The sequence below is a fragment of the Pseudomonas sp. MF06569 genome (assembly GCF_059862735.1).
On the sequence record NZ_JCBCUZ010000003.1, the window covers coordinates 56297 to 113785 of the forward strand.

Sequence of the window (57489 nt, forward strand, 5' to 3'; positions counted from 1 at the left end):
ACTGACAACCCACAGCCAACGGCCACCTCTGACGGCCATTGCTTGCTGCGTGATTATTTCCTTTTGGAGCCCTTCATGATCGATCTTTATTACTGGACCACGCCCAACGGCCACAAAGTCTCGTTGTTTCTTGAAGAAGCTGGCCTGCCCTACAAGGTTCACCCGATCAACATCGGTAAAAATGAACAGTTCGCTCCGGACTTCCTGAAGATCGCCCCAAACAATCGCATCCCTGCCATTGTCGACCAGGCTCCGGCCGACGGCGGCGAACCGCTGTCGCTATTCGAGTCCGGCGCTATCTTGTTGTACCTCGCGGAAAAAACCGGTCAATTTTTGCCCAAGGATCTGCGCGGTCGGCAGATGGCCCTGCAATGGCTTTTCTGGCAAATGGGCGGCCTGGGCCCCATGGCCGGGCAAAATCATCACTTCAATCGTTTCGCACCGGAAAAAATCCCGTACGCGATGAAGCGCTACACCGATGAAACGGCCCGCCTGTACGGTGTCTTGAATAAACAGCTGGAGGGTCGGGACTTTGTGGCCGGGGCCGAGTACAGCATTGCCGACATGGCGATTTACCCGTGGATCGTGCCCCATGAGTGGCAAGGCCAGAACCTGGACGATTTCCCGGCCCTGAAGGTGTGGTTCCAGCGCATCAAGGCACGCCCGGCCACTGAACGGGCCTACGCGCTGGTAGATAAAATCAACCCGCCCAAGTAACCCGATCAGGCTTTGTATAGCCGCTGGCGCAGGCTGCAATGGACCGCGCAGCGGCTCTATGAATTTGAAGGTCCTGCGGGCCTTATCGCCGCCTGCGCCAGCGGCTACAGATAGCGCTTGCACGGTGTCATCGGCCTCACTAACGTAGCGGCTTTCGATGACACATACCCCCCGCAGGAGCTTTGCCATGGCCTCGCCAGCCCTTACTCATTTTCTACCCCGGTTCGGCGTTGCCGCGGCAGTGGTCAGCCTGCTGGGCTTGACCGGTTGCCAGATTAACAATCAGACCACTCAAAGCCTGGTGCCTACCTCTGGCATGCAGCCGCTCAAAGGGCTGGCGCAGAATGTGTCGGTTCGTCGCAACAGCCAGGGCATGCCGCTGATCGAAAGCAGCAGCTTTCATGACGCCCTGTTCACCCTGGGTTATGTGCACGCCGGTGACCGTATCAGCCAAATGGTGCGCCTGCGCTTGCTGGCACAGGGTCGACTGGCTGAGCTGAACGGTGCCGACGCCCTGGAAACCGACCGGCTGATGCGCACCATCAATCTTAAAAAGAACGCTGACGAACTCTATAAGAGTGCATCCCCGCGCCTTAAGCAGTTTTTCGAGGTGTATGCCCGCGGGGTCAACGCCTATCTGTTCCGCTATCGCGACAAGCTCCCGGCCGATCTGGCGCACGCCAGCTACAAAGTCGAGTACTGGAAACCTGAAGACTCGGCGCTGATTTTCAGCCTGCTGAACTTCGGGATGTCGACCAATCTGCAAGAAGAACTCAACTCCCTGGCGCTGGCACAAAAAGTCGGCACGGACAAACTCCCGTGGCTGATGCCGACCTACCCCAACGAAGCCCTGCCCACCAGCGAAGCAGACAAGCTCAAAGGCCTTGCCCTGGGTAGCCAATTGCAAGGTTTGAGCCCCTTGACCCAGGCTCTGGAGCAGATCACCCAGCTGAGCCTGCCCGGCGTCACGGCGTCGAGTGGCTGGGCGATTGGCCCGCAACGCAGCCGCAGCGGCAAAAGCCTGCTGGCCAACGATATTCACCAGCCCATCGGCGTCCCTTCGGCGTGGAGCTACGTACAGATTCGCGCCCCCAAATATCAGGCTGCGGGCGCAACCATCGCGGGTTTGCCGACGTTGTTTGCCGGTTTCAATGGCAAAGTGGCATGGGGCATGAGCATGGCGATGGGCGATAACCAGGACGTGTTCCTGGAGAAGCTCAAGCGCCAAGGCAGCAGCCTGTACTACCTTGCTGACGGCAAATGGCTGCCGGCGACGGTGCGCAACGAAACGTTTTTCGTCAAAGGTCAGCGCCCGGTACGCGAGGTCATTTACGAAACCCGCCACGGGCCACTGCTCAACAGCGCGGTAGGCACACCCAATGCGCTGAACAGCAGCCTTGGCCTTGCCCTGCAAACTCCGGACTTGAAGGGTGACAAAACTCTGGATGCGTTCTTTGACCTGTCCCGCGCCCAGAACAGCGAAAAAGCCTCGGATGCCAGCCGCGAAATACGCGCTGTAGCCCTGAATTTGTTGTATGCCGACGCCAGTCACATTGGCTGGCAGGTGACCGGTCTCTATCCGAACCGACGCGAGGGTCTTGGCCTGTTCCCGTCACCGGGCTGGGACAGCCGCTACGACTGGGAGGGTTACGCCGACCCGATGCTGCACCCCTACGACCAGGACCCAGCCCAGGGCTGGCTGGGTACGGCCAACCAGCGAACTGCCGCCTATGGCTACGGCATGCAACTGTCCAACTCGTGGCTGTCACCTGAACGCAGTGAGCGCCTTGCGCAACTGGCAGGCAGCGGCAAACAGGACGCTCGCAGCATGATCGCGATGCAATACGACCAAACCACGCTGTTCGCGGCCAAGCTGAAGACCATGCTGACCGCCCCCGGGATGGCGCTGCCACTCAAGCAGGCGATCGCAGGGTTGCCCGCGACCGATCAGGCAAAGGCCCGCGAAGCCCTCGGCCGATTGATGGCCTTTGACGGCAAACTCAGCCCGACCTCGGCCGACGCGGCGCTGTATGAACTGTTTTTGCAGGAAAGTACCCGCCAGCTCTTCCTTGATGAATTGGGGCCAGAGAGCAGCGCCAGCTGGAAGGCATTCATTGCCAACAGCAACCTGTCCTACTCGGCGGTGGCAGACCACTTGCTGGGCCGCGAAGACAGCCCCTTCTGGGACGATATTCGGACCCCGCAAAAAGAAGACAAGCCGGCCATTCTGGCCCGCACCCTGGTGGGCGCCATTAACGCCGGTGACAGCCTGATGAGCAGCGACCGCAGGGCATGGCAGTGGGGCAAGCTGCATCAATATCAGTGGCGCAATGCCAATGGCCAGACGGTTCGCGGGCCGGTCATGGCAGGGGGCGATCACACTACGCTCAACACCGCGGCTTACAGCGTCGCCGGATCAAATTTCGACGTTACGCTGATCCCTGCCATGCGCATGATCGTCGACTTCGGGCAAATCGAACCGATGATGGGGCAAAACAGTACGGGCCAATCCAGTAACCCGGCCAGTGCGCACTACACGGATGGCATAGACCCGTGGCTAAAGGGCCAGTACCTGGGCTTCCCCATGCAACCGCAGAACTTCGACAAAACCTACGGTAAAACCCGCCTTACCCTGGTCCCGGGCAAGTAATTGCTGCGAAGCGGCCCTCTCCTGCACACCACTGGAGAGGGCTTATGCTTGATGGCACAGGCGCAAAAATAATCTGTAGGCCAGCGGGAATGTGCTTGGATTGAACTGACGGGGCACAACGCTACTGCCTGGCCTTCTCACCCGGTCTACAAGGACGTCACCATGCAGCGACATCAAATTCACCCATTGCTGGCACCTGTTCCGGGCACTGAACGGCATATCCACAGTTTTCATTACGGCCCCGCCCACCCTCGGGGCAAGATCTATATCCAGGCCTCGCTGCATGCTGATGAACTGCCCGGCATGCTGGTTGCCTGGCACCTCAAGCAGCGCCTGGCGGAACTGGAAGCAGCAGGACGATTGCGCAGTGAAATCGTGCTGGTACCGATGGCCAATCCGGCCGGTCTGGACCAAGTGCTGATGGATATCCCGCTGGGCCGTTACGAGCTGCAAAGCGGGCAGAACTTCAACCGCAACTTCCTCGATCTCAGTGAGCAAATCGGTGACGAGCTTGAAGGTCAGTTAACCAATGACCCTGCACATAACCTGCAGTTGATTCGTTGTCACTTGCGCACGTCGCTGGCGGCCCAGGTCCCAACAACGCAGTTGCACTCGCAACGCCTGATTCTGCAGACCCTGGCCTGCGATGCCGATGTGGTGCTGGATCTGCACTGCGACTATGAGGCGGTGCCGCACCTTTACACCACGCCAGAGGCCTGGTTGCAGTTCGAACCGCTGGCCCGTTATCTCGGCGCTCAAGCCAGCTTGCTGGCGACAGACTCCGGCGGACTCTCGTTCGACGAGTGCTTCACCCTGCTGTGGTGGCAGCTACAGAAGCGCTTCGAGCACTGCTTCGCGATTCCGCAGGGCAGCATCTCCGTGACCCTGGAGTTGCGCGGCCTGGGTGACGTCAGCCACGCGCATGCAGAGCACGACTGTCAGGCACTGATTGACTACATGATCGATTTTGGCGCGATTGACGGCGAACCCGGGCCTTTGCCGCCCCTGCTCTACCCCGCAACCCCCTTGGGCGGTGTGGAGCCCGTGGCGACACCTGTGGGCGGCTTGCTGGTGTTCAGTGCCAAGCCAGGCGACTACTTGAGCGCTGGACAGTTGATTGCCGAAATCATTGACCCGATCAGCGACCGGCTCACACCGGTCTACTGCACCCACCCGGGGTTGCTCTACGCCCGTTCACTTCGGCGAATGGCCACTGCAGGTATGGTGATAGCCCACGTGGCGGGCCGCGACACTTACCGCAGCGGCTATCTGCTTTCGCCTTGAGCCGACCGGTTCAGGGCAAGTCAATATTCACGCAATCGGGGCAGGCGGTGGCTCGTCAGGCAGCGTTGGCACGCCCGGTTCGGGTTCGATCGGCTGCGGGGAATCGGGATCAGGCTGGCCGGGGATGCCACCTGCATGCAACTGGGGGAAGGCAAGCAGAGACCACGCCAGCACCCCTACCTGATTAGGCTCAAGGTTTGCCAATTGGGCGCGGATACTCGGATCAATCTTCATGAGGCACTCCTGAGCGATGATCCGGCTCGCTGGATGCGTAACCGGAAATACACTCAATAGAGTGCTTTATCGCTCAAGAATTCCCTCTGTTCGTCAGGTGCGTGGCAAGGTCACGCCGCGCTGGCCCTGATATTTGCCGCCACGGTCCTTGTACGACACTTCGCACTCTTCATCGGACTCGAAGAACAGCATTTGTGCCACGCCTTCGTTGGCGTAGATCTTGGCAGGCAATGTCGTGGTGTTCGAAAACTCCAGCGTTACGTGGCCTTCCCACTCAGGCTCAAGCGGCGTCACGTTAACGATGATGCCGCAACGAGCGTAGGTGCTTTTACCCAGGCAGATGGTCAGCACGTTGCGCGGGATACGGAAGTATTCAACCGTGCGTGCAAGAGCGAAGGAGTTGGGCGGAATGATGCAGACGTCGCTGGTGACATCAACAAAGCTGCCCGCGTCGAAGTTCTTCGGATCAACGGTCGCCGAGTTGATATTGGTGAACACTTTGAATTCGTTTGCACAACGAACGTCGTAGCCGTAGCTCGATACGCCGTAGGAAATCAGACGGTTCTCGCCTTCTTCACGCACCTGACGCTCGACGAAAGGTTCGATCATGCCGTGCTCTTGCGCCATGCGGCGAATCCACTTGTCTGGTTTGATGCTCATGGCGGGTGTCCTGAATAGCGAGGTAGAAAATTCTGTCGGGCATCTTACCGCCCCCTAGGGCCCGGTTCAAAAGTCTGGGGCAAAAATATCGAAAATAGCTGTAGATGCCGTGAATACAGGCTGTGAGGGCAACCGTCAGTCACGTTTTTAGAGAAACCTTCGCAAAGACCCTTTGCACGTTCGGAAAAAAGCGTTAAGGTGGCGCCACTGTGCTGCTTGTGTCACTGAGAATCTCTACACGATATGTTGAATTTCGATCCAACCATCTCCAAGAATTTTTCCTGCTCTTTGCACTCAGTCTCGGCCAGGGCTTTTCCTGCGTCGCAGTTATCTTTGTTCAAGGAGTTACACCATGTCTAATCGCCAAACTGGTACCGTTAAGTGGTTCAACGATGAAAAAGGCTTCGGCTTCATCACTCCACAATCCGGTGACGACCTGTTTGTTCACTTCAAAGCAATCCAATCCGACGGCTTCAAAAGCCTGAAAGAAGGCCAACAGGTTTCTTTCATCGCTACCCGCGGTCAGAAAGGCATGCAAGCTGAGGAAGTTCAAGTTATCTAACTTGTACTGATCCAGTAAAAAACCCCGCCCTTAAAAGCGGGGTTTTTTTATGCCTGCAATAAACCCGGGCACGATTTTGTAGTCGCTGACGAGGCACGAGGCACGAGGCACGAGGCGGCGATGAGCTGCGTAGCGGCCCCCATTTTTGAAGGCCCTGCGGGCTTTATCGCAGCCTCGTACCTCGTCAGCGACTACAGGTATTACGTCGCAATTCAATCGTCAGTGGTAGTAATGGTCGGCATGGCTTGCGAAGCCGCTTCATGCAGAACAATCCGCGCCCCTACCTGGCGAGCCAATTCCTGATAGATCAACGCAATCGGGCTATTGGGCTCTGCAACCGCTGTTGGCTTGCCGTTATCGGCCTGCTCGCGAATTTCCATCGCCAGCGGCAACGAGGCCAATACCTCAACGCCGTATTGCGTCGCCAGCTTCTCGCCACCACCCTCGCCAAACAGATGCTCTGCATGACCACAGTTCGAGCAAATGTGGACCGCCATGTTCTCCACCACGCCCAGCACCGGAATGTTCACCTTGCGGAACATCTCGACACCCTTGCGTGCATCCAGCAAAGCCAGGTCCTGCGGGGTAGTCACGATCACCGAACCGGTCACAGGGACTTTTTGCGCCAGCGTCAGCTGGATATCGCCGGTACCCGGCGGCATATCAATGACCAGGTAATCGAGGTCATTCCAGGCCGTTTGCGTCACGAGCTGCAACAGCGCACCCGACACCATCGGGCCGCGCCAGACCATCGGCGTGTTGTCGTCAGTCAAAAAGGCCATCGACATCACTTCAACACCGTGAGCCTCAATGGGCACAAACCACTTCTGATCACGGATCTTTGGCCGAGTACCTTCGGCAATGCCGAACATGACCCCCTGGCTCGGACCATAGATATCCGCATCCAGAATCCCAACCCGCGCACCTTCTCGCGCAAACGCCAGAGCCAGATTGGCAGCGGTCGTGGATTTGCCCACACCGCCTTTACCGGAAGCCACGGCCACAATGTTCTTCACATTGGCCAGACCCGGGATTTGCGCCTGCGCCTTGTGCGCCGAAATCACACAGTTGATCTCGACCTTGGCCGAGGTAACGCCATCCATATTCTCGATAGCCGTTTGCAACACTTGCGCCCAACCGCTCTTGAACAGGCCAGCGGCATAGCCCAGCTCAAGCTGAACACTGACGCGCTCGCCCTGAATCTCGATGGTACGAATGCATCCGGCACTGACCGGGTCCTGATTCAAATAAGGGTCGGTGTATTGGCGAAGGACGGCCTCCACCGCTGCGCGATTGACTGCGCTCATGGGCAACTCCCGTAAAGACTGAGTAAAACAGGTCGCTATCGTACCTGTAATAGACCAACGGAAGCAGGCTTTCGAAACAGTCAAAATCAGCGTAAACGATCAGATACACCGCCACGGGGTGAAATATATCGCTCGGCGCTTTATAGTGGCCGACCACCGTCTCATCAAGTAGCCGAGCCCCATGTCCGAGCCACGCAAGATCCTCGTCACCAGCGCCCTGCCCTATGCCAATGGTTCAATTCACCTTGGCCATATGCTTGAGTACATCCAGACCGATATGTGGGTGCGCTTCCAGAAACTTCGCGGCAATCAATGCACTTATGTCTGCGCAGACGACGCCCACGGCTCGGCCATCATGTTGCGCGCCGAGAAAGAAGGCATCACCCCCGAGCAACTGATCGCCAACGTCCAGGCTGAACACAGCGCCGACTTTGCCGAATTCCTCGTCGACTTCGATAATTTCCATTCGACCCACGCCGAAGAAAACCGTGAGCTGTCGAGTGCGATCTACATCAAGCTGCGCGAAGCCGGGCATATCGCTACCCGTTCGATCACCCAGTACTTCGACCCGGAAAAGAAAATGTTCCTGGCCGATCGCTTCATCAAGGGCACATGCCCTAAATGCGGCACGGATGATCAGTACGGCGACAACTGCGAAAAGTGCGGCGCAACCTATGCACCCACCGATCTGAAAAACCCGAAATCGGCAATCTCTGGCGCCACTCCGGTACTCAAGGACTCCGAACACTTTTTCTTCAAGCTGCCCGACTTCGATGCCATGCTCAAAAGCTGGACCCGTAGCGGCGCCCTGCAAGATGCAGTAGCCAACAAGATCGCCGAATGGCTGGATGCCGGCCTGCAACAGTGGGATATCTCCCGCGATGCGCCGTACTTCGGTTTCGAGATTCCGGACGCCCCAGGCAAATACTTCTACGTATGGCTGGATGCGCCAATCGGCTACATGGCCAGCTTCAAGAACCTCTGCGCACGCCGTCCTGAACTGGATTTCGATGCGTACTGGGCCAAGGATTCCAACGCCGAGCTGTACCACTTCATCGGCAAGGACATCGTCAATTTCCACGCCCTGTTCTGGCCGGCAATGCTCGAAGGCGCAGGCTATCGCAAGCCAACCGCCATCAACGTTCACGGTTACCTGACCGTCAACGGCCAGAAAATGTCCAAATCCCGCGGCACCTTTATCAAGGCCCGCACCTATCTGGACCACCTGGCACCGGAATACCTGCGTTACTACTACGCCTCCAAACTGGGCCGCGGCGTCGATGACCTGGACCTGAACCTGGAAGACTTCGTTCAGAAGGTCAACTCCGACCTGGTCGGCAAAGTGGTCAACATTGCTAGCCGTTGCGCAGGCTTCATTCACAAGGGCAACGCCGGGGTAATGGTCGAGGGCAATGCTGCCCCCGAACTGACCGAAGCGTTCCTGGCCGCCGCACCCAGCATTGCCGAAGCGTATGAAGCCCGCGACTTTGCGCGCGCCATGCGTGAAATCATGGCGCTGGCTGACCGCGCCAACGCCTGGATTGCCGACAAGGCACCGTGGGCAATGGCCAAGGTCGAAGGCAAGCAAGATGAAGTTCAGGCTGTGTGTGCCCTGGGCATCAACCTGTTCCGCCAACTGATCATCTTCCTCAAGCCGGTATTGCCCGTGCTCGCAGCCGATGCCGAGGCGTTCCTGAACGTTGAGCCTTTGATCTGGAACGATCACAACGTGTTGCTGGCCAATCATCAGCTTAACGCCTTCAAGCCGCTGATGACCCGCATCGATCCGGTCAAGGTTCAAGCCATGACAGATGCCTCGAAAGAAGATTTGATTGCAAGCCAGACCGACACCGGCAGCGCTGCCCCGCAGGGCAACGGCGAACTGGTCAAGGAACCGCTGGCCGCAGAGATCGAGTTTGATACCTTCGCCGCAGTGGACTTGCGCGTGGCGCTGATCCTCAAGGCTGAAGCCGTTGAAGGCGCCGACAAACTGCTGCGCCTGACGCTGGATATTGGTGACGAGCAACGCAACGTGTTCTCGGGGATCAAAAGTGCGTACCCGAATCCGGCCGAGCTCGAAGGTCGTCTGACCATGATGATTGCCAACCTCAAGCCACGCAAAATGCGCTTCGGCATGTCCGAAGGCATGGTGATGGCTGCCGGCCCTGGCGGGGAAGAAATTTACCTGCTGAGCCCGGATAGCGGCGCAAAACCAGGTCAACGCATCAAGTAACACCGCCCCCCCTCGCAGCGTCTGGTGGCCAGCAGGCCACCAGACGCTGATCATCAGTAGCCGCCCTCCCCGTCATGTCGGATAATCAGCCGCATTCGCTTGAGCCGACCGACCTTGACCGCACGCCCTTATTTTTTCTGCGCATGTTGAGTGTCGCCCAGATGCGACCCGCTGTAGCTGGACTGATCACACCATGAGCCTGATTCAACGTATTGATGCTTTATTACCGCAAACTCAATGCGGCAAGTGCGGCCATCCCGGCTGCAAACCTTATGCGCAAGGCATTGCCCAAGGCGAGGCAATCAACAAGTGCCCCCCTGGTGGAACCGAAACCATTGCCGCACTGGCCCACTTGCTCAGCATTCCTGTGCTGCAACTGGATACCGATCGCGGTGAGGCCCCACCGCAAGTGGCCTACATTCGCGAAGCAGAATGTATCGGTTGCACCAAGTGCATTCAGGCCTGCCCGATTGACGCCATACTGGGCGCGGCCAAACTCATGCACACCGTCATTGTCGACGAATGCACCGGCTGTGACCTCTGTGTAGCCCCTTGCCCGGTAGACTGCATAGAAATGCGCCCCCTGCCTGCAAATGTAATCCCGATTGTCGGCGGCCTCGCTCACGACTCAGTGCAACTCAACGCCCGCAACCAAAAGCGTGACCATGCCCGCGGACGCTATGAAGTGCGTGACGAGCGTCTGCGCCGCGAAGAGCAACACAGACAGGCTGAACGCCTCGCGCGGGCCCAGCGCCCACCGGCAGTAACTGCCAGTGGCACACGCCCGGATAGCCCGGGGGCAGAACTGGCCAGCCTCAGTGACGCAGCGCTTAAAAAAGCCAAGGTCACACTCGCCATGGCACGCGCCCAACTGAACAAGTCGCTCAAGGCGTTCGGGCACCCTCCAACCGCACAACAGCAATCCCAGCTTGTCACCCTGCAGCAACAGTTTGAATCTGCCGAACACGCACTGGCACAACTGGAGCCTGCTGCCGAGGTGTCAGTGACTGCGCCCGCTGCAAATACCGCAGAACTCAAACGTGCAAAAATCCAGCTGGCCATGCGCCGCGCCGAACTTAAAAAGGCCATAACCCAAGAGCAATCCACCGCGCAGTTGAACCTTTTATCCGAGGCTGTCACTCAGGCAGAGTTAACACTCAATGCGCTGGAGCCGGCCAAGGCCTGATAGATTTTCCCACCACAAGCAAGCGCCTCTTCGTTTAACGGACAGCTATCCAGGAAGTGTTTTACCCATGAACGCCGCAAAGCGCCTTGAAATATTCCGCCGATTTCACGAAGACAATCCTGAGCCAAAAACCGAGCTGGCCTATTCATCTCCTTTCGAACTCCTGATTGCGGTGATTCTGTCCGCCCAGGCCACTGATGTGAGCGTGAACAAGGCGATGGCCAAACTGTTTCCAGTCGCCAACACACCAGAAGCCATCTACGCTCTCGGAGTAGAAGGACTGTCGCAGTACATAAAGACCATTGGCCTGTATAACAGCAAGGCCAAAAACGTGATTGAGACCTGCCGTTTATTGATTGAACGCCATGGCAGCCAGGTTCCGCAGACGCGAGAAGAGCTTGAAGCGCTTCCTGGGGTGGGTAGAAAAACGGCAAATGTAGTGCTCAACACCGCCTTCAGGCAGCTGACCATGGCCGTAGACACCCATATTTTCAGGGTCAGCAACAGAACCGGGATTGCGCCGGGTAAAAACGTGGTCGAGGTCGAAAAGAACTTGATGAAGCACGTGCCCAAACCGTATTTGCTGGACGCCCACCACTGGCTCATCTTGCATGGGCGCTATGTGTGTCAGGCACGCAAGCCCCGGTGTGGAAGCTGCCGCATAGAGGATCTGTGCGAATTCAAGCAAAAAACCTCTGATGATTGAGTAATAGATATTTTATGGGCTGATCGATTGAGAAAATCTTTTTTACCCGAGCGGCGATTATCGCTATAAGGGGCGCCATTGACTGTCTTGGCCTGGAGTGAACTGAATGAGCACTGGCAAAGAAGAACTGGAAGTAGAAGAAGATTTTGCAGTCGTCGATCCAGACGATGCAGTGGAGCCTGTCGTCGAGGTGGCAAAAACCAATTTGGCCAAACGCCGTACCATTGACGCGCTTCTGGAAGAAAAACGGCTCAGAAAAGAGCTCGAAGATTATGGATACGATCTTTAATTTCCATCACGCAATATCAAAAGCCTCCTTAGCGGAGGCTTTTCTTGGGAGGGCTTTGGGTGTCACGTCCCTATTCCCTCCCCCTCACACCAAGCCATTGCGCTGGGCCAGTTCGATCAAATCTACCAGCGAGCGGGCATTAAGCTTCAAGAGAAGTCGGGTTTTGTAGGTACTCACCGTTTTGTTGCTAAGGAACATGCCATCGGCTATTTCCTTGTTGCTTTTCCCCCGTGCCAGCTGCTGCAGCACCATCATCTCCCGACCCGAAAGGCGATTGACCATATCAGCCTCACTCGCATTGCCCAGGCTTGAACGCACTGAGTGCAGCGCCTGATTAGGGAAATAGCTATAACCCGACAGCACAGCCTTGATTGCACTCAACAGCTCGGTCAAGTCCTGTTGCTTGCAAACATAACCCGCTGCACCTGCCTGCATGCAGCGCATGGAAAAATGACCGGGAGCTTGCGAGGTCAGTACCAGCACCTTGATAAGCACTGCTGGTGTGGACAGCCGCGCAATAACTTCAAGCCCGTCAAGTTTAGGTATTCCTATATCCAGAATCACAATGTCTGGCGCGTGTTCACGCGCAAGTTGCAAAGCATCCACACCATTGTCCGTCTCTGCGATGACTTCATAGCCATGTCGTTCCATGAGCATACGCACAGCAAGACGAATTACAGGATGATCATCCACGATCAGCACTTTATTCATGGGCAATTCCAATTTATCGCTGTTCGAATTTTTAGAACCAGCACCATAGCCTAGTCATAACAAACTGGGCATAGCGCCCCCTCACGCATCCGCATCCAAAGACATTTCCTACAATTATTGAAGATTTAACCTACAGAAATAGCCTTCAAACTTGAAACATTCACTCAATACAATCCAAGCAAACGCAGATGCACACACACCACCAGTAACACCCACTGACTCATTAAAGGCACATACACATTTAATATTAGCAGCACCTTTGCACAGCCAACATTCTTCAGTTAAATCTAAAATTTAAACTCAGCATTGGTAAAGCCCGGCCCACACTCAACCATCATCCAAACCAATCACAACAACACATCCTCCTTCACGCAAAAAACCATAAAACACAATAATCCAACCCACTAAACACTCACCCGATGGAATCTACTATTGTTTTCAGGAGAAAATATCAGAAATCTGTACTTACAGAATAGGACTACAGATCATTCAGAAACCACCCAAATATGAATCCATATCAAAAGAATACTAAACCCTGCTTGCCCTCCAAAAAGACACACAACAAAAAAACTGCTTGAAAAAAGGCCAACAAAAATCATTTGGCGCTATATCTTACAAATTATTCAAACCCAAGATAAAAAACTTACATGCAATTACGCCAGATAAATAATAACACCTATGGAATTCACCGTAGATAACGGCAGCATTCCTACAAACAATTGAAGCAAACTAAAAAACCGAAAGATCCACCTTATAGACGTCACACTCAAAACCCGGACTGGGTTTGCAGCTTCAATATCCAGTGTCTAAATTTATAGAAGCAGGCCCTTAAAGCAAAACATCAGTTCCCTCCGTTACAGGAGCACCCGTAGCGCTGTGCGCCAGCGCCTTACTTCAACTACCCTCCAGAAAGGTTATCCCATGATAAAGAACACTTTAAAAATCAATAACCCTCTGACCATAATTGCTGTTTTTTCGATGCTGACCGAAGCATCGGCAGCGGTATCATTGCCGTATATCGATAGTGCACATCAGAAAGAGTATGTTTGGTTTTTAATTATCTTCCCCGTACTGCTGATTACGTTATTTTTTCTGACCCTGAACTTCAACAACAAAACACTCTACACCCCGGCTGATTTATCCAAGGCAGCGTTGCCTTTAACTATGACTTCCTATTCGCCTCGCACCTACCCTCATAACCGCACAGGCACATCACTTGCCACGACCCCATACCAACCCGGTATAACATTCAGTTCGTTCCCTCCTCAAAACTTCACATTCCTGCCTCAAGGCCACCGAATTTATGACTCTGACACGAAAGAACCGCCTGAACTGAACAACCCGCCAAACCCACTCTTATACAAAAGCGCTGCGCACGAAATACTGCATAGCCACTCGACGTCCGTGCGAAAGTTCAAGATTAACAACCGCACGAGCGACGTGCTTTTGTTGCTGATAAGTACTCCACCAGATATCACGCCAGAGACGTCAAAACAGGATATCGACTGTCATAAAAATACGTCTCCCTACGGCTCTAAAATACTTATCACTTACCACCCCGGCACTGGCAGCACTGGAACTATTCAACTGACTTTTAGAGCGCTGTAATACATTGAATACAAGACATAAAAAAGCCCCGACCACATGGCCGGGGCTTTTTTATGCGGCACGCATCAGAACAACTTTCGGCCTTTGTTTGCGGCAATCCGCATACGCAATGCATTCAACTTGATGAAGCCGGCAGCATCGGCCTGGTTATAAGCACCGCCATCTTCTTCAAACGTTGCAATATTGGCATCAAACAACGACTCGTCTGACTTGCGACCCGTAACGATCACATTGCCTTTGTACAATTTGAGACGAACAACACCGTTAACGTGAGCCTGCGAAGCATCGATCATCTGCTGCAGCATGATGCGCTCTGGGCTCCACCAGTAGCCGGTGTAGATCAGGCTCGCGTACTTGGGCATCAACTCGTCTTTGAGGTGAGCAACTTCACGGTCCAGAGTGATCGACTCAATGGCACGGTGAGCACGCAACATGATGGTGCCGCCCGGAGTCTCGTAGCAACCACGGGACTTCATTCCGACATAACGGTTTTCAACGATATCGAGACGACCGATACCGTTCTCGCCGCCAATACGGTTGAGTGTTGCCAGCACAGTGGCCGGGGTCATTTCGACGCCGTCCAGAGCGACGATATCGCCGTTGCGGTAAGTCAATTCCAGATAAGTCGGCGTGTTCGGCGCGTCTTCTGGAGACTTGGTCCAACGCCACATGTCTTCTTCGTGCTCAGTCCACGTGTCTTCCAGCACACCGCCCTCGTAAGAGATGTGCAGCAAGTTGGCATCCATCGAGTACGGAGACTTCTTCTTGCCGTGACGCTCGATCGGGATATTGTGCTTTTCAGCGTAATCCATCAGCTTTTCACGGGAGAGCAAGTCCCACTCACGCCAAGGAGCAATCACTTTCACCCCTGGCTTCAAGGCATAGGCACCCAGTTCGAAACGAACCTGATCATTACCTTTACCCGTTGCGCCGTGGGAAATGGCGTCTGCGCCTGTTTCGTTGGCGATTTCAATCAGGCGTTTGGCGATCAGCGGACGAGCAATGGAAGTACCCAGCAGGTACTCGCCTTCGTAAACGGTGTTGGCACGGAACATCGGGAAAACGAAGTCTCGAACAAACTCTTCGCGCAGGTCATCAATGTAGATTTCCTTGACGCCCATGGCTTGCGCCTTGGCACGTGCAGGTTCGACCTCTTCGCCCTGACCCAGGTCAGCGGTAAAGGTTACGACTTCACAGTTATAAGTATCCTGCAGCCACTTCAGGATCACCGAAGTGTCCAGGCCGCCCGAATAAGCCAGAACGACCTTGTTTACGTCCGCCATGCCATCACTCCACGGGTTGTTCGAAAAGCCGAACAGTCTACCGCCCATATCCATGAATTTACAGAGGCGCGACAGCTTAAGACGACAAAGCGACAGATAATGTCAAAGGAGCGACCAGACGGTCACTTCAGGAAATCGCCGCAGAATTGCTGACACCTACAGAAGGCACAGATTTTTCTGGCTCAGGAACACGCTCCAAGCGCACGCTGACCCGTCGATTTTTCTCACGATTTGCTCGGGTCGTGTTGGGTGCCAAGGGGTATTGTTCGCCATGAAAACGGACTGTGATCTGAGACTCCTGGAGCCCCTTCTCCTTGAAGAAGTCCATCACCGCCAATGCCCGTCGCCGTGACAGTTCGCGGTTGGTCAAGCGATTGCCTTGATTGTCGGAATAACCGTCCAGGATGACGCGGTTGACCGTAGGATCTGCCTTCAAGTACTCCACCATGACTTGCAAGTTGATCCGAGCCTTCGCATCCAGCTCGGTACCCCCGCCAGGAAAGCCGACCTGGCTTTGCCTGACCTGCTCAAAGTTCTTCGCCAACAACTTGGTGGTACACGCCTCGTAATCCCCGTAGGCCTGGCGAAATCTGGCCGGCAACAGGCGAACTTCCGAAACATTGCCATCGCGCGAGTAGTGCCTGACCAACGGGCTACGCCCTTCAATCAGCCCACGAAACAAGCTGGCGGCCTGGGCCTGGGAACTGTTGAACAATACCTGCCCACGGCCGATTCGCACCGAGCCCAGGTCAATGTCGCCGCGGCCCGGCTGCCAGGGTGCGGCGGCGGCCAATAGCTTCGCAGACCCCTCCCCCAGCATCGAGTTGTAGGCATTGAGGCGAAAAACGGCCTGCTCCCCGGCTCGACGCACAAAGGCCCCGGAGCCGAAATCAGTAATGGGCTGGATCAGCCGACACTCGAATTTGTCGCCTTCCACTTTCCACTCGATATTCTCCAGCCGAGTCTGAAAGGTCAGAGCCATGGCAGGCAGGCTGGCAAACATACTGAGCAGGATGAAATAATGCTGGCGCACGGGAGGCTCCACAGGCTTGCACTGCAAAAAAACAGTCCACAGATTGATGAGATATCGGTCAGCAATCACAAAACTTGATAGCGAGTGCCTGATAGAGTCTTTTCCGGTAGCATTCACATCAGTTTGACCCGCCTGGAATTCCCAATGTCTGACCGCCTGACCCTGCTGCGTCCCGACGACTGGCATATACATCTTCGCGATGGTGCTGTGTTGCCTCACACGGTTGCGGATGTAGCGCGCACTTTTGGCCGCGCCATCATCATGCCCAACCTGGTACCTCCGGTGCGTAATGCTGCCGAAGCCGATGCCTATCGCCAGCGCATTCTGGCTGCTCGCCCGGCCGGTAGCCGTTTCGAGCCGCTGATGGTGCTTTACCTCACTGATCGAACACAGCCAGAAGACATTCGTACGGCCAAGGCCAGCGGATTCGTCCATGCAGCCAAGCTGTATCCGGCTGGGGCAACGACCAACTCCGACTCAGGTGTTACCAGCATCGACGCGATCTTCCCGGTCCTCGAGGTCATGGCTGAAGTTGGCATGCCCTTGCTGATCCACGGTGAAGTCACCCGCGCCGGTGTGGACGTCTTTGATCGCGAAAAAATCTTCATCGACGAGCATATGCGCCGCGTTGTAGATCGCTTCCCGACACTCAAAGTCGTGTTTGAGCACATCACCACCGCTGACGCGGTGCAGTTCGTCAACGAGGCCTCGGCCAACGTCGGCGCAACCATTACGGCTCATCACCTGCTGTACAACCGCAATCACATGCTGGTTGGCGGAATCCGCCCGCACTTCTATTGCCTGCCGATTCTCAAGCGCAACACCCATCAGGAAGCCCTGCTGGATGCGGCCACCAGTGGCAGCGAGAAATTCTTCCTGGGTACAGACTCTGCACCCCACGCCCAGCACGCCAAAGAAGCGGCGTGCGGTTGTGCCGGTTGCTACACCGCTTATGCGGCCATCGAGATGTACGCCGAAGCTTTCGAGCAGCGCAATGCCCTGGACAAGCTGGAAGCCTTTGCCAGCCTGAACGGCCCGCGCTTCTACGGATTGCCCGCCAGCACCGAACACATCACCCTGGTTCGCCAGGAGTGGACCGCCCCAAACAGCCTGCCTTTCGGCGAGTTGACCGTAATTCCGCTGCGCGCCGGTGAAACACTGCGCTGGCGCCTGCTGGAGGAACAGCTGTGAGTGACGACCATTATGATGACGAACACGAAGGCGGCCATGGCGGCGGATCACGCCACCCGATGGCCGAGCGTTTTCGCGGCTATCTACCGGTCGTAATCGATGTTGAAACCGGTGGCTTTAATAGCGCTACTGATGCCTTGCTGGAAATCGCAGCCGTCACGATCGGCATGGACGAAAGAGGCTTTGTGTTCCCGGAGCACACCTACTTCCACCGTGTTGAGCCGTTTGAAGGCGCCAACATCGAAGCTGCAGCGCTGGAATTCACAGGCATCAAGCTCGACCATCCACTGCGCATGGCTGTCAGCGAAGAGACGGCCCTGACCGACATCTTCCGTGGCGTACGCAAGGCCTTGAAAGCCAACGGTTGCAAGCGTGCCATCCTGGTGGGCCATAACAGCAGCTTTGACCTGGGTTTCCTCAACGCCGCTGTCGCTCGCCTGGACATGAAACGCAACCCGTTTCACCCGTTCTCAAGCTTTGATACCGCTACCCTCGCAGGCCTGGCGTATGGTCAGACAGTATTGGCCAAAGCCTGCCAGACAGCTGATATCGATTTTGATGGGCGTGAAGCGCACTCGGCTCGTTATGACACCGAGAAAACCGCTGAGCTGTTCTGTGGCATCGTTAACCGCTGGAAGCAAATGGGCGGCTGGAAAGACTTCAACGACTGATCCTGTCGTTCAGGCTTTCATCGCACCCTAAAAAAAACCGGACACTGGGTCCGGTTTTTTTATGCCTGAAACTGACGCTTACAGCTGGTCAGCATTCTCGGTCAGGTACGCTGCAACACCTGCGGTCGAAGCGGTCATGCCTTTGTCGCCTTTTTTCCAGTTGGCAGGGCAAACTTCGCCGTGCTCTTCGTGGAATTGCAGAGCGTCAACCAGACGCAGCAGTTCGTCCATGTTACGGCCCAGTGGCAGGTCGTTGACGATCTGGGAGCGTACAACACCCTTGTCGTCGATCAGGAACGCGCCGCGCAGTGCCACGCCGCCTTCGTTTTCAACGTCATAGGCCTTGCAGATTGCGTGATTGATGTCGGCAGCCATGGTGTATTTCACCTGGCCGATGCCGCCATTGTTCACTGGAGTGTTGCGCCATGCGTTGTGGGTGAAATGGGAGTCGATCGACACGGCAACCACTTCAACGTTACGCGCCTGGAACTCAGGGATGCGGTGGTCCAGAGCGATCAGCTCGGACGGGCAAACGAAAGTGAAGTCCAGCGGGTAGAAGAACACCAGGCCATATTTACCTTTGATGGCGGTGGACAGTGTGAAGCTGTCAACGATTTCGCCATTGCCAAGTACGGCTGCGACGGTGAAGTCAGGGGCTTGTTTGCCTACGAGTACGCTCATTGGATATCTCCTGGTGTGCTGCGTGAAAAACAGGATCCGGTCGGTGCCACCATCGGTTAATGGTACTCAGCCGACCCGCTCCTGCGTGAAAATGACCGGTCATCATACACCGCCCGTCTGGACGGGCCTTAACCCTTTTTCAGGCCCTGAAAGCAGAATCGTCGAGACCGTTCGTCAGCACAGCGCCCACAAGGCTCAATTGAGACTCAAGGTGCTTTGACAATCATTCTCGTTAACATTAAAATCCTTGAATTGAATCCCAACCAGCGATGGTTCTTATTTATGTACGTTTGCCTTTGCACTGGCGTCACCGATGGAAAAATTCGCGACGCAATCTACGAGGGTTGCTGCAGCTACCGCGAAGTGCGCGAAGCAACAGGTGTCGCTAGCCAATGCGGTAAATGTGCATGCCTGGCCAAGCAAGTGGTTCGCGAAACCCTGGCTTCGCTGCAAACCAGTCAGGCCGCAATGAGTTTCCCGGTTGAATTTTCAGCTGCGTAATGTACAGTTTTCAAAGAACCGGACTTAGTGTCCGGTTTTTTTATGCCTAGAATTCAAGTGGTTAGCCCCGAGACGCGGAACACAAACATTCTTATTCCGATTAATTTTCATATATTATTCAAATACTTAGGTTTGACAGTCTGCAACGTGCGGATCAAACTCTGCCGTATATACAGTTAATTAAGGCAGGCCCCAGCCATGAAAGGCGACATTTCAGTTATCCAGCATCTCAACAAAATTCTCGGCAACGAACTGGTCGCTATCAACCAATACTTCCTGCATGCACGTATGTATCAGGATTGGGGCCTGGAAAAGTTGGGTGCTCACGAGTACCACGAGTCCATCGACGAGATGAAGCACGCGGACAAGCTGATCAAGCGCATCCTGTTCCTGGAAGGCCTGCCGAACGTACAAGATCTGGGCAAGCTGCACATCGGCGAACACACCAAGGAAATGCTCGAGTGCGACCTGCGTATTGAGAAGACCGGCCACGCCGACCTCAAAGCTGCTATCGCCCACTGTGAAGTTGTCGGTGACTTTGGCAGCCGCGAAATGCTGGAAGATATCCTGGAATCCGAAGAAGAACATATCGACTGGTTGGAAACTCAACTGGGCCTGATCGATAAAGTAGGGATTGAGAATTACCTGCAATCTCAAATGGGTGAGTAACTAACAGCCATTAAAAAGCCCCGCCCTGTTTATCACGGGGCGGGGCTTTTTTATGCGTGTTACATAACAACTGTAACTACGCGACTGACATCAGGCTTCAGTCTTGTTTGCAGCAGCTTTCTCGACAGCTTCTTTGATCAAAGCCTGCAAAGAACCATCGGCGGCCATTTCAGCCATGATGTCGCTACCGCCCACCAACTCACCACCGACCCACAGTTGCGGGAAAGTTGGCCAGTTAGCGTACTTCGGCAGATTGGCGCGGATTTCCGGGTTCTGAAGGATGTCCACGTAAGCGAACTTCTCGCCACAACCCATGACTGCCTGGGCAGCCTTGGCCGAAAAGCCGCACTGCGGGGCATTCGGGGAGCCTTTCATGTAGAGCAGAATGGTGTTGTTCGCAATCTGGTCTTTAATAGTTTCGATGATATCCATGGAGCACCTCGGCTGAACTTTCCGACTCAGATGTCGGCACGGTGGCGCATTGTAACGGAAAGCCGAGCGTGACGCTCGGTCTCCCCGACAGACAATAGTAGGCCCCTCACGCCTCTCCAAATGCCCCGCGCAATTGCCAAGCAACGCCACGGCAGTGTACAAATGGACAGCTGAGGTGAGGCATACCACCTGAGTGGCTCGTGCAGCGCAAGACTCGCTCAAACCTCTATACACGTGACCCTTATTGGCAAGACGCGACATTTCCTTATAAGATCGCGCCTTCCCCTATTTCGTCGCCCCGTGCGGCTTTCGCCGCAGGTCTCGCCCGTTTTTCCGAAAACCCCGGCTTTGAGCATCTGCGGTCGTTGCAAAAAAGGTAGTTAATGATGAGCGCAAGGCACTTTCTCTCCCTGATGGATTGCACGCCCGAAGAGCTAGTCAGCGTGATTCGTCGCGGTATCGAGCTGAAGGACCTGCGTCAACGCGGCGTTCTCTTCGAACCTCTGAAAGGTCGCGTGCTGGGCATGATTTTCGAGAAATCATCGACCCGTACCCGTCTGTCATTTGAAGCAGGCATGATCCAGCTGGGTGGCCAGGCCATTTTTCTGTCCCCTCGCGACACCCAGCTGGGCCGTGGCGAGCCAATTGGTGACTGCGCCATCGTGATGTCACGCATGCTTGACGCCGTCATGATCCGCACCTTCGCACACAGCACCCTGACCGAGTTTTCGGCCAACTCCCGCGTACCTGTTATCAATGGTCTGTCAGACGATCTGCACCCTTGCCAGTTGCTGGCCGACATGCAAACGTTTCAGGAACATCGCGGATCGATCAAAGGCAAAACCGTGGCCTGGATCGGTGATGGCAACAACATGTGCAACAGCTATATAGAAGCGGCCATCCAGTTTGACTTCAAGCTGCGTGTTGCCTGCCCTGAAGGCTATGAGCCCAACCCGCAGTTCGTGGCTCAAGCCGGTGATCGCGTGACTATCGTTCGCGATCCTCGTGATGCCGTGATTGGCGCCCATCTGGTCAGCACTGACGTGTGGACCTCAATGGGCCAGGAAGAAGAAACCGCCAAGCGCCTGCAGCTGTTTGCTCCGTACCAGGTCAACCGGGCCCTGCTCGACCTGGCTGCCGACGACGTGCTGTTCATGCACTGCCTTCCCGCTCACCGTGGCGAAGAGATCAGCCTCGATTTGCTGGATGACCCTCGCTCCGTGGCATGGGATCAAGCTGAAAACCGCCTGCATGCGCAAAAAGCGCTGCTCGAATTCCTTGTCCAACCGGCGTACCAACCCGCATGAGCCAGCCGTTATTGCTCAACCTTAGCGATCTGGCCTGTGGGTATCAGGGCCAGAGCGTCGTACAAAACCTCAACCTGCACCTCAATGCTGGCGATATTGGCTGCTTGCTGGGCTCATCGGGCTGTGGCAAAACCACCACACTGCGCGCTATTGCCGGTTTTGAGCCGGTGCATCAGGGTGAGATCAGACTGGCTGGGGAGGTCATTTCAAGTGCTGGCTTTACCTTGGCCCCTGAGAAACGTCGTATTGGCATGGTGTTTCAGGACTACGCCCTGTTTCCGCACCTGAGCGTGGCCGACAACATTGCGTTCGGGATTCGCAAACATCCGAACAAGGAGCGCGTGACCGAAGAGCTGCTTGAACTGGTCAATCTCAAGCAGCTCGGCAAACGCTTCCCCCACGAGCTTTCCGGCGGCCAGCAGCAACGTGTCGCCCTTGCACGTGCATTGGCACCCGAACCTCAATTACTCCTGCTGGATGAGCCGTTTTCCAACCTCGATGGCGAGTTGCGACGCAAACTCAGCCATGAAGTGCGAGATATCCTGAAAGCACGGGGCACCAGTGCGATTTTGGTGACACATGACCAGGAAGAAGCCTTCGCTGTCAGCGACCATGTCGGCGTATTCAAGGAAGGCCGTCTTGAACAGTGGGATACGCCCTACAACCTGTACCACGAACCTCAGACACCTTTTGTGGCAAGTTTTATCGGTCAGGGCTACTTCATTCGAGGCCAGTTACTAAGCCCTGAGTCGGTGCAAACCGAGCTGGGAGTTTTACGCGGCAACCGCGCATACACCTGGCCGACTGGCGGTGCAGTCGATGTGTTGCTGCGTCCGGACGATATCGTCTACGCGCCGGACAGCGATTTGAAAGCCCGGATTATTGGCAAGACATTCCTCGGTGCCTCCACCCTGTACCGCCTGCAACTGCCTACAGGGAGCCAGCTGGAATCGATTTTCCCGAGCCACGCCGATCACTTGCCTGGGGCGCAAGTGGGCATTCGCGTAGCAGCCGAGCATCTGGTGATGTTTCAAACCAGCGGCAGCGTTGCTGCGCAAATCCCGCACTCCGAATCAGGTGTAAGGCGTTTCAGCACCGCTCAGTAATCCCTTACCACAACAATTCGCGCTTACACCCGACCGACCTCTGCAAACTGCGCCTGCGTATGCTCTGCCAGCACCCCAGGCGCCAGTTCCACTTCCAGCCCGCGTCGTCCGGCGCTGACAAAAATAGTCGCAAAACCTTCAGCACTTTTATCGATAAAGGTGCGCAGTCGCTTCTTCTGCCCCAGCGGACTGATGCCTCCCAACAAATACCCTGTTGAACGTTGAGCTGCCGCCGGGTCCGCCATTTCGACTTTTTTGACTCCGGCAGCGTGTGCGAGGGCTTTTAAATCGAGGCTTCCGACGACCGGTACCACAGCGACCAATAACTCCCCCTTCTCACTGCTGGCCAACAACGTCTTGAACACCTGAGCAGGTTCGAGGCCAAGCTTTTCTGCGGCCTCCAACCCGTAGGATGCCGCTTTGGGATCATGTTCATAGCTATGCACACGATGTTCGGCGCGAACTTTTTTCAGCAGGTCCAGTGCAGGCGTCATGACAGCTCCAGTCTTGAATGAGGAAAAGAAAACTGATGGCCGATTTTAGGCTATTGGCCCGTATAAAACGCGCTGGCACGGGGCTTTGCGCCATGCATTTTGCTGAAACGTTACACGCCAACCTACCAATTCGTAGTGTTTTCTTACAGAAAAACCAGTACCACCACCCCGCTCTAAAGTCAGAATGTGAATACCCGTTCACTTTCGACCTTTGACAGCAGCGTTTCTTGTCTATATTTTTTCGAATCTGAATATTAGCATTCAACTTTTGTACGACTTTACCTACATGCTGAAATCAATGGTACGCAATTACCCGATCAGACCAAGGCGCGCCGCCACCCTGATTGATAACGTCTAAAAACAACAATAACGAGGCTTCAGATGACGACTGCATCGCAACACCCCACACTTTCAGGCCAGTGCCTGGCCGAGTTTCTCGGTACCGCACTGTTGATATTTTTCGGTACCGGTTGCGTTGCGGCTCTCAAAGTCGCGGGTGCCAGTTTTGGCTTATGGGAAATCAGCATCATCTGGGGCATTGGCGTCAGCATGGCGATTTACCTGACAGCAGGCGTTTCAGGCGCACACCTGAACCCGGCAGTCAGCATCGCGCTGTGCCTGTTCACCGATTTCGAAAAACGTAAGCTGCCCTTTTACATCCTTGCCCAAGTAGCAGGCGCCTTCTGCGCTGCAGCGTTGGTTTACACGCTCTACAGCAATCTCTTCTTCGATTACGAACAAGCACATCAAATGGTTCGAGGCAGCCAGGCCAGCCTGGAGTTGGCATCTGTCTTCTCGACCTACCCGCACCCCTCGCTTACAACGCTGCAAGCCTTCCTCGTCGAAGTGGTGATTACCGCTATCCTGATGGGCGTGATCATGGCGCTTACCGACGACAAGAACGGTCTGCCACGTGGCGCACTGGCCCCCCTGCTGATCGGCTTGCTGATTGCTGTCATCGGCAGCTCGATGGGGCCGCTAACCGGCTTTGCGATGAACCCCGCGCGTGATTTCGGACCTAAACTGATGACATTCTTGGCGGGCTGGGGTGAAATTTCGTTCACTGGTGGACGCGACATCCCCTACTTCCTGATTCCAGTATTTGCACCGATCGTGGGCGCTTGCCTGGGCGCAGCCATTTATCGCGGCCTGATTGCCCGCCATCTGCCTGACGCTGCCCCTGTAGCCGCCGACACCCAGGCTGCAGCGCAAGTGAAAACCCAAGCTTCCTGATATCGACTTATGAAACGGGGCGCACGAGACCTACTGCCCGTTACCTTTCTCGCGCCCCCAACCTCCCTCATTCTGCAAGGCACTTTCAAATGACCGACATTCAGAATAAGAACTACATCATTGCGCTGGACCAAGGCACAACCAGTTCGCGAGCGATCATCTTCGATCGTGACGCCAACGTGGTATGCACGGCGCAACGTGAGTTTCAACAGCACTACCCGCAACCGGGCTGGGTTGAACACGACCCGATGGAAATTTTCGCTACCCAAAGCGCCGTGATGGTCGAGGCCCTTGCACAAGCCGGCCTGCATCACGATCAGGTGGCCGCCATCGGCATCACCAACCAGCGTGAAACCACCGTTGTGTGGGACAAGGTCAGCGGTCGTCCGATCTACAATGCCATCGTCTGGCAGTGCCGCCGCAGCACCGAAATCTGCGAGCAGCTCAAGCGCGATGGCCACGAGCAATACATCAGCGACACCACTGGCCTGGTGACCGACCCGTACTTCTCGGGTACCAAACTGAAGTGGATCCTCGATAACGTCGAAGGCAGTCGTGAGCGCGCACGCAATGGCGAACTGTTGTTCGGCACCGTCGACAGCTGGCTGATCTGGAAATTTACCGGCGGCAAAACCCACGTCACCGACTACACCAATGCCTCTCGCACCATGCTCTTCAACATCCACACTCTGGAGTGGGATGCCAAGATGCTGGAGGTACTGGATATCCCGCGCGAAATGCTGCCAGAAGTTAAGTCATCTTCAGAAATCTACGGCCGCACCAAAAGCGGTATCGCCATTGGCGGCATTGCAGGCGACCAACAGGCCGCACTGTTTGGCCAGATGTGTGTCGAGCCAGGGCAGGCCAAGAATACTTACGGCACCGGCTGCTTCCTGCTGATGAACACCGGCGCAAACGCCGTCAAATCGACCCACGGCATGCTGACTACCATCGCCTGCGGCCCACGTGGCGAAGTTGCCTACGCATTGGAAGGCGCCGTCTTCAATGGTGGTTCCACCGTTCAATGGCTGCGTGACGAACTGAAGATCATCAACGACGCACACGACACCGAATACTTCGCCAACAAGGTCAAGGACAGTAATGGCGTCTACCTGGTGCCTGCCTTCACTGGCCTGGGCGCCCCTTACTGGGACCCGTACGCCCGTGGCGCATTGTTCGGCCTGACTCGCGGCGTACGCGTTGATCACATTATTCGTGCAGCACTTGAGTCGATCGCCTACCAGACACGCGACGTACTGGATGCCATGCAGCAGGACTCTGGCGAACGCCTCAAAGCCCTGCGTGTGGACGGTGGCGCCGTAGCCAACAATTTCCTGATGCAATTCCAGGCCGACATTCTCGGCACCCAGGTTGAACGCCCGCAAATGCGCGAAACCACTGCATTGGGCGCGGCCTACCTGGCGGGCCTGGCCTGCGGTTTCTGGGGCAGCCTGGATGAATTGCGCGGCAAGGCCGTGATCGAGCGCGAATTCGAACCTGCGCTGGACGAAGCCAGCAAAGAGAAGCTCTATGCCGGCTGGAAAAAAGCCGTCAGCCGCACTCGCGACTGGGAACCCCACGAAGAAAGCAACTAAGCCTACTGGGCAATAACTGCTGCGGGCGCCATTGGCGCCCGCAGTCGCTTCAATATTTGATGGCACCTGCGAGTAGCAGGCGGCGCTTTCCTGCGGCATCATGGGCGAATTTGCTTCGCCGCCCAAAGGAAAATCAATGAATCTGCCTCCACGCCAGCAGCAGATCCTCGAACTCGTACGCGAGCGCGGTTATGTCAGCATCGAGGAAATGGCTCAGCTGTTCATCGTCACACCGCAGACCATTCGCCGCGACATCAATCAACTGGCAGAAGCCGATCTGCTACGCCGTTACCACGGTGGAGCCGCCTATGACTCCAGCGTTGAAAACACTGCCTACGCCATGCGCGCAGACCAGATGCGCGACGAAAAGCGCCGCATTGGCGAAGCCATTGCCGCCCAGATCCCTGATCACGCCTCGATTTTCATCAATATCGGCACCACTACCGAGTCGATTGCACGGGCGCTGCTCAATCACAACCACCTGAAGATCATCACCAACAACCTACACGTGGCTTCAATCCTGAGTGCCAAGGATGACTTTGAAGTCCTGATCGCAGGCGGCAATGTACGCCGCGATGGCGGTATCGTTGGCCAGGCCAGTGTCGATTTCATCAACCAGTTCAAGTTCGACTTTGCACTGGTCGGTATCAGCGGCATCGACTCCGACGGTAGCCTGCTGGACTTCGATTATCAGGAAGTTCGCGTCTCTCAGGCGATTATCGCCAACGCCAGACAAACCATCCTGGCAGCCGACTCCAGCAAGTTCGGCCGCAATGCGATGGTACGACTGGGCCCGATCACCCTGATTGATTGCCTGGTCACCGACCAGCCGCCCGTGCCCGAACTCGCGCAACTCCTGGCTCAAAACAAGATCCGCCTCGAAGTGGTGTAACCGGCCCGCAGGTTCATCTTCCCATCCAAAATGTTCGATATTCTTCTTTTAACCCCCCTTCGATGAGTTTTTTCAATCGAAGGGTGCTGGCTACGCTCGCCTTTATCCGCTAATATTTTCGAAAATGAACATTAGTGTTCACATTCAAATATGCGTAAAGAACGCGAGGCCCATTTATGTCCCTGACCACCTTGCCTGCCACCCCTCTCGCTGAGGTTTACGACGTTGCTGTGATTGGCGGCGGGATCAATGGCGTCGGGATTGCGGCAGACGCAGCCGGTCGCGGCTTGTCTGTGTTCCTTTGCGAAAAAGACGATCTGGCCAGCCACACTTCATCCGCCAGCAGCAAGCTGATCCACGGCGGCTTGCGCTACCTCGAACATTACGAGTTCCGCCTGGTACGAGAAGCACTGGCTGAACGTGAAGTGCTGCTGTCCAAAGCGCCGCATATCGTCAAACCCATGCGTTTTGTCTTGCCCCATCGCCCGCACCTGCGCCCGGCGTGGATGATCCGTGCCGGGCTGTTCCTGTATGACCATCTGGGCAAGCGCGAAAAACTCGCAGGCTCCACCAGCCTCAAGTTTGGTGCAGACAGCCCGCTGAAAGCAGAAATCACTAAAGGCTTCGAGTACTCCGACTGCTGGGTCGATGACGCTCGCCTGGTAGTACTTAACGCCATGGCCGCGCGGGAAAAAGGCGCACATGTCCATACCCAGACTCGCTGCGTGGGCGCGCGCCGTAACAAAGGGCTGTGGGAATTGAACCTGGAACGTGCTGACGGCAGCCTGTTTTCGATTCGCAGCAAAGCCTTGGTCAATGCCGCTGGCCCTTGGGTAGCCAAATTCATCAAAGACGACTTGAAGCTGGATTCGCCTTACGGCATCCGCCTGATCCAGGGCAGCCACCTCATCGTTCCCAAGCTGTATGACGCGCCCAATGCGTTCATTCTGCAAAACGAAGATCAGCGGATTGTGTTCACCATTCCCTACATGGATCAGTTCACTATCATCGGCACCACCGACCGTGAATACACAGGCGATCCGGCCAAAGTAAGCATCACGGAAGAAGAAACCGACTACCTGCTGAATGTAGTCAATGCCCACTTCAAGCAACAAGTAACCCGCAGCGACATCCTGCGCACTTACTCCGGCGTGCGCCCGCTGTGTAACGACGAGTCCGACAACCCTTCAGCAGTGACACGGGATTACACCCTGGCATTGTCCGGCGCACCGGGCGAAGCCCCGCTGCTGTCAGTGTTCGGCGGCAAACTGACCACTTACCGCAAGCTGGCCGAGTCGGCCATGGCCCAATTGACGCCCTACTTCACCCAGATCAAGCCGAGCTGGACCGCCACCGCGACATTGCCGGGCGGCGAAGACATGACCACGCCAAAAGCCCTGAGCGCCGCTCTGATCAGCAAACACAGCTGGCTGGATGCTGCGATTGCCAAGCGCTGGGCAATCACCTATGGCAACCGCTCGTGGCGCTTGCTGGACGGCGTACAAGGCCTGAGCGACATGGGCGAGCATATCGGCAGTGGCCTCTACAGCCGTGAAGTCGATTACCTGTGCAGCCAGGAATGGGCACTGGATGCACAGGACATTCTGTGGCGCCGGACCAAGCTGGGCCTGTTTACCACCGCTGAGGAGCAGGCGCATCTGTCCCAGTACATGGCCACCCTCAATCTGAAAAACCGCAAGGTAGAAGCGGCTTAAACCTGCTCCCCCGCCCCACAGGTCTCAATTGCTTGTGGGGTGAGGGCGTGACGATCCAGCTTGCTCGCGATGAAATCGGAACGGCTTGCCAGAAAACCCTGACTACCTGAATCGCGAACTGCCTGCGCCATCTTTCATTCGGTTTTCCGAACACGCACTCCTGCATCATTCGGCTTTCCGGGCGCGACCGCTTTTAAAGCCAGCCATAAATCAACATAAAACCCTTATAAATCAAAGCATTAGACATAAATTCAATGTCTGGCACGACTCATGCTCTACACTCTGGACCGAATGCTTTAACAGAGCGTTTAGTCTGTTGAGACATTCGAAGTACAAAAGGGCCCACAAACGGGCTCAATAAAAAAAACAATGTCGAGGAAACACCGATGCGCATCGTTCCGCAACTTTTGGGCGCAGCAATTGCTGCAGCTCTGATTAGCACTCCAGTTTTTGCAGCCGAATTGACCGGCACACTGAAGAAAATCAAAGAATCCGGCACCATCACCCTTGGGCATCGTGACTCCTCCATTCCGTTCTCCTACATCGCGGACGCTTCCGGCAAACCGGTTGGTTACTCCCACGATGTACAGCTGGCAATCGTTGAAGGGCTGAAAAAACAGCTCGACATGCCGGACCTCAAGATCAAATACAACCTGGTTACTTCCCAGACCCGTATCCCGCTGGTGCAGAACGGCACCGTTGACGTTGAGTGCGGCTCCACCACCAACAACGTGGAACGCCAGCAACAAGTCGACTTCTCGGTCGGCATCTTCGAAATCGGTACCCGCCTGCTGTCCAAAAAGGACTCGCCTTACAAGGACTTCGCTGACCTGAAAGGCAAGAACGTCGTAACCACGGCTGGCACCACCTCCGAGCGCATCCTCAAGGCGATGAACGCTGACAAGCAGATGGGCATGAACGTGATCTCGGCAAAAGACCACGGCGAAGCTTTCAACATGCTTGAGTCGGGCCGTGCTGTTGCTTTCATGATGGACGACGCCCTGCTGGCCGGCGAAATGGCTAAAGCCAAGAAGCCAACTGACTGGGCTGTTACCGGTACTCCACAGTCGTACGAAATTTACGGCTGCATGGTTCGTAAAGGCGACCCTGAGTTCAAAAAAGCAGTGGATGACGCCATCGTTGCCTACTACAAGTCGGGCAAAATCAACGACACCTACAACACCTGGTTCCAATCGCCTATTCCACCAAAAGGCCTGAACCTGATGTTCCCGATGAGCGATGAGCTCAAGGCACTGATCGCCAACCCGACCGACAAAGCAGCAGACGACAAGCCAGCAGAAGAAAAGAAATCCTGATTTCTGACCTTTGATACTCCCGAGCGTGGGTCACCACGCTCGAGGAGTTGTCGAGCACCTTTGTACTAAGCTTCTTATTGCATTAGAGAACACTCGAACCGCTGGTTATCGAGCGGGTTTTGTGTGCCCGACGACCCTGTCGGGTGAGAACGGATTCCCTGAAGCAAGTGCTTGTTTATAGACCCATCTGAGGGGAGACCCTGCATGAATTACAACTGGGACTGGAGCGTGTTCTTCAAGTCCACCGGCGTAGGCAGCGAGACGTATCTCGACTGGTTTATTTCCGGATTGGGCTGGACCATCGCTATCGCTGTTGTCGCCTGGATTGTCGCCTTGATCCTGGGTTCGCTGCTGGGTGTCATGCGCACACTGCCGAACCGTTTCATCGCGGGCATCGCCACGGTTTACGTTGAAATCTTCCGTAACGTGCCGCTGCTGGTGCAGCTGTTTATCTGGTACTTCCTGGTACCCGACCTGCTGCCGCCTGATTTGCAGGAGTGGTACAAGCAAGACCTCAATCCGACGACCTCGGCTTACCTGAGCGTTGTCGTGTGCCTGGGCCTGTTTACCGCTGCACGGGTTTGCGAACAGGTTCGTACCGGTATCGAGGCACTGCCACGAGGCCAGGAAGCTGCTGCCCGCGCCATGGGCTTCAGCATGTCGCAGATCTACTGGAACGTGCTGCTGCCGCAAGCCTACCGGATCATCATTCCACCGCTCACCTCCGAGTTCCTGAACGTGTTCAAGAACTCCTCCGTGGCCTCGTTGATCGGCTTGATGGAACTGCTGGCACAAACCAAACAGACCGCCGAATTTTCCGCCAACCTGTTTGAAGCCTTCACCCTGGCCACCCTGATCTACTTCACCTTGAACATGAGCCTGATGTTGCTGATGCGCCTGATCGAGAAAAAAGTAGCGGTGCCCGGCCTGATGTCTCTGGGGGGTAAATAATGGACTTCTTCGATTTCAGCGGCATCGTCCCTGCCCTGCCAGGCCTGTGGAACGGCATGGTCATGACCTTGAAACTCATGGTCATGGGCGTCGTGGGTGGCGTAGCCCTGGGCACAGTGCTGGCATTGATGCGTTTGTCGTCAAGCAAGTGGATGGCCAATCTGGCCGGCGCTTACGTGAACTACTTCCGCTCGATCCCGCTCCTGCTGGTCATTACCTGGTTCTATCTGGCCGTACCTTTCGTGCTGCGCTGGATCACCGGCAAAGACACCCCGATCGGCGCTTTCGAGTCGTGCCTGGTGGCCTTCGTTATGTTTGAAGCCGCCTACTTCTGCGAAATCGTGCGAGCTGGCGTGCAGGCCATTCCCAAAGGCCAGATGGGTGCAGCCAAAGCACTGGGCATGAGTTACGGCCAGGCCATGCGCCTGATCATCCTGCCCCAGGCCTTTCGCAAAATGACCCCCTTGCTGCTGCAACAGAGCATTATCCTGTTCCAGGACACGTCGCTGGTTTACACCGTAGGCCTGGTTGACTTCCTCAATGCCTCGCGCTCCAGTGGCGACATCATCGGCCGCTCCAATGAGTTCCTGATCTTCGCCGGTCTGGTGTATTTCATCATCAGCTTTTCCGCCTCGCTGCTGGTCAAGCGTCTGCAAAAAAGGTTTGCCGTATGATCTCGATCAAGAACATCAACAAGTGGTACGGGGACTTCCAGGTACTGACCGATTGCAGTACTGAAGTCAAAAAGGGCGAAGTGGTCGTAGTATGCGGCCCGTCCGGCTCGGGCAAGTCGACCCTGATCAAGTGCGTCAACGCCCTTGAACCGTTCCAGAAAGGTGACATTACGGTTGACGGCACTTCCATTGCCGACCCGAAGACCAACCTGCCAAAACTGCGTTCGCGGGTTGGCATGGTGTTCCAGCATTTCGAACTGTTCCCGCACATGACCATCACCGAAAACCTGACGATTGCGCAGGTCAAGGTATTGGGTCGCAGCAAGGCCGAAGCCACTAAAAAAGGCCTTGAACTGCTGGAGCGCGTCGGTCTGTCGGCCCATGCCCACAAGCACCCTGGCCAGTTGTCCGGTGGTCAGCAACAGCGTGTGGCGATTGCCCGCGCCCTGGCCATGGACCCGATCGTCATGCTGTTTGACGAACCGACCTCGGCGCTCGACCCGGAAATGGTTAACGAAGTACTCGACGTGATGGTGCAACTGGCCAACGAGGGCATGACCATGATGTGCGTAACCCACGAAATGGGTTTTGCACGCAAGGTGGCCGACCGTGTGATCTTTATGGACCAGGGCAAAATCGTCGAAGACTGCGAGAAAGAAGAGTTCTTCGGTGACGTATCAGCCCGCTCCGAGCGTGCGCAGCACTTCCTCGCCAAGATCCTGCAGCACTAAAAATCCGCACCGCCCGCAGGGAGAGGCGACTCCCTGTGGGAGCGGGCTTGCTCGCGATGCAAACGGCGCGGTTTATCTGAACGATGAGGGTGATGCCATCGCGAGCAAGCCCGCTCCCACTCCAGACCTGCGCTCATCCCGGTTTGTGTGGTTGACCCAAGGCATCTGTGATGAAATGCGACCCCACTCTCTATCGCGGTGCTCCGCCCTCACTTGCCGTGAAACCTCGTCTACTGCGCCACTTCCTGCTACCGCTGCTGATCATCCTGTTGACGATCGGCCTCGGCTACGCGGGCTATCGCATCAGTGAACACTTCGGTATTCGCACCCTGAGCGAAACCGGCGAGCGCCAGCTCGAACTCCACGCCCGTACCGTCGAAAGCGAACTGGGCAAATACACTTACCTGCCCAGCCTGCTGGAACTGGAGTCCAGTGTTTCCAGGTTGCTGGCCGACCCAAGCGTGCAGAACCGGGTCACCGTCAACCAGTACCTGGAAGGCCTTAACCGTCGCAGCCGCAGCCGGGCCATTTATGTGCTCGACACCACTGGCCGCGTGATGGCCACCAGTAACTGGCGGGATACCGACAGCTATCTGGGTGAGGACCTGTCATTTCGCGCCTACTTCCAGGACGCCGTGCGCGGTCAACCGGGGCGCTTCTACGGGATCGGCAGCACGTCGGGTGAACCCGGCTATTACCTGGCTCACGGCCTCGAAGAACAAGGCAAGATCATTGGCGTAGCGGTGATCAAGGTCCGGCTCGAAGCCCTTGAAGAACGCTGGCAGCGCGCTCGCCTCGAAGCCTATGTGAGCGACGAGAACGGCATCATCATCCTGTCCAGCGATCCCACCAGACGCCTCAAGTCGATCCGCCCGCTCAGCGCCGAAACCAAAGAGCGGCTGGCACGCAGCCTTCAATACTACTGGTGGCCGCTTAATGAACTCGTACCGCTGGAACGGGAAAACCTGGCCGACGGCGTAGAAAAAGTCACCTTTGCCAATAACAACCAGATCGTTACCGACCAGCAGGAAGTCAGCTATCTGGCGCAAACCCGCAAGCTCAATGACACACCCTGGGACATTACCCTCCTCACGCCACTGCAGGACCTGCGCCGTGAAGCGGCGAATCAGGGGACGCTGGTCGCCGTTGCATTTGCCTTGCTGGCCTTTCTGCTGATTGCCTGGAATGAACGGCGCAAAGTGATCGCCACCCGGCTGGCGGCACGCGAAGCCCTGCAAGAAGCCAACAATCAGCTGGAGCGCAAGATCACCGAGCGCACTACTCACTTGCGGGCCAGTAACGAACGACTCAAAGGCCAGATCCGTGAACGACGCCAGGCTGAAGACACCTTGCGCCGTGCCCAGGATGAACTGGTACAGGCGGGCAAACTGGCCGCCATCGGGCAGATGTCCACCAGCATTGCCCATGAACTGAATCAACCCTTGGCCGCATTGCGCACCCTGTCGGGCAATACCGTGCGTTTTCTTGAGCGCGGAGACCTCAAGGTCGCCGCCGACAATCTCAGTACCATCAACAACCTGGTCGACCGCATGGGCCGCATCACCGCCAACCTGCGCTCGTTTGCCCGCCGTGGAGATGATCAGGGCCAGGCCAGCCTGGGCAAAGCCGTCGATGCGGCCCTGCAATTGCTCGCCAGCCGCATGGAGGAGTCCGGGGTGCAACTTCATCGAGCACTCGGCGATGTGGCGCTCAAGATTGATCAGACCCGACTGGAACAAATCCTGGTCAACCTGATCGGCAACGCGCTGGACGCCATGCAGGGCCAGTCAACACCGCCACAGCTTTGGCTGGAGGGCGAGGTCAGCGAAAGCAAATACCGCCTGCTGGTGCGCGACAACGGCCCCGGCATCGACCCCGAAGCCCGCAAGCATCTCTTCGAACCGTTCTTCACCACCAAACCCGGCGAACAGGGCCTGGGCCTGGGCTTGACCCTGTCAGCCAGCCTGGCAGCCGCCGCTGGCGGAAGCCTCAGCGCCGAATTCCCGGCCAGTGGTGGTGTCGCATTTGTCCTTCTTTTACCGCTGGTGCAACCCGCCAAGACCGAGCCCCTATGAATAACGACCTGACCGTCCTGATTGTTGAAGACGACCCCCATGTCCTGCTCGGATGCCAGCAGGCGCTGGCACTTGAAGACATTCGCAGCGAAGGCGTAAGCAGTGCCGAACAGGCACTGGCGTTGGTGGGCGACAATTTCCCGGGCATCGTCATCAGTGACATTCGCCTGCCCGGAATCGATGGCCTGGAGTTGCTCAAGCGCCTCAAGGCCCGCGACCGCAGCCTGCCGGTGGTGCTGATCACCGGGCATGGCGATATTTCCATGGCGGTGGGGGCCATGCGTGACGGCGCCTATGACTTTATGGAAAAACCCTTTTCCCCGGAGCGCCTGGTGGATGTGGCCCGCCGTGCGCTGGAACAACGCAGCCTGGCCCGAGAAGTCTGGTCGCTGCGTCGCCAGTTGGCAGAACGCGACTCGCTCGAAGGACGAATCATCGGGCGTTCCCCGGCCATGCAGCACTTGCGAGAATTGATCGCCAACGTCGCCGATACCTCTGCGAACGTGTTGATTGAAGGCGAGACAGGCACAGGCAAAGAGCTGGTCGCCCGATGCCTGCACGACTTCAGCCGGCGCCATCCCCAGCAGTTTGTAGCCCTCAACTGCGGTGGCCTGCCGGAAAATCTGTTTGAAAGCGAGATTTTCGGCCACGAAGCCAACGCCTTCACCGGTGCAGGCAAACGCCGCATCGGTAAAATCGAACACGCCCATGGCGGCACGTTGTTTCTGGACGAAGTCGAGAGCATGCCGATCAACCTGCAAATAAAACTGCTGCGGGTATTACAGGAGCGCACCCTGGAGCGCCTGGGTTCCAACCAGAGCATCGACGTTGATTGCCGGGTCATCGCGGCCACCAAGTCCGACCTTGATCAACTGAGCAAGGCCAGCCAGTTTCGCAGCGACCTGTACTACCGCCTGAACGTGGTGACACTCGAACTGCCGCCCTTGCGCGAACGCCGCGAAGACATCCTGCAGTTGTTCGAATACTTCCTGCAGCAATCCTCCCTGCGTTTCGATCGTGCCGCCCCTGAACTGGACAACCAGACCGTGTCCAGCCTCATGAGCCATGACTGGCCGGGCAACGTGCGTGAACTGCGCAACGTGGCCGAGCGTTTCGCCCTGGGTCTGCCTGCCTTCAAAAAATCCGGGAGCAACGCGGCGCAGGGGCTGGGCTTTTCCGAGGCGGTCGAGGCGTTCGAGCGCAACCTGCTCAGTGACGCCTTGCAACGCAGCGGCGGCAACCTGACCCAGGCCAGCCAGGAACTGGGCATGGCCAAGACCACCCTCTTCGACAAAGTCAAAAAATACGGGCTCGCGCACTGATGGATCTGATACTCAAAGCGGCTCTGGGTGCCGCAGTGGTCATCATTCTGGCAATGCTGGCCAAGACCAAAAACTACTACATCGCGGGCCTGGTCCCGTTGTTCCCGACCTTTGCTCTGATTGCGCATTACATCGTCGGCAAAGGACGCTCGGTGGACGACCTGAAAACCACCATTGTGTTTGGCATGTGGTCGATCATTCCCTACTTCGTCTACCTCGCAACGCTGTACATACTGGTCGACCGCATGCGTCTTGAAGCGTCACTGGCGCTGGCCGCCGTGGCCTGGCTGATGGCTGCCACCGTACTGGTCAGCGTGTGGGTGCGCCTGCACTGAGCCCGCTCCCACCTCAAGATCATCAGCGCGCCCCTGGCCCGTCCCTTGCATTTACCCCCTGAAGCCCGCCCTGCCTGGATCGGCGGCGATTGAATGGGGTAAATGACACGTTGAATATTCTCGATCTTGATCACAGCCTGACCTCACAAACACCGATCATGCAGCGTCTGACCGATGGTCGCGCTACACGCCTGGACCTGCTCGAACTGGGCCCGCAATTGCGCCTGTGGTCCACCGAACGCAATTACCGGCGTTTCGCCCAGCGCCTGCAGCAAAGGCCGAGACGCCAGGCCCTGAGGCCTGAAATCTTCTTCATCGGCTCCGGCGACTATCATCACCTGACCCCGGCCCTGCTCGCCGACTTGCCCGAACCTGTCACCCTGATCCACTTCGACAACCACCCTGACTGGGTACGCTTTGCCCCCCGTCGCCATTGCGGTTCGTGGGTGAATCGCGCCCTGAAACTGCCGAATATCAAACGCATCGTCACCCTCGGCCCGTGCAGCGACGACCTGCAAACCCCGCAATTCAAGGGCGGCAACCTCGGGGCCCTGCGCCGTGGTGATTTGCAACTATTCCCCTGGCAGCATCCCCCCACCAAAGTCTGGGGCCGAATCGGCGACGGCGCGGGGCACGAGCAGCACGAGAACCTGTTGCACTGGCGCAATCTTGCCGATCAGGACTGGCCAATCTTTCTCGCCGAGCTGATCTGCAGCCTGCCCACGGAAGCGATCTGGATCACCCTGGACAAGGACGTTCTCGCCAGCGAAGACGCCGCCACCAACTGGGATCAGGGCGGCATGCGCCTGACCCACCTGCTCCAGGCCATCCGGGCCCTGGCCGCCAGCAAGCGGGTGCTGGGCATCGACGTGTGCGGCGAATTCGCCAGGGCACCGCACCGCAACCTGCTCAAGCGCTGGGAGGCCAGGTCCGACCAGCCAGCCCCTGAACGCTGGAGCGAGAGCGACTTGCTGCGCAACTCAACCACCAATGAGGCGCTGATCGCTCTGTTTGAGGAACTGTTCCCGTGACCTTGACCGTGATTGCCCTGGTGGCGTTTTCCATCGTGCTCGATGTCATGGGCCAACTGTGTTTCAAGATCGGCCTGGACCGCCTGCCGGAACTGGAAGGCGGTTTTCGCCTCAACGCATTCTGGGGCCAGGTGTTCAATGCCCCCATGCTGTGGGCCGGGATCGGCGCTTACGTCATCGAGTTTTTCGTCTGGCTGGAGGCCCTGTCACGGGCGCCCCTGAGTGTGCTGTTCCCGGCTGCCGCACTGGCGTACTGCGGCGCGGTGTTCGCCGGCAAGGTGTTCCTGGGCGAACACGTGAGCCGCCGGCGCTGGCTGGGCACCCTGGTGATTACCCTTGGCGTGATGCTGGTCTGCATCGCCGGGGCTTGAGGAGAAGAACAATGGACAACACTGAAACCCTGAAAATCGCAGACAACGGCTGGCTGCATGGACGTCTGGGAACTGTGGTGCTGTGGGCGCTGTTAATTGCCCTCGAAAGCAGCGGGCAGATTGCGACCAAGGTCGGCGGCGATCAACTGGGGCAGATGGATTTCAGCCTGCAATGGCTGCAAGCAGTGATGCTAAACCCCGGCGTGTGGGTGGCTATTGCCTGTTACATCGGGGCGTTTTTCGTGTGGATGCTGATACTGCGCCGCAGCAGCCTGTCGCTGGCGTTTCCGCTCAGCTCGCTGGTATTTGTGGGGGTTCTGCTGGGGTCGTGGCTGGGGTTGGGCGAACATATCAGCGCCCTGCACTGGCTCGGCGTTGCCGTGATCATTGGCGGGATTGCGCTGCTGGCGGAGGGTGAGCCATAGCCCACCTCTGTGGGAGCGGGCTTGCCCGCGATACAGGGGATGGGGTCTAGAACTTGTAACTCACCGCGACCTGCACCGAGCCCTGATTCACATCTCCCTGCTCGCGCACGATACTGCTGTCCGCCGCCGAGCCCAGCAGATGAACCCAACTGGCGCTGGTCACCAGTGACCAGTGTTGTGCCAGGGGAAACTCGAAGTTCTGGGTCAGGGTGACATTCTGCAACCCGCCACTGGCCTTGTATGCGGAAATCCCCGACGCCTGGGCTTCACTGTCGCTGACACCAAAGAACGTCGACATCTGTCGGCCATCCGCAAAATGTACCGCCAACTGGCTGCTGCCGATAACCCCCAGCCCCAGCGGATAACCCAGCTCGCCCCCGACCTGACCCAGCACCCCGCCCTGACCGCCCGCGCCGCCCACCGCCTGCCCGAGTTGTGCATACACGCGCCAGAAATCGGCCGGGCTGTACTGCACAAAGCCGCCCAGCAGGGCCATGTCCGGCACATCGCGAAGGCCCCGCAACGAACCATTGGCATTGCGCCCCGACACGTAGTTGAGCAAGGGGCCCGCGCTCCAGCCGTCGGCCTTGAAGGCACTCCAGGTCAGACCGTCATCGGTATTGAGACTGACATCGCCCCAGTCCACATCGAAATACGGCAACGGCACCACCTGATAGCGGCTGGCGCTTGGATCGTAGGGCTGATAGCCAATCCCCACGCCCACTTCCCCACTCGGGCCGTCTGCCCCATGGGCACCCACGCCGACACCCAACAATGTGAGCAGCAATAAAGCACGGACCGGGGCTTTCATGTCGAAGGTTCCATAGAGGTTCATGGGCGCATCAATCCCTTTTTCGCTCGCCCTGTGCAAGCACTCATGTTGTTTGTAGCAAGCTACAAAAATTGTAGCTTCAAACTCGAAAGCCACCCTCCAATCGGCGCAAAGCCCCAGCCCACGGGGCTTTTAATAATTGGCACAGTCAATGCTATGTCCTCTGGCAAGCGCAAAAAGCGCGTCTTTTCGACAGGACAATGCAGATGATGCAATGGCATATCGTGTGTGATTTCGACGGGACCATTACCCGCACCGACGTCATCGACAACATTCTTCAACGCTTCGCCGACCCCAGCTGGGAAGCGATCGAAGATCAATGGGTGCAGGGTGAAATCGGTTCGCGTGAATGCCTGAGCCGCCAGCTGTCGCTGGTCAAGGCCACGCCAGCCGAACTGCTGGCCTTTTTCGACAGCGTTGAGATTGACCCTCACTTTCCCGACTTCGTTGACCACGTCATCGGCCTGGGCGCCTCCATCGAGGTAGTCAGTGACGGTATCGAACAAGGCATTGCCCGCATCCTGGCCCGCCACTACGTGAGCCTGTTGCCGATCCTTGCCAACCGCCTGCGTCAGGTCGACCAGAACCGCTGGCGCATCGACTTCCCGTACTCCAGCGACACCTGCCGGGCCGCCTCGGGCAACTGCAAATGCAAATCCACCCCCGGCGGCAAACGCGTGCTGGTGATTGGCGATGGCCGCTCCGACATGTGCGTGGCCTCCAGCGCCGACTTCGTCTTCGCCAAGGACAGCCTGGCCGAACACTGCGAACGCAACGGTATCCCCTACGCACGCTTTGACTCTTTCGCCGAACTGCCGGCCTTGCTCGCCAAATTGCCGAACCCGGCCGCCAACGCTCCCCACTATTCTCGTGAACAGCAGGAACTCTTCAATCATGTCTGATATCCGAATCGCTACCCCTGAAGACCAGATCCTTCTGGAAAAAGAAGCCAAGTACTGCTCCTACGGCGACACCGTTCACTACATCGAACCACCGCGCATTTTCAGCCGCTGCGAAGGTTCCTACGTCTGGGACACCGAAGACCAGGCCTACCTCGACCTGCAAATGTGGTACTCGGCGGTCAACTTCGGTTACTCCAACCCGCGCCTGAACAACGCCCTGAAACAACAGATCGACACCTTGCCGCAAATCGCCAGCCAGTACCTGCACAAGGGCAAGATCGAGTTGTCGGAACGCATCGCGGTCGACGCCAAAAACAAGTTCGGCCTCGACGGTCGCGTGCACTTCAACGTCGGCGGGTCGCAGTCCATCGAGGACTCGCTGAAGGTGGTGCGTAACGCCAGCAACGGCAAAAGCCTGATGTTCGCCTTCGAAGGCGGCTACCACGGCCGCACCCTCGGCGCCTCGTCGATCACCTCCAGCTACCGCTACCGTCGCCGCTACGGCCACTTTGGCGAGCGCGCCAACTTTATCCCGTTCCCGTACCACTTCCGTGGGCCAAAAGGCATGACCAAGGAAGAATACGGCAGCCACTGCGTGCAGCAATTCGCCCGTCTGTTCGAGACCGAATACAACGGCGTGTGGGACCCCAAAGTCGGCCAGAGCGAATACGCCGCCTTTTACGTCGAACCGATCCAGGGCACCGGCGGCTATGTCATCCCGCCGATGAACTTCTACAGCGAACTCAAGCACGTGCTGGATCAGCACGGCATCCTGATGGTGGTCGACGAAATCCAGATGGGTTTCTGGCGCACCGGCAAGCTGTGGTCCATCGAGCACTTCGACGTCAAACCTGACGTGATCGTCTTCGGCAAGGCACTGACCAACGGCCTCAATCCGCTGGGCGGCATCTGGGCCCGTGAAGAGCTGATCAACCCGAAAATCTTCCCGCCGGGCTCCACCCACTCCACCTTCGCCTCCAACCCGCTGGGCACCGCCGTGGGCCTGGAAATGTTCAAGATGACCAGCGAAGTCGACTACGGCGCGATGGTCATGGCCAAGGGCAAGTACTTCCTGGACGGTCTGCAAGACCTGCAAAAACGCTACCCGATCATCGGCGACGTCGACGGTCTGGGCCTGGCGCTGCGCTGCGAAATCTGCGGCCCGGACGGTTTCACCCCGGACAAGGCCACCCTCGACTTCATGGTTGAAGAAGGCATGAAGGGCGACATTGAAATCGACGGCAAGCGTCTGGGTCTGATTCTGGACGTGGGCGGCTACTACAAGAACGTGATCACCCTGGCGCCGTCCCTGGAAATCAGCTACGCCGAAATCGACCTGGGCATCGCCCTGCTCGACCGCCTGCTGGCTCGGGCCATGAAACGGTGAACGGGCCAGAGATCGATCTGGGCGAAGGCGACGCCGGTTTCGTTCTCGGCACGGGTGAGGTCGGGGTCTTGTTGATCCACGGCCTCACCGGCACTCCGACGGAACTGCGTCGGGTGGCCCAGGGCCTGGCGAAGGACGGGACGTGCACGGTGTACGTCCCCACCCTGGCCGGGCACTGCGGTGACAACGACGACCTGCAAGCCACCGGCTGGCTGGACTGGTACGAAGGCGTGCGTAAAACCTTCGCCGGGATCCGCCAGCGTCACTCGCAGGTTTTTGTCGGGGGTCTGTCGATGGGTGCGGTCATGTCGATGTACGTGGCCTCCGAACACCCGGGCCAGGTCGCCGGGCTGTTGATGTACTCCACCACCTTGCGTTACGACGGCTGGAGCATCAACAAACTGGCTTTTTTGACCCCGTTGCTGATGGCGATCCCCTTTGGCGTACACCTGTGCAATTTTGAAGAAAAACCCCCTTACGGCATCAAGAACGAACGTTTGCGCGCCATTGTCGAGCGCCAGATGCACGCTGGAGAAAGCGCGAATGCCGGGCTGTTGACGATGCATGGGATCACCGTGCGCGAATTGCACCGGATGAATGCCGTGGTGAAAAAGCGCATGCCGTCGATCACCACCAAAGCCCTGGTTTTGCACTCCATCGAGGACGACATCACCAGCCGCTGGAACGCCGATTACGTGGAGCGTCATCTGGGCGGGCCTGTGACCAAAGTGCTGCTCGACAACTGCTACCACATGATCACCGTCGACCTGCAGTACCGCCGCGTGATCGAACTCAGTGACGCCTTTATCAAGAAAAACAGCCGCGCGGCACCGGTTCCTGTCGACTATCGACAGCAGGCCTGAGCCAAAGGACGCCCATGATTACCGCCCACACCTTTTCATCCATCCAGGCTATCGACCGCGAAGCCTGGAATGACTGTTTTCCAGATGCTCTGGAGGATTGGGACTACATCGTGGCCGTCGAAAAAGCCGGGATTGAAGGCTTTGAATGGCGTTATCTGACGCTGTTCGAAGGCCCCACCCTGCTGGCCGTGGCAACCGCATTTACCACCTGCTATCGCCTCGACACCACCGTTCAAGGGCTCGCCAAGCACTTTACCGAACGGCTCAACCGCGTGTTGCCGGGGCTGGTGCAGCTGCAGCTGTACGCCATCGGCTCGCCGCTGACCGAACAATGCAGTGCAGGGACGGCCAGCGTTATCCCGGCAGCGCAACGCCCTGCCCTGCTCGCCCGGCTGCTGACCCTGGCCCAGGCTGACGCCGCCCGCCTTGGCATCGGCCTGATCGCGGTCAAGGACGTGCCCAGCGACGACCATGAGTGGGCCACCCTCTGCAAGACGGCAGGCTTTCAGTCGATGCCGGGGCTGCCCAGCGCAACCCTGGCGGTGCCCTTCGGCTCGGTGGACGGCTACCTTGGCTCACTGGGCAAGTCCACCCGCAAAGACATGCGCCGCAAACTGCGCAACCCCGGCCCGCGGGTGGAGTGGCGCAGCACCATCGACGACGTTTTGCCTGACGTCATGCGCCTGTACGCGGCCAGCCTGGCACGCAGCGACCTGCAATTGGAGCGCTTACCCGCGACTTATTTCACGGGTATCCTCCAACAACTGGGCGACCGGGCAGTGTGCGTGCTGTACTGGCTCGACGAGCAACTGGTGGCGTTCAATCTGGTGCTGATCGATGAACACCGCCTGATCGACAAGTTTTTTGGCCACGACCTTGAGCTGACCCGCGACTACAATCTGTATTTCAGGAGCTGGCTGGTCAATGTCGATTACTGCATCAGCCACAACATTGCCCTGTACGAATGCGGCCAGGCCGGTTACGCCAGCAAGATCCGCCTGGGCTGTACCTTTCAGGGCAACACACTGTATTTCCGGCATCGCAACTGGCTGATAAACAACCTGCTCAAGCTGGTCAAACTGTTCATCCGCCCTGACCGCCACGACCCTGCCCTGGCGGCTGCGATAAGCGAGTATTAATGCCCACCACGCCTGACTCACCGCGCCAGCCCCAACCCTTCAAAGTGTCGCGCTGGACCGTGCAGCGCAAACTGGTGCTGGCGTTCTGGCTGGTCAGCGTCATCCCGACCATGATCGCCGCCGAACTGGCCGCCACCACCCTGTCGCAGATTTTCGATAGCAACGTGCGGGTCTGGTTGCAGGAGTCGACCAAAATCGTCAAGGACGAGATCAGCGAAATCCTCGCGGACAACGCCCGGGCCGCCAAGCTGTTCCTGCAATACACCCACCCGCCGTCTTCCAGCAAGGCCATCCGCCATGACCGGCTGACTGCTGACATCGCCGACGCGATGGGCATCGACGTGGTCGCCCTGATCCGCGACAGCGACCACAAAGTGGTGTTCAGCACCGCCAGTGACACCATCGTCGACCAGATCAGCCTGGCGCCCAATGCGGTGTTGCAAACCATCGACGTCGGAGGCGTACCCACCGGCACCGTGGTCTCGACCTTTGCCACCAGCCAGGACGGGGCGGATTACCAACTGCTGGTAGCCACCTACATGGACAGCAGCTTTCTGACCAGCGTGGCCAATGTTCACTCCCTGGACCTGCGCCTGTACCTGTCAAATTCCGCAGGGTTTGCCGAGATCTTCTCCAGCCAGCGTTTCGAAGACCGCCAGCCGATGGTGCCCCCGGCTATCGAGCAAATATTGCGCGAAACCCGCTTGCCCACCGAGCAGTTCACCAGCCGCTACAGCGGTTTGTACTGGCCCATTCTCAACGACAACGGCGAGCTGCAAGGCGTGATCTACAGCGGTCTGCTACGCCATGCCAGCCTGGTGGGTCTGGTCAACCAGAGCAACCTGTTCGCCCTGATCTTCCTGCTCGGTTCAGTGCTGTCACTGACCGTTGGCTGGCTGGTCTCCGAGCGCCTGACCCGACCGCTACGAGACTTGTCAGAAGGCGTGCGCGCCGTGACTGCCGGGGACTACAACCAGCGCGTTGGCGTATCAGGCAACGACGAACTGGCCGAGCTGAGCAGCACCTTCAACCACATGACGGCACGGCTGGACCAGTTGCATCATCTCGAAGCACAACTGCGCCGCCGCGACCGCTTGCATGCCCTGGGGGAAGTAGCGATGGGCCTGGCCCACGAAATCCGCAACCCGCTGGGCATTATCAAAACTGCGACCCAACTGCTGCACCGCCGCGCCGACCTGGGCGAGACCGACAAGCGCCACCTGGAATACGTGGTCAGCGAAGTCTCGCGGATCAACGACCTGATCACCGAGTTCCTCGACTTCGCCAAGCCCAGCGCTCCCGTCCGCGCGCAACAGGCTGCGCGACCTCTGGTTGAAGACATTCTGGGCTTCTGCAAACCGGAACTGGAAAGTCATAACATCGATGCCCGCATCGACGATCAAGCACCCGGGGCCACCCTGTATGCCGATGCCGGGCAGCTGAAACAGGCGTGCCTGAACCTGATCATCAACGCCATCGACGCCATGCCAGAAGGCGGCTGCCTGACAGTGCACATTTCCCGCGAAAACGATTACACCGTGATAGGCATTGCCGACACAGGAGAAGGGATCGCACCGGACATGCTCGAACGTATTTTCACGCCCTTCGTGACCACCAAAGCCTCAGGTACAGGGTTGGGCCTGGCCAAGGTGTTCTCCATCATGGACAGCCACGATGGGCGCATCGAATGCATCAGCAAAAAAGACGCCGGTGCCACCTTCAATCTGTACATTCCTGCCCACGGAGCAAGCAAGACATGAGTCATAACGTGCTGGTGGTCGATGACGAACCCAAGCTCTGCGACCTGCTCAGCTCGGCACTGAGTCAAAACGACATTCAGGTCTTCACCGCGGGCAACGGCCTGCAGGCGCTGGCGATTCTGGAGCAGGAAGACATCGACCTGGTGATCAGCGACTGGCGAATGCCCGGCATGGACGGCCCTCAGTTACTGGCGGAGGTCAAACTGCGCTACCCGCAGCTGCCGGTCATCGTCATGACCGCCTACAGCACGGTGAAAAACGCCGTACAGTCCATGCGTAACGGTGCCTACGACTACATCGCCAAACCCTTCGATATCGACGAGCTGGACATTACCGTCAGCAAGGCCCTGCAGTTTCGCGACATTTTGCGCGACAACGCACGCCTGCGTGCCGAACTGGACGAGCACCAGCACATCGACAGCCTGATCGGCGACAGCCCCAGCTTTCGTCGGGTGCTTCAAGCCATCGACTCGGTGCGCGAGAGCAGCGCCACCATCCTGCTGACCGGCGAAAGCGGCACGGGCAAAGAGATGGTCGCCCGCGCCATCCATAAACACGGCAGTCGCGCAGACAAACCCTTTGTCGCGGTCAACTGTGCGGCAATTCCCGAAGGGCTGCTTGAAAGCGAGATGTTCGGCCATCGCAAGGGCGCCTTTACCGGCGCCGTGGCCGACCGTGTGGGGCGCTTTATGCAGGCCGACAAGGGCACGCTGTTTCTCGATGAAGTGGGGGACATGCCCCTGGCCTTGCAGGCCAAGATCCTGCGGGCGCTTCAAGAGCGGGTGATTGAGCCGGTGGGGGATCCGCGAGAGCGCAAGGTGGATGTGCGGGTGATCGCCGCGACCAACAAAAACCTGCTGCAAGCCGTGGCCGACAAAACGTTTCGCGAAGACCTGTACTACCGCCTGAATGTATTCCCGATCCCCCTGCCCGCCTTGCGCGAACGGGTTGAAGACATCGCACCGCTGGCGCGGCACTTTGCCCACAACCTGGGAGCCACCGCAGGTAAACGCATCACCGGTTTCAGCCCCGGCGCCTTGCAAGCAATGGCCGCCTATCACTGGCCAGGCAATATTCGCGAACTGCAAAACTGTGTCGAGCGCGCCACCATCGTGGCCAACAGCAGCATCCTCCAGGACAGCGACTTGCCGCCCTACCTGTTCAGCGCCCAGCCCGGCCAGAACAGCGCCCTGCCCGCACCGGGGCCGAGTGTGCCGCCCGATCTGGAAGCGGCACTGGCCGAGGTCGAAAAAGCGTACATCCTTGCCGCCCTGCAACAAGCCAATGGCGTGCAGGCAGCGGCGGCGCAGTTGATCGGGATATCAGAACGCAGCTTCTGGTATCGCCTGAAAAAGCTCGACATCCATGTCGATAAAATCGTCCGCTAGCCCATTAAAGCGGGCAAGCCCGCGCGTGTGGGAGCGGGCTTGCTCGCGATTGGAACGCCGCGGTTTATCAGGCAAACCGCGGGTACCGGTTTTGCAACCTCCCCCCCGCGTCTGTTGTGGCAAACGGTTACTCCCGGTTTAGCCGTGTGCGGCGGCGATGATTTTGGCGACAATCACGTTGAGGCTGGACTGAGTAAGCGCGCTGGTTGCTGTTAATTTTGCGGCCCACAGTAAATCCGCCGGTGACAGGTTAAGGCGCTGGCTCAATTGCATTTTTTGCAGCAGGGGCACCAGCGCTACAAAACTTTTCGGTACGCTGGTGCCCATCAACGCAAGGGTCTGGGTCACATCCCAGCCATGCAAATCGCCAAGCAACTGTGCAGCGACTTGCAGGGTCAGTGCCGGAGTTTGGTTGGCGCGCTGCAAATAGCCGCGTGCCTCGGCCACAGGCCCCACCAGTTTGCTTTGCCACTGGCGATAGCGTGACAGCGCCAGCAACAGGTTCAGGGTCAACGGTGGGGCTGTGCTGGCGCCGGTCAGCGCCGAAGGCCTGCCCTGCGCAACCGGCATCAACAGCTCCAGGTCCTGCTCACCGAGCTGGGCCCAGATGCAGACTTGAGCGAACTGACGCACAAGGTGTGCGTATTGCACGACCTGAGGCAGGTCCTCCAGAGAGGCCAACCCTTGGCAAACACGCTCGATATCCTCCCAAAACTTCAACAGCCCGTAGCCATTGAGCGTTGGGGCCATGTCCTTGGCCACGGCATCGACCCAGACCAGCATGGCATCGACGATGTTGGGCTTGAGGCCGAACTCGGCACCGATATGGCGTGCCAATTGCGCCCGCAATACCCCGTCCTCTGCCGCCAGCAGTTGCGACGGCACGGGTTCGCGGCCGGTCAGGGTGCTGTAGATATTTTCGATAAAGGCTTGCAGCTCAGGTGTTTTCTGCACCGGATAACGCCGGCTGGTCAGGGCGATCAACTGCGCGGCATCCAGCTGTTGGGCTCGCATCCAGTCGACCAGGTAGCCGGTGCGAATCAGTATGGCCATAGCCTTCTGGTTGGGTCTTGGCTGGGCCAGAGCGCTGACTATGGCATTGGGCGCGCCCAGCAACTCCCATAGATGCACAGCCTCAACCACCCGCAGGCCAAACACGCGAGGGATCGCCACCAGCCGGTACAACGCTGAAATCTGCTCCAGCCCCAATACTGGCAAGGTGTTGCCGACCATGCCTGGCAGGTTCTGTGCCAGCAGGACAAGGCTAGCGTCATCGATCTGCAGGCCCTGGCACAAACGGGCGCGAGCACGCAGTGAGGCCTGATCTTCGGTTGAGCGCTGGAAGTCGACATTGAGCTGACCAATCAAGTCAGTTGCGCCGAACAGACGGGTATAAAACGAGGTCTTGCCGCTGGCATTGAAGGTGTTAAGCACTCCCAGGCAAGCGGCGAAGCTGTCGACGGTCATGCCATAGCGCTGACGCAGTGGCAAATAGATCGCCAGCGCCTGCAACGGTTGCGTGAGCGGGTGAGCGCTAATATCGTCGCTGGCCTGACTGATGAACCAGTCAAGTTCTTCAAAGGACAGAACTTTCACATGGCGTTGCAGCCGAACAAGGCGATTAAGACGCTCAAAGGCACGACCATTACGGTTGTACAGCCCACTCGTCGTCGGATCGTTGGGTGGCGCTGGAACCGGATGCCCAAGGGCGGCACCGACATATGCATATAAGGGCTTGGCGGGAGCAGCACTACCGTCGTCCCAGCCGTTGATATAGCGGGCACCGTAGATCTGAGGTGGGATGATCCTCGGTATATAAGTGATTGAAATATCAAGCGCAGCGCTCAAGGGAATGACCACGCCTTCAAAGCCCATGTTGACCCCTTTTATGAAAATAGGTACGGGGTTCTCAAGATACTGATTGAGGGTCATATTCAGAGAATGTTCCCAATAACGCACCGAGGGCCACGGCTCGGGCAAGTCCATGGGCGTCAGCAGTTGTGTTACCTGTGCGTTGTCATTCCCCGCTTGTGCAAGCCACACCACATGCCGATCAGTTCCGTCCGTGAGCACTGAGGTGTACGCAAGCCAAAGTTCATTTCCATTGCGGACTTGAATTGACACGTCAATGAATTTGCAAGTAAAGGTTCCGTCTCCAACCGTGCCGGTATATGAAACGGTTAACGACTGTTCGGGATCAACTTTAACTTCGGCTTCCCCCAAGTCTGAAACATCAAAGAACGGCCCTGCTCCCAGCGCAGCCAAGATAGTTTCCGTTGGCATTTTAAGCGCTGCTTCCAGAGATGACACATAATTCAAATGACTTGCGCCGGGGAGGCCAAAATATTTAGCAACCCCTGCATCAGAGGTATTCCTGGCTTCCGTCAGTATGTTTAACAAGTCCGGCGACATGCCCAGCGCGTCGCGCGCATAGTTCACCGGCATCCTGGTTGCCCAACTTGCCAGCGTACTATCCAGCCGCAATGCCTGATCTTCGTAATCGCCAAATACCGACCACAGTTCGGCCGGGGTAGATTTACGTGCGGCCATGCCTTGCAGGATCTGTTCGCTGGCATGGTTGTACGGCAGGTTCATCGGATACAAAGAGGTGCGCAGCAATTCGTCAACATCGCCCTCTATACCAGCCTCAAGTACCTCAAGGGTCAGCGCCAGGGTGCTGACTTCTTCATGCACGTTGGCTTCACTGAGCGCCAGATTGGCCAGGTCCGGGCGCCGTCGGTTGAGCTGCAAGCCGTGGGTTTGCGGATGCAGCGGCTTGGCGGCGCGATACAGGTCGGTCAAGTAGCTGGCGGGGGAGAACAATGAGCCGACCGAGTCCGGATGAGCAAACTGGGTGCCATTGGCTGGCGCGAACCAACTGTCATAACTGCCAGTACCGCCAAGGGAACGCTGCATCCAGGCACTGTCGTATTCCACACCCAGCCTGGACACAGCCTGCATGGCCGGATCGCTGCGCGAGCACAGTTGAGCATAGAGCCGGGTCAGAGAAGCAGCACGGTCTTGCGCCTGATCATAAAAATCCACTGTTTGGTTGAGCTCAAGATTGCGCCCGGATATTTGCAGCATCTGGGTAACGGCCTCGGGGCCACTGTCTGCCACTTCAAACACCGAGCTGTAACCGGACTGTTCGAGCTCTGCTTGAAATACCTGCAGGGATTGGAGGGCAAGCAGGTCGCGTTCAGAGGTTGTGACCTCCTGCCCCTCGGTGTCCGGATCCCTTTCGGGTTCAGACACCTCGCCCTCGCTGGGTCCGGTCTCATCTGCCAGGCCAGCTGGCGGGGGGGTGGAGCCGTCTGAAGTGTTTTGCGTTGCCATAACCATATCCTCAACTTCCGAATTGACAGGAGCCTCCCCGGCTATCCGCCAAGGCCACCGCCAGCACATCGGTTTTTTTAAGTCAGGAACTGACTCTGTTGAGGTCGATTACGCACTTGGATAGAGAAACTGCCTACTGTCAGAAATGACAGAGACGACATCCATTCATCAGAATTTTCATACAAAAAAAAGAAACATATCTGACGTTAGAAGAGAGGGAGAAACAGCTACAAGCCCCGGCTTGTAGCTTGCAATGCTCTTTAAGCGGCTTGCGAATGCACCTGCCGCGCAGCCGCCAGCCTGTTGATCAGCGCTACTTCTGCCACGGCCCAGCTGCGGGTTTTGAGGGCGCAATCGGGGTTGACCCACAGGTTGTCACCCAAACGCTCCCGGGCTTCTTGCAATTGCACCAGGGCATTTTCAAGGTCGCAGCGCGATACGTTGCGACCGTTGACCAGGCCCAGGGACAGCACTTTGTAAGTCGGCAAACGATCCAGGATTGCATGCAACGGGTCGGGAGCGCGCACCAGATCCACGTGCAACCCGTCCACCGGCAAGCCAACGGCCAGGCCGAGGTTGCCTTCAAGGCCGCTGAAGTAAGTAGCAACCAGCTTTTTCAGCGGCGAGTATTGAAGAATGTGATAAGCGCGCTCAAAGGCGCTTTTCCATTCCTGTGGCAAGTCCAGCGACAGGATCGGCTCGTCGATCTGTACCCATTCCACGCCCTGCTCTGCCAGGCGGGAAAGGGTTTGCGCGTACACCGGCAGCAGGTTTTCCAGCAGGTCGAGCGTGTTGAATTCGTTACCCTTGGCCTTGCCCAGCCACAGGTAGGACAGTGGACCGAGTATGACGGGCTTGACCTTGTGGCCCTGCGCCAGTGCTTGGGCGGTCTCTTCAAACAACGGGTCCCAGTTCAGCTCAAAGTGCTGGTCCAGGCTGAATTCCGGTGCCAGGCAGTACTGTCTGGCACGCAACGGGTGACCCACGCTGTGCAGTGCCGCCTGAACGCTGTCGCCTTTGCAGTAGGCTTCGAGTGCTTTTTTCGGATCGCCGTCTGCGCCAATGCCGGGGAAACCAAGAGTGTGGGCCAGAGCCATGACAGCATTCCTTCGTGTAAGTAATGGCTCTATTATCGACACCCGCCTAAACATGAGACAAACTCAATGTTTTCGTGTTGAACATCAAATCTACTCATGGAGCCACTGTGCTGGAAATTCGTCACCTCAAAACCCTGCACGCGTTGCGCGAGTCAGACAGCCTGGTCGAAGCGGCAGAGCGCCTGCACCTGACTCAGTCCGCTTTATCTCACCAATTCAAAGAGCTGGAAGAGCGCATGGGCATGCCGCTCTTTGTGCGTAAAACCAAACCGGTTCGCTTCACCAGCGGCGGCTTGCGCCTGCTACAACTGGCCGATGCCATGCTGCCACTGCTGCGCGGTGCAGAGCGGGATATCGCCCGTCTGGTCGGCGGTACGGCCGGGCGTCTGCACATGGCGATTGAGTGCCATAGCTGCTTCCAATGGCTGATGCCCACCATCGATCAGTTCCGTGATGCCTGGCCCGAGGTCGAGCTGGACCTGGCCTCCGGCTTTGCTTTCGCACCGCTGCCGGCACTGGCACGGGGTGATCTGGATTTGGTGGTGACTTCAGACCCGCAGGAAATTGCCGGCCTGACCTATGTACCGTTGTTTACCTACGAAGCCATGCTGGCCGTGGCCAACCAGCATCCGCTGGCCAACAAACCGTTTATCGTGCCGGAGGATCTGAGCAGCGAGATTTTGATCACCTACCCGGTGGAGCGTGATCGGCTCGATATCTTTACCCGTTTTCTGGAACCTGCCGACGTCGAACCCGCTCAGGTACGCACCTCGGAGCTGACGGTCATGATGATGCAACTGGTCGCCAGCGGCCGAGGCGTCTGCGGGATGCCGCACTGGGCGCTGCATGAATACAGCTCGCGGGGTTATGTGAAGGCTAAGCGCCTTGGCGAGAAGGGGTTGTTTGCCACGCTGTACGCCGGGATTCGCGCCGACATGCTGGATGCACCGTACATGCGCGACTTTTTGCTGACGGCCAAAGACACGTCGTTCTCGACCCTGGACGGGGTGAGCGCGGTGCGATAAGGGCCGCAGGACCTTCAATGTTGTTCACTCAAGGGATTTCTGCCTCTGTGGGAGCAGCATTGCTCTTAAGTGAACAGCATTCCCTCTCAGCCTTCAGCAGCGACTACACGGTTTCAGATGTCTTCGACGTTCACCAACCGGCGCATATGCACCCGGTCGTAATACGCCTCACCCACCCGAATCGCGCAGTCTTCCAACCCCGACTGCTCGAATCCGCAGCGTGTGTACAACGCCAGCGCAGCATCACTGCCGGCGCTGACGGTCAGCTCAATCACCTTGGTTTCAGGCTCTTGCTCGGCCAGTGACAGCACGGCCTGTACCAAATGCTCACCCAGCCCTTGCCCACGAAAATCCCCGGACACATACAAGCCAAATAACGTGGCCTTGTGCCGGGCATCTTCCCAGGGTTCGAACGCCAGGCCGACAATCCCCACCAGCCGGGAATCGACAAAAGCACCAAACAGGGCGCTCAGTTCATCGTCCAATTTGGCTTCCCACCAGCTCAGCGGCAATTTCTCACGCTGGGCGATGGTGGATACAAAAGCCTCGGGGTGCAGCGCGTAAGCCTCAAGCATCAACTGGCGATAGGCCTTGGCGTTTGAGGGTTCAAGCAGTTCTATAGCCATTACAGGTCCAGGTCATACGGTTTTACGTTGTTCCAGCATCAGCCTCACTGCCAGTGCAGCCAGCACACAGCCCATCACATAGCGCTGCACTGCCAGCCACAACGGATTACGCACAAACCATACGGCAATGCCGCTGGCGAACAGCGCAATCAGCAAGTTAACCGTGAAACTGACGCTGATTTGCGTCAGGCCCAACACGATACTCTGAGTGAACACCGAACCGTGCTCCGGGTTGATGAACTGCGGGAAAACCGACAGGTAGAACACCGCTACCTTGGGGTTCAGCACGCTGGTCATGAACCCCATCAGCACCAATCTTGACGATGAGTCCGGCGCCAGCTCCCGGGCTTCAAACGGTGACCGGGCACCGGGCCGCACCGCTTGCCAGGCCATCCACAGCAGGTACAGGGCCCCTGCCCACTTGAGTGCTTCATAGGCCATTGGCACCGCCAAAAATACAGCCGTCAGGCCCGCGGCGGCGGCAAACATATGCACAAAGAACCCCGCCACAACCCCGAGCAAAGACGTGACCCCGGCCTGGCGCCCCTGGCAGATGGAGCGCGAAATCAGGTAAATCATGTTCGGCCCCGGCGTTAGCACCATCAGCAGGCAGGCCGCGGCAAAAATCAGCAGGTCGTGGGCTGGAATCATCAGGCAGTCCTGGTCAGCAACGCATTGCGATAAAACGGCAAGACCAGATCGCGAGTCAGGGGCGCCAAGACCAGGCCACCATCCCCCTGCGGATCGATCCACTGCACTTCTTCAATTTCCGCGGCAGGGGTGACCGGCTCGCTGATATGCAGCAAAAACAGCTCGGCCTGCACCTCAAAGCCCGGTTCGTTGACGGCCGGGGCCGCGAAATGGCCCAGCCAGGTGGCGGTGGCCGGATCAATCACCAAAGCCAACTCTTCTTCCAGCTCTCGGGCCAATGCCGTAACAGGTTGTTCGTGGGCTTCGATCTTGCCGCCGGGCTGCATGAACGCCTGGGTGCCGCGCTTGCGCACCAGCAGGGTTTGGCCATCAGGGCCGATCAATACCGCAGCAGCAATACGAATGATGTTGGATGTCATGGGTTTTGGAGTGGTCACGTTCAGGGGCCGACACGATAAAAGGTGCGCGCAGGATCACACGAGCCGGCAAACCTGAAAATATACAGATGTCATCTGTACCCGAGCCTTCTGTATGAAATGCCCGACTTTGGTAGGGATGCTGGCGCAAAGGAAATCCCGTTCAATGAATATTCAGACAGGGAGTTGGCATTTGCGTGATGGATGACCAACACTCCCCTGCAAACCTCCGACTCAAAGAGAGGGTTCTATTGTCCTTTTTCTGTTCTCGACCTTTTGAGGCGCAACCGCCTGAGGGAACAGATCAGCCTGAAACAGGAAACCGTATGAGCCTGTCACTGTTAAGCCGTTATGCGTTTTTTGCATGTTGCGTCATTTTCACCCTCGCCAGCCTGCCGTTCATGCACCATGAATGGTTATGGCCCTTTACTGCCGTCACCCTGGCGTTAAGCCTGCTGGGAATTTTCGACCTGCTGCAAAGCCCCCACGCCGTGCGCCGCAACTACCCGATCCTGGGCAACATTCGCTATCTGGTGGAGGCCATTCGCCCGGAAATCCGCCAATACCTGCTGGAATCTGACAGCGACGCGCTGCCCTTCTCACGCTCTCAACGCTCGCTGGTGTACTCACGGGCCAAGAATGAAAGTGCCGACAAACCCTTCGGCACATTGGTGGACGTGTATCAGCCAGGCTTTGAATTTATCGGCCACTCCATGCGCCCGGCCCCGCTGACCGACCCCAGCAGCTTTCGAATCGTGGTGGGCGGCCCGCAATGCAGCCAGCCGTATTCGGCGTCGATCTTCAACATTTCGGCCATGAGTTTTGGCTCTCTGAGCGCCAATGCCATCCGCGCCCTCAATCAGGGTGCAAAGCTCGGTAACTTTGCCCACGACACGGGAGAAGGCAGCATCAGCTCCTATCACCGTGAGAATGGTGGTGACTTGACGTGGGAGCTGGGCAGTGGCTACTTCGGCTGCCGCACCTCGGACGGGCGATTCGACCCTGAACGTTTTGCCGCCCAGGCCCGAACGCCACAAGTGCGGATGATCGAAATCAAGATGAGCCAGGGCGCCAAACCGGGCCACGGCGGCATTCTGCCCAAGCACAAAGTGACCCTGGAAATCGCCGAAACACGCGGTGTACCCATGGGCGAAGACTGCATCTCACCTTCGCGTCACAGCGCGTTTTCGACGCCCATCGAACTGATGCTCTTTATCGCGCAGTTGCGTGAGTTGTCTGGCGGCAAACCTGTCGGCTTCAAGTTCTGCCTGGGCCATCCGTGGGAATTCATGGGCATCGCCAAGGCCATGCTCGAAACGGGCATCCTGCCGGACTTTATCGTGATCGATGGCAAGGAAGGCGGCACAGGCGCCGCACCCGTGGAGTTCACCGACCATATCGGCGCACCGCTGCGCGAGGGTTTGCTGTTCGTGCACAACACCCTGGTGGGCCTGAATCTGCGGGACAAGATCAAGCTGGGTGCCAGTGGCAAGATTGTCAGCGCCTTCGACATTGCCAGCGTACTGGCCATTGGTGCCGACTGGGCCAACTCGGCGCGGGGTTTTATGTTCGCCATTGGCTGCATTCAGTCGCAGTCCTGCCATACCAACAAATGCCCCACCGGCGTGGCCACCCAGGACACGTTGCGCCAGCGGGCGCTTGTGGTGCCGGACAAGGCCCAGCGGGTTTTTCAGTTCCACCGCAACACCCTCAAGGCCCTGGCCGAAATGCTAGCCGCGGCGGGTCTGGAACACCCGGCGCAACTCAAGGCCAAGCACTTGGTGCGACGCATGTCCGCGACCGAAATCAAACTGTTCTCGCAACTGCATGTGTTCCTCAAGCCCGGCGAATTGCTCACCGGAGAGGTCAATGGCGAGTTCTATTCACGCATGTGGCAAATGGCACGGGCTGACAGCTTCGAGCCCAACGAAATCGCCGCTGCCTGACGCACACAAGGACTGAGCAACATGTTGAAGGTGATCGCTGAAGACTTCATCAAGCCCGAACATCTGGAGACCGTACGCCCGTGGTACGCCGAACTGGTGGAAAAAACCCGACAGGAACCCCTGTGCATTGCCTATGACTTGTTTGTGGATCACGCGGCCCCCGGGCACTTCATCTTTATCGAACAATGGCCGGATCAGGATGCACTGGATGCCCATTGCCAAAGCGAGCATTTCCGCCGGCTGGTGCCATTGATCAATGCCCATCAGTCAAAAGCCTGCACGTTTATCATGATGCATGAGTTTTAAATAAACTCTGGCTCGATCTCGGGCTGACAGAGCCCGATCGAGCCCTGGAAACGGAGTTTTGGACGGCATTGCAAACAGCGCCTGACGCTGAAAATTTCTTCAGGGTCATTCGCAACCTCGTCAGAATAAAACCCTGAAACGTATTACCCAGAACATCCTTGATACAAAAACCCGGTAGACCATTCAAGCGAAGTGATAGCTGCTGTCAGGTCACACACGGCAGCTATCCACAGCCTTTGCATTTAAACGCTATTAGCGTCACCCTGCGCGCCGCCAACAAGTGGCGTGCACTCTGAGCTGCGCCCATTTTTATTCATTTTTTCGAGTACTCGCCGTGATACTTAACGGACGCGACCACCGCATCGATTTCTTTCGCGGGCTGGCGCTGATTTTTATCTTCTGGGATCACATCCCCCACAACCCGCTGGCCGAATTGACGGTACGAAATTTCGGCCTTAGTGATGCAGCTGAAATCTTTGTATTCCTGGCCGGTTATGCCGCGGTGCTGGCCTACGGCAAAATCGCGCAACGGGATGGATTCCTGATCGCCAGCGTGAAAATCCTGCGCCGCGCCTGGGTGCTGTACGTGGTGCACATCTTCCTGCTGGCGGTGCTGATGGGCATCGTTTTTTATGCCAACAGCCACGTCGAAACCCGCGACCTGGTGCAGGAAATGGGCTTGCAATACTTCTTGAGCAACCCGCAACAGGCCCTGACCGACGAGTTGCTGCTGCGCTTCAAACCCAACCTGATGGACCCGCTTCCACTCTATATCGTGCTGTTGCTCGGGTTGCCGCTGGTATTGCCTATGCTGCTGCGCAAAGCCGTGTATGTGGTAGGCGTGTCCCTGGCGCTGTACCTGCTGGCCCCCGTCTGGAACCTGGCGGCACAGGAAGGCGGGGTGTGGTTTTTCAACCCGATGGCCTGGCAGTTCCTGTTTATCCTGGGGGGTGCTGCGGCACTTCACGGGCAGCGCGACAAGGCCCCTGAAACCCGGCCGTTATCCCGTCAGCCTGTGTTTGTGGGGGCGGCGGCCTATCTGTTGATCACCGGGTTACTGGCGCTGTCATGGAAGTGGCCGCAGTTCCACGACGCCGTCATGCCGCTCTGGCTGGGCGAGCATCTCTATCCGATCAGCAAGACCAACCTGTCGCCGGTGCGTTTGTTGCACTTTTTGGCCCTGGCTTATGTAGCGGCCAAAGTGGTGCCTCAGGGTGACTGGTTGAACAACTGGCTCACCCGTCAGACCTGCCGCATGGGCCGCTATTCGCTGGAAGTGTTCTGCCTGGGGGTGGTCCTGGCACCGCTGGCCGACATGCTCAATGCACTGGGCGGTGACGGGGTTGTGATGCAAGTGTTCAGCGCCCTGATGGGCGTGGGGATGATGGCCGTACTGGCGGCCTGGCTGGACTGGAACAAGCGCCTGTCGCGCAAATAGTGGCTGCTGATGTGGGAGCGGGCTTGCTCGCGACGGGATCCCGAGATCAGTCTGACAGACCTCGGCGTCCCGTCGCGAGCAAGCCCGCTCCCACAGGCGTTTAGTTGACCTTGGCCGGTGAGCTCTGCGTTGGCTGCAACTTGAACACATAGAACAGCACAGTCAGCAGGATCAGAAACCCGGGGCCTACAAACAA

Annotated in this window: 55 protein-coding genes (1 of these 55 running past the window's edge); 39 read left to right on the forward strand and 16 right to left on the reverse strand. The window is 57.4% G+C overall.

Annotated features, from left to right (window positions below):
• Positions 1 to 75: 75 nt before the first annotated feature.
• The 3 genes from AC19YQ_RS04305 (at position 76) to AC19YQ_RS04315 (ending at position 4651) form a co-directional block, all read left to right on the forward strand.
• Positions 76 to 717: a glutathione S-transferase N-terminal domain-containing protein gene (locus AC19YQ_RS04305; RefSeq protein WP_133075874.1), complete on the forward strand. Its 642-nt coding sequence runs from the start codon at positions 76 to 78 to the stop codon at positions 715 to 717.
• Between the two features lie 187 nt (positions 718 to 904).
• Positions 905 to 3367, forward strand: coding sequence for a penicillin acylase family protein (locus AC19YQ_RS04310; RefSeq protein ID WP_500594656.1), 2463 nt, complete (start codon positions 905 to 907; stop codon positions 3365 to 3367).
• 162 nt (positions 3368 to 3529) lie between these two features.
• Positions 3530 to 4651 (forward strand): succinylglutamate desuccinylase/aspartoacylase family protein, encoded by a 1122-nt coding sequence (locus AC19YQ_RS04315; RefSeq protein ID WP_339473660.1) that lies wholly within the window; start codon positions 3530 to 3532, stop codon positions 4649 to 4651.
• Between the two features lie 27 nt (positions 4652 to 4678).
• Here the strand turns inward: AC19YQ_RS04315 and AC19YQ_RS04320 are convergent, their stop codons facing one another.
• On the reverse strand, positions 4679 to 4885 hold the full coding sequence (locus AC19YQ_RS04320) for a hypothetical protein (protein ID WP_133075877.1): 207 nt from the start codon (positions 4883 to 4885) through the stop codon (positions 4679 to 4681).
• A 93-nt stretch (positions 4886 to 4978) separates the two neighbouring features.
• Positions 4979 to 5545 (reverse strand): dCTP deaminase, encoded by a 567-nt coding sequence (gene dcd / locus AC19YQ_RS04325; protein ID WP_016779707.1) that lies wholly within the window; start codon positions 5543 to 5545, stop codon positions 4979 to 4981.
• A gap of 352 nt (positions 5546 to 5897) precedes the next feature.
• On the opposite strand from dcd, the gene AC19YQ_RS04330 reads away from it, so the two are divergent.
• Positions 5898 to 6107, forward strand: coding sequence for a cold-shock protein (locus AC19YQ_RS04330; RefSeq protein WP_002554837.1), 210 nt, complete (start codon positions 5898 to 5900; stop codon positions 6105 to 6107).
• A gap of 212 nt (positions 6108 to 6319) precedes the next feature.
• Here the strand turns inward: AC19YQ_RS04330 and apbC are convergent, their stop codons facing one another.
• Complete coding sequence (gene apbC / locus AC19YQ_RS04335) at positions 6320 to 7414, reverse strand: iron-sulfur cluster carrier protein ApbC (protein ID WP_500594658.1); 1095 nt, start codon at positions 7412 to 7414, stop codon at positions 6320 to 6322.
• A 181-nt stretch (positions 7415 to 7595) separates the two neighbouring features.
• Here apbC and metG point away from each other — a divergent pair, with 181 nt between their 5' ends.
• From metG to AC19YQ_RS04355, 4 genes are all read left to right on the forward strand, one after another.
• Positions 7596 to 9647: a methionine--tRNA ligase gene (gene metG, locus AC19YQ_RS04340; RefSeq protein ID WP_500594659.1), complete on the forward strand. Its 2052-nt coding sequence runs from the start codon at positions 7596 to 7598 to the stop codon at positions 9645 to 9647.
• Positions 9648 to 9840: 193 nt separating this feature from the next.
• A complete protein-coding gene (gene rsxB, locus AC19YQ_RS04345; RefSeq protein WP_500594660.1) occupies positions 9841 to 10833 on the forward strand; it encodes an electron transport complex subunit RsxB in 993 nt (330 codons plus the stop codon).
• A gap of 67 nt (positions 10834 to 10900) precedes the next feature.
• Positions 10901 to 11539, forward strand: coding sequence for an endonuclease III (gene nth, locus AC19YQ_RS04350; RefSeq protein WP_133075881.1), 639 nt, complete (start codon positions 10901 to 10903; stop codon positions 11537 to 11539).
• Between the two features lie 106 nt (positions 11540 to 11645).
• Positions 11646 to 11828, forward strand: coding sequence for a PA3496 family putative envelope integrity protein (locus tag AC19YQ_RS04355; RefSeq protein ID WP_133075882.1), 183 nt, complete (start codon positions 11646 to 11648; stop codon positions 11826 to 11828).
• 84 nt (positions 11829 to 11912) lie between these two features.
• On the opposite strand, the gene AC19YQ_RS04360 is transcribed toward AC19YQ_RS04355, so the two are convergent.
• Entirely contained in the window at positions 11913 to 12539 is a 627-nt protein-coding gene (locus tag AC19YQ_RS04360; protein ID WP_219260806.1) for a response regulator transcription factor, read from the reverse strand.
• Positions 12540 to 13460: 921 nt separating this feature from the next.
• Here AC19YQ_RS04360 and AC19YQ_RS04365 point away from each other — a divergent pair.
• The gene (locus tag AC19YQ_RS04365) at positions 13461 to 14147 is read left to right on the forward strand and encodes a hypothetical protein (protein ID WP_500594661.1); all 687 of its coding nucleotides are present in this window, start codon (positions 13461 to 13463) and stop codon (positions 14145 to 14147) included.
• Between the two features lie 65 nt (positions 14148 to 14212).
• Here the strand turns inward: AC19YQ_RS04365 and AC19YQ_RS04370 are convergent, their stop codons facing one another.
• Positions 14213 to 15430: an argininosuccinate synthase gene (locus AC19YQ_RS04370; protein ID WP_133075884.1), complete on the reverse strand. Its 1218-nt coding sequence runs from the start codon at positions 15428 to 15430 to the stop codon at positions 14213 to 14215.
• A gap of 127 nt (positions 15431 to 15557) precedes the next feature.
• A complete protein-coding gene (locus AC19YQ_RS04375; RefSeq protein ID WP_339473650.1) occupies positions 15558 to 16463 on the reverse strand; it encodes a flagellar protein MotY in 906 nt (301 codons plus the stop codon).
• Positions 16464 to 16607: 144 nt separating this feature from the next.
• Here AC19YQ_RS04375 and pyrC point away from each other — a divergent pair, with 144 nt between their 5' ends.
• Together pyrC and rnt are read left to right on the forward strand one after the other, a co-directional pair.
• On the forward strand, positions 16608 to 17654 hold the full coding sequence (gene pyrC / locus AC19YQ_RS04380) for a dihydroorotase (protein WP_133075886.1): 1047 nt from the start codon (positions 16608 to 16610) through the stop codon (positions 17652 to 17654).
• Positions 17651 to 18325 carry a ribonuclease T gene (gene rnt / locus AC19YQ_RS04385; protein ID WP_019823542.1) on the forward strand — a complete coding sequence of 225 codons (675 nt, stop codon included), beginning with the start codon at positions 17651 to 17653 and terminating at the stop codon, positions 18323 to 18325. Before pyrC ends, rnt begins: the two co-directional genes overlap by 4 nt.
• Before the next feature lie 78 nt (positions 18326 to 18403).
• On the opposite strand, the gene AC19YQ_RS04390 is transcribed toward rnt, so the two are convergent.
• Positions 18404 to 19006, reverse strand: a complete 603-nt coding sequence (locus AC19YQ_RS04390) for a peroxiredoxin (RefSeq protein ID WP_133075887.1) — start codon at positions 19004 to 19006, stop codon at positions 18404 to 18406.
• 282 nt (positions 19007 to 19288) lie between these two features.
• Between AC19YQ_RS04390 and AC19YQ_RS04395 the strand changes: the two genes are divergently transcribed.
• Together AC19YQ_RS04395 and bfr are read left to right on the forward strand one after the other, a co-directional pair.
• Positions 19289 to 19507 (forward strand): bacterioferritin-associated ferredoxin, encoded by a 219-nt coding sequence (locus AC19YQ_RS04395; RefSeq protein WP_133075888.1) that lies wholly within the window; start codon positions 19289 to 19291, stop codon positions 19505 to 19507.
• Positions 19508 to 19705: 198 nt separating this feature from the next.
• Positions 19706 to 20176 carry a bacterioferritin gene (bfr, locus tag AC19YQ_RS04400; RefSeq protein ID WP_016779692.1) on the forward strand — a complete coding sequence of 157 codons (471 nt, stop codon included), beginning with the start codon at positions 19706 to 19708 and terminating at the stop codon, positions 20174 to 20176.
• A 90-nt stretch (positions 20177 to 20266) separates the two neighbouring features.
• On the opposite strand, the gene grxD is transcribed toward bfr, so the two are convergent.
• A complete protein-coding gene (grxD, locus tag AC19YQ_RS04405; RefSeq protein ID WP_016779691.1) occupies positions 20267 to 20608 on the reverse strand; it encodes a Grx4 family monothiol glutaredoxin in 342 nt (113 codons plus the stop codon).
• Positions 20609 to 20994: 386 nt separating this feature from the next.
• Between grxD and argF the strand changes: the two genes are divergently transcribed.
• Positions 20995 to 21915, forward strand: a complete 921-nt coding sequence (argF, locus tag AC19YQ_RS04410) for an ornithine carbamoyltransferase (protein ID WP_133075889.1) — start codon at positions 20995 to 20997, stop codon at positions 21913 to 21915.
• Complete coding sequence (locus AC19YQ_RS04415; protein ID WP_339473646.1) at positions 21912 to 23021, forward strand: ABC transporter ATP-binding protein; 1110 nt, start codon at positions 21912 to 21914, stop codon at positions 23019 to 23021. Before argF ends, AC19YQ_RS04415 begins: the two co-directional genes overlap by 4 nt.
• 23 nt (positions 23022 to 23044) lie before the next feature.
• Here AC19YQ_RS04415 and ybaK read toward each other — a convergent pair whose 3' ends face one another.
• Positions 23045 to 23515, reverse strand: a complete 471-nt coding sequence (ybaK, locus tag AC19YQ_RS04420; RefSeq protein WP_133075891.1) for a Cys-tRNA(Pro) deacylase — start codon at positions 23513 to 23515, stop codon at positions 23045 to 23047.
• Between the two features lie 381 nt (positions 23516 to 23896).
• On the opposite strand from ybaK, the gene AC19YQ_RS04425 reads away from it, so the two are divergent.
• The 14 genes from AC19YQ_RS04425 (at position 23897) to AC19YQ_RS04490 (ending at position 38181) form a co-directional block, all read left to right on the forward strand.
• Entirely contained in the window at positions 23897 to 24748 is an 852-nt protein-coding gene (locus AC19YQ_RS04425) for an MIP/aquaporin family protein (RefSeq protein ID WP_500594662.1), read from the forward strand.
• An 89-nt stretch (positions 24749 to 24837) separates the two neighbouring features.
• Positions 24838 to 26343, forward strand: a complete 1506-nt coding sequence (gene glpK, locus AC19YQ_RS04430) for a glycerol kinase GlpK (protein ID WP_500594663.1) — start codon at positions 24838 to 24840, stop codon at positions 26341 to 26343.
• A 136-nt stretch (positions 26344 to 26479) separates the two neighbouring features.
• The gene (locus tag AC19YQ_RS04435; protein ID WP_133075894.1) at positions 26480 to 27235 is read left to right on the forward strand and encodes a DeoR family transcriptional regulator; all 756 of its coding nucleotides are present in this window, start codon (positions 26480 to 26482) and stop codon (positions 27233 to 27235) included.
• 176 nt (positions 27236 to 27411) lie between these two features.
• Positions 27412 to 28950, forward strand: coding sequence for a glycerol-3-phosphate dehydrogenase (gene glpD / locus AC19YQ_RS04440; protein ID WP_326425447.1), 1539 nt, complete (start codon positions 27412 to 27414; stop codon positions 28948 to 28950).
• A gap of 386 nt (positions 28951 to 29336) precedes the next feature.
• Positions 29337 to 30266 (forward strand): glutamate/aspartate ABC transporter substrate-binding protein, encoded by a 930-nt coding sequence (locus AC19YQ_RS04445; RefSeq protein WP_133075896.1) that lies wholly within the window; start codon positions 29337 to 29339, stop codon positions 30264 to 30266.
• 204 nt (positions 30267 to 30470) lie between these two features.
• Complete coding sequence (locus AC19YQ_RS04450; protein WP_133075897.1) at positions 30471 to 31217, forward strand: amino acid ABC transporter permease; 747 nt, start codon at positions 30471 to 30473, stop codon at positions 31215 to 31217.
• Entirely contained in the window at positions 31217 to 31891 is a 675-nt protein-coding gene (locus tag AC19YQ_RS04455) for an amino acid ABC transporter permease (RefSeq protein WP_016779682.1), read from the forward strand. The genes AC19YQ_RS04450 and AC19YQ_RS04455 overlap by 1 nt, the downstream gene beginning before the upstream one ends.
• On the forward strand, positions 31888 to 32622 hold the full coding sequence (locus tag AC19YQ_RS04460) for an amino acid ABC transporter ATP-binding protein (protein ID WP_019823566.1): 735 nt from the start codon (positions 31888 to 31890) through the stop codon (positions 32620 to 32622). Before AC19YQ_RS04455 ends, AC19YQ_RS04460 begins: the two co-directional genes overlap by 4 nt.
• 170 nt (positions 32623 to 32792) lie before the next feature.
• On the forward strand, positions 32793 to 34697 hold the full coding sequence (gene aauS / locus AC19YQ_RS04465) for a two-component sensor histidine kinase AauS (protein ID WP_339473635.1): 1905 nt from the start codon (positions 32793 to 32795) through the stop codon (positions 34695 to 34697).
• Entirely contained in the window at positions 34694 to 36019 is a 1326-nt protein-coding gene (gene aauR, locus AC19YQ_RS04470; protein WP_133075899.1) for a two-component response regulator AauR, read from the forward strand. The genes aauS and aauR overlap by 4 nt, the downstream gene beginning before the upstream one ends.
• A gap of 8 nt (positions 36020 to 36027) precedes the next feature.
• Positions 36028 to 36354, forward strand: a complete 327-nt coding sequence (locus AC19YQ_RS04475; RefSeq protein ID WP_500594734.1) for a GlpM family protein — start codon at positions 36028 to 36030, stop codon at positions 36352 to 36354.
• Between the two features lie 110 nt (positions 36355 to 36464).
• The gene (locus AC19YQ_RS04480; protein WP_500594735.1) at positions 36465 to 37385 is read left to right on the forward strand and encodes an arginase family protein; all 921 of its coding nucleotides are present in this window, start codon (positions 36465 to 36467) and stop codon (positions 37383 to 37385) included.
• The gene (locus AC19YQ_RS04485) at positions 37382 to 37756 is read left to right on the forward strand and encodes a DMT family transporter (protein WP_500594664.1); all 375 of its coding nucleotides are present in this window, start codon (positions 37382 to 37384) and stop codon (positions 37754 to 37756) included. The genes AC19YQ_RS04480 and AC19YQ_RS04485 overlap by 4 nt, the downstream gene beginning before the upstream one ends.
• A gap of 11 nt (positions 37757 to 37767) precedes the next feature.
• Positions 37768 to 38181, forward strand: coding sequence for a DMT family transporter (locus AC19YQ_RS04490; protein WP_133075902.1), 414 nt, complete (start codon positions 37768 to 37770; stop codon positions 38179 to 38181).
• Between the two features lie 46 nt (positions 38182 to 38227).
• Here AC19YQ_RS04490 and AC19YQ_RS04495 read toward each other — a convergent pair whose 3' ends face one another.
• Positions 38228 to 38992, reverse strand: coding sequence for a MipA/OmpV family protein (locus AC19YQ_RS04495; RefSeq protein WP_133075981.1), 765 nt, complete (start codon positions 38990 to 38992; stop codon positions 38228 to 38230).
• A gap of 227 nt (positions 38993 to 39219) precedes the next feature.
• Here AC19YQ_RS04495 and AC19YQ_RS04500 point away from each other — a divergent pair, with 227 nt between their 5' ends.
• Genes AC19YQ_RS04500 through AC19YQ_RS04525 form a run of 6 tightly spaced genes read left to right on the forward strand, consistent with a single transcriptional unit; the run spans position 39220 to position 46452 of the window.
• Positions 39220 to 39915: an MtnX-like HAD-IB family phosphatase gene (locus AC19YQ_RS04500; protein WP_219260812.1), complete on the forward strand. Its 696-nt coding sequence runs from the start codon at positions 39220 to 39222 to the stop codon at positions 39913 to 39915.
• Positions 39908 to 41302, forward strand: coding sequence for an aspartate aminotransferase family protein (locus AC19YQ_RS04505; protein ID WP_133075904.1), 1395 nt, complete (start codon positions 39908 to 39910; stop codon positions 41300 to 41302). The genes AC19YQ_RS04500 and AC19YQ_RS04505 overlap by 8 nt, the downstream gene beginning before the upstream one ends.
• Positions 41299 to 42165 carry an alpha/beta hydrolase gene (locus AC19YQ_RS04510; protein ID WP_500594665.1) on the forward strand — a complete coding sequence of 289 codons (867 nt, stop codon included), beginning with the start codon at positions 41299 to 41301 and terminating at the stop codon, positions 42163 to 42165. Before AC19YQ_RS04505 ends, AC19YQ_RS04510 begins: the two co-directional genes overlap by 4 nt.
• 14 nt (positions 42166 to 42179) lie before the next feature.
• Positions 42180 to 43304, forward strand: a complete 1125-nt coding sequence (locus tag AC19YQ_RS04515; RefSeq protein WP_500594666.1) for a GNAT family N-acetyltransferase — start codon at positions 42180 to 42182, stop codon at positions 43302 to 43304.
• Complete coding sequence (locus tag AC19YQ_RS04520; protein ID WP_500594667.1) at positions 43304 to 45064, forward strand: sensor histidine kinase; 1761 nt, start codon at positions 43304 to 43306, stop codon at positions 45062 to 45064. Before AC19YQ_RS04515 ends, AC19YQ_RS04520 begins: the two co-directional genes overlap by 1 nt.
• On the forward strand, positions 45061 to 46452 hold the full coding sequence (locus AC19YQ_RS04525) for a sigma-54-dependent transcriptional regulator (protein ID WP_326398402.1): 1392 nt from the start codon (positions 45061 to 45063) through the stop codon (positions 46450 to 46452). The genes AC19YQ_RS04520 and AC19YQ_RS04525 overlap by 4 nt, the downstream gene beginning before the upstream one ends.
• Before the next feature lie 138 nt (positions 46453 to 46590).
• On the opposite strand, the gene AC19YQ_RS04530 is transcribed toward AC19YQ_RS04525, so the two are convergent.
• Complete coding sequence (locus AC19YQ_RS04530; RefSeq protein ID WP_500594668.1) at positions 46591 to 49707, reverse strand: Tc toxin subunit A; 3117 nt, start codon at positions 49705 to 49707, stop codon at positions 46591 to 46593.
• A 341-nt stretch (positions 49708 to 50048) separates the two neighbouring features.
• Positions 50049 to 50885 (reverse strand): hypothetical protein, encoded by an 837-nt coding sequence (locus tag AC19YQ_RS04535; RefSeq protein ID WP_445261351.1) that lies wholly within the window; start codon positions 50883 to 50885, stop codon positions 50049 to 50051.
• A 107-nt stretch (positions 50886 to 50992) separates the two neighbouring features.
• On the opposite strand from AC19YQ_RS04535, the gene metR reads away from it, so the two are divergent.
• Positions 50993 to 51910, forward strand: a complete 918-nt coding sequence (metR, locus tag AC19YQ_RS04540) for a transcriptional regulator MetR (protein ID WP_133075911.1) — start codon at positions 50993 to 50995, stop codon at positions 51908 to 51910.
• Positions 51911 to 52023: 113 nt separating this feature from the next.
• Here the strand turns inward: metR and AC19YQ_RS04545 are convergent, their stop codons facing one another.
• The 3 genes from AC19YQ_RS04545 to AC19YQ_RS04555 are packed head-to-tail and all read right to left on the reverse strand — an operon-like array spanning position 52024 to position 53606.
• Complete coding sequence (locus AC19YQ_RS04545) at positions 52024 to 52536, reverse strand: GNAT family N-acetyltransferase (RefSeq protein WP_219260826.1); 513 nt, start codon at positions 52534 to 52536, stop codon at positions 52024 to 52026.
• Between the two features lie 12 nt (positions 52537 to 52548).
• Positions 52549 to 53187, reverse strand: a complete 639-nt coding sequence (locus AC19YQ_RS04550; protein WP_133075913.1) for a LysE family translocator — start codon at positions 53185 to 53187, stop codon at positions 52549 to 52551.
• Positions 53187 to 53606 (reverse strand): NUDIX hydrolase, encoded by a 420-nt coding sequence (locus tag AC19YQ_RS04555; RefSeq protein ID WP_326425423.1) that lies wholly within the window; start codon positions 53604 to 53606, stop codon positions 53187 to 53189. Before AC19YQ_RS04555 ends, AC19YQ_RS04550 begins: the two co-directional genes overlap by 1 nt.
• A 323-nt stretch (positions 53607 to 53929) precedes the next feature.
• Between AC19YQ_RS04555 and AC19YQ_RS04560 the strand changes: the two genes are divergently transcribed.
• From AC19YQ_RS04560 to AC19YQ_RS04570, 3 genes are all read left to right on the forward strand, one after another.
• Positions 53930 to 55549, forward strand: a complete 1620-nt coding sequence (locus tag AC19YQ_RS04560; protein ID WP_133075915.1) for an FMN-binding glutamate synthase family protein — start codon at positions 53930 to 53932, stop codon at positions 55547 to 55549.
• A gap of 21 nt (positions 55550 to 55570) precedes the next feature.
• Positions 55571 to 55855: a putative quinol monooxygenase gene (locus AC19YQ_RS04565; protein ID WP_500594669.1), complete on the forward strand. Its 285-nt coding sequence runs from the start codon at positions 55571 to 55573 to the stop codon at positions 55853 to 55855.
• A 337-nt stretch (positions 55856 to 56192) separates the two neighbouring features.
• Entirely contained in the window at positions 56193 to 57293 is a 1101-nt protein-coding gene (locus AC19YQ_RS04570; RefSeq protein ID WP_219260999.1) for an OpgC family protein, read from the forward strand.
• Between the two features lie 100 nt (positions 57294 to 57393).
• On the opposite strand, the gene AC19YQ_RS04575 is transcribed toward AC19YQ_RS04570, so the two are convergent.
• Positions 57394 to 57489 carry the final stretch of an amino acid permease gene (locus AC19YQ_RS04575; RefSeq protein WP_500594670.1) on the reverse strand. The gene runs 1317 nt beyond the window's last position, so 96 of the gene's 1413 nt are visible here — the last part of the coding sequence; its start codon lies off the right edge, out of view; its stop codon occupies positions 57394 to 57396.

Excerpts from the sequence above, each read along its gene's own strand:
- AC19YQ_RS04305 (WP_133075874.1), top strand. The coding sequence starts at position 76 with ATGATCGATCTTTATTACTGGACCACGCCCAACGGCCACAAAGTCTCG.
- AC19YQ_RS04310 (WP_500594656.1), top strand. The coding sequence starts at position 905 with ATGGCCTCGCCAGCCCTTACTCATTTTCTACCCCGGTTCGGCGTTGCC.
- AC19YQ_RS04315 (WP_339473660.1), top strand. The coding sequence starts at position 3,530 with ATGCAGCGACATCAAATTCACCCATTGCTGGCACCTGTTCCGGGCACT.
- AC19YQ_RS04320 (WP_133075877.1), bottom strand. The coding sequence starts at position 4,885 with ATGAAGATTGATCCGAGTATCCGCGCCCAATTGGCAAACCTTGAGCCT.
- dcd (WP_016779707.1), bottom strand. The coding sequence starts at position 5,545 with ATGAGCATCAAACCAGACAAGTGGATTCGCCGCATGGCGCAAGAGCAC.
- AC19YQ_RS04330 (WP_002554837.1), top strand. The coding sequence starts at position 5,898 with ATGTCTAATCGCCAAACTGGTACCGTTAAGTGGTTCAACGATGAAAAA.
- apbC (WP_500594658.1), bottom strand. The coding sequence starts at position 7,414 with ATGAGCGCAGTCAATCGCGCAGCGGTGGAGGCCGTCCTTCGCCAATAC.
- metG (WP_500594659.1), top strand. The coding sequence starts at position 7,596 with ATGTCCGAGCCACGCAAGATCCTCGTCACCAGCGCCCTGCCCTATGCC.
- rsxB (WP_500594660.1), top strand. The coding sequence starts at position 9,841 with ATGAGCCTGATTCAACGTATTGATGCTTTATTACCGCAAACTCAATGC.
- nth (WP_133075881.1), top strand. The coding sequence starts at position 10,901 with ATGAACGCCGCAAAGCGCCTTGAAATATTCCGCCGATTTCACGAAGAC.
- AC19YQ_RS04355 (WP_133075882.1), top strand. The coding sequence starts at position 11,646 with ATGAGCACTGGCAAAGAAGAACTGGAAGTAGAAGAAGATTTTGCAGTC.
- AC19YQ_RS04360 (WP_219260806.1), bottom strand. The coding sequence starts at position 12,539 with ATGAATAAAGTGCTGATCGTGGATGATCATCCTGTAATTCGTCTTGCT.
- AC19YQ_RS04365 (WP_500594661.1), top strand. The coding sequence starts at position 13,461 with ATGATAAAGAACACTTTAAAAATCAATAACCCTCTGACCATAATTGCT.
- AC19YQ_RS04370 (WP_133075884.1), bottom strand. The coding sequence starts at position 15,430 with ATGGCGGACGTAAACAAGGTCGTTCTGGCTTATTCGGGCGGCCTGGAC.
- pyrC (WP_133075886.1), top strand. The coding sequence starts at position 16,608 with ATGTCTGACCGCCTGACCCTGCTGCGTCCCGACGACTGGCATATACAT.
- AC19YQ_RS04390 (WP_133075887.1), bottom strand. The coding sequence starts at position 19,006 with ATGAGCGTACTCGTAGGCAAACAAGCCCCTGACTTCACCGTCGCAGCC.
- AC19YQ_RS04395 (WP_133075888.1), top strand. The coding sequence starts at position 19,289 with ATGTACGTTTGCCTTTGCACTGGCGTCACCGATGGAAAAATTCGCGAC.
- bfr (WP_016779692.1), top strand. The coding sequence starts at position 19,706 with ATGAAAGGCGACATTTCAGTTATCCAGCATCTCAACAAAATTCTCGGC.
- grxD (WP_016779691.1), bottom strand. The coding sequence starts at position 20,608 with ATGGATATCATCGAAACTATTAAAGACCAGATTGCGAACAACACCATT.
- argF (WP_133075889.1), top strand. The coding sequence starts at position 20,995 with ATGAGCGCAAGGCACTTTCTCTCCCTGATGGATTGCACGCCCGAAGAG.
- AC19YQ_RS04415 (WP_339473646.1), top strand. The coding sequence starts at position 21,912 with ATGAGCCAGCCGTTATTGCTCAACCTTAGCGATCTGGCCTGTGGGTAT.
- ybaK (WP_133075891.1), bottom strand. The coding sequence starts at position 23,515 with ATGACGCCTGCACTGGACCTGCTGAAAAAAGTTCGCGCCGAACATCGT.
- AC19YQ_RS04425 (WP_500594662.1), top strand. The coding sequence starts at position 23,897 with ATGACGACTGCATCGCAACACCCCACACTTTCAGGCCAGTGCCTGGCC.
- glpK (WP_500594663.1), top strand. The coding sequence starts at position 24,838 with ATGACCGACATTCAGAATAAGAACTACATCATTGCGCTGGACCAAGGC.
- AC19YQ_RS04435 (WP_133075894.1), top strand. The coding sequence starts at position 26,480 with ATGAATCTGCCTCCACGCCAGCAGCAGATCCTCGAACTCGTACGCGAG.
- glpD (WP_326425447.1), top strand. The coding sequence starts at position 27,412 with ATGTCCCTGACCACCTTGCCTGCCACCCCTCTCGCTGAGGTTTACGAC.
- AC19YQ_RS04445 (WP_133075896.1), top strand. The coding sequence starts at position 29,337 with ATGCGCATCGTTCCGCAACTTTTGGGCGCAGCAATTGCTGCAGCTCTG.
- AC19YQ_RS04450 (WP_133075897.1), top strand. The coding sequence starts at position 30,471 with ATGAATTACAACTGGGACTGGAGCGTGTTCTTCAAGTCCACCGGCGTA.
- AC19YQ_RS04455 (WP_016779682.1), top strand. The coding sequence starts at position 31,217 with ATGGACTTCTTCGATTTCAGCGGCATCGTCCCTGCCCTGCCAGGCCTG.
- AC19YQ_RS04460 (WP_019823566.1), top strand. The coding sequence starts at position 31,888 with ATGATCTCGATCAAGAACATCAACAAGTGGTACGGGGACTTCCAGGTA.
- aauS (WP_339473635.1), top strand. The coding sequence starts at position 32,793 with ATGAAATGCGACCCCACTCTCTATCGCGGTGCTCCGCCCTCACTTGCC.
- aauR (WP_133075899.1), top strand. The coding sequence starts at position 34,694 with ATGAATAACGACCTGACCGTCCTGATTGTTGAAGACGACCCCCATGTC.
- AC19YQ_RS04490 (WP_133075902.1), top strand. The coding sequence starts at position 37,768 with ATGGACAACACTGAAACCCTGAAAATCGCAGACAACGGCTGGCTGCAT.
- AC19YQ_RS04495 (WP_133075981.1), bottom strand. The coding sequence starts at position 38,992 with ATGAAAGCCCCGGTCCGTGCTTTATTGCTGCTCACATTGTTGGGTGTC.
- AC19YQ_RS04500 (WP_219260812.1), top strand. The coding sequence starts at position 39,220 with ATGATGCAATGGCATATCGTGTGTGATTTCGACGGGACCATTACCCGC.
- AC19YQ_RS04505 (WP_133075904.1), top strand. The coding sequence starts at position 39,908 with ATGTCTGATATCCGAATCGCTACCCCTGAAGACCAGATCCTTCTGGAA.
- AC19YQ_RS04515 (WP_500594666.1), top strand. The coding sequence starts at position 42,180 with ATGATTACCGCCCACACCTTTTCATCCATCCAGGCTATCGACCGCGAA.
- AC19YQ_RS04520 (WP_500594667.1), top strand. The coding sequence starts at position 43,304 with ATGCCCACCACGCCTGACTCACCGCGCCAGCCCCAACCCTTCAAAGTG.
- AC19YQ_RS04525 (WP_326398402.1), top strand. The coding sequence starts at position 45,061 with ATGAGTCATAACGTGCTGGTGGTCGATGACGAACCCAAGCTCTGCGAC.
- AC19YQ_RS04535 (WP_445261351.1), bottom strand. The coding sequence starts at position 50,885 with ATGGCTCTGGCCCACACTCTTGGTTTCCCCGGCATTGGCGCAGACGGC.
- AC19YQ_RS04545 (WP_219260826.1), bottom strand. The coding sequence starts at position 52,536 with ATGGCTATAGAACTGCTTGAACCCTCAAACGCCAAGGCCTATCGCCAG.
- AC19YQ_RS04550 (WP_133075913.1), bottom strand. The coding sequence starts at position 53,187 with ATGATTCCAGCCCACGACCTGCTGATTTTTGCCGCGGCCTGCCTGCTG.
- AC19YQ_RS04555 (WP_326425423.1), bottom strand. The coding sequence starts at position 53,606 with ATGACATCCAACATCATTCGTATTGCTGCTGCGGTATTGATCGGCCCT.
- AC19YQ_RS04560 (WP_133075915.1), top strand. The coding sequence starts at position 53,930 with ATGAGCCTGTCACTGTTAAGCCGTTATGCGTTTTTTGCATGTTGCGTC.
- AC19YQ_RS04565 (WP_500594669.1), top strand. The coding sequence starts at position 55,571 with ATGTTGAAGGTGATCGCTGAAGACTTCATCAAGCCCGAACATCTGGAG.